Origin of the sequence: Hydrogenophaga sp., assembly GCF_026125785.1 — a bacterium.
Lineage (GTDB): Bacteria > Pseudomonadota > Gammaproteobacteria > Burkholderiales > Burkholderiaceae_C > Hydrogenophaga.
Genome location: NZ_JAHCKL010000026.1, coordinates 1 through 55,560, shown reverse-complemented (window position 1 = coordinate 55,560; position 55,560 = coordinate 1). Strand labels below are relative to the sequence as shown.

Below are 55,560 nucleotides of genomic sequence, written 5' to 3'. Positions count from 1 at the left end.
TTGTCCTCAGCCCACTTCTTGTTCATGATGAACAGGAGCGAGATCACATCGGGCAGGATGGGAAACGGTGCCTTGGTCTCGATTTCGACCACATGGTCACCCACCTTGCGCACTTCCTTGACGTCGTTGGTGTAGCTCTTCATGTCGGAACCATCGCCCGAGGCGCGAGCGAAGGTGAAGAGCACATCGTCCGCGGTGAAGGGTGCACCGTCGTGGAATTTCACGCCTTTGCGGAGTTCGAAACGCCACACCGTGGGTGAAGTCTGCTTCCAGCTGGTGGCCAGCGCGGGCGTGAGTTTGAGGTTGCGGTCGCGGCCCACCAGGGGTTCGTACACATTGCCCGTCACGCTGAGCTGCAGCGATTCATTGAGCGAGTGCGGGTCCATCGACAGAGCGTCACCCTGGTTGCCGATGCGGATGGTCTGCGCGGACGCGGCACCCATGGTGATCATGGCAGCGGTCACCATCGTGGCCGCGAGGGTTTTCTTGAGTTTCATGCGTCGCTCCTTGCTGAGTGAGGGGTTGCGGAAAGGGATCGGGCCGTCTGGCCAAGGGTCTCGTCTGGCAACGGCATGCCATGCTCGACCAGACTGGCGTGCAAGGCCGCGCCCAGCGGCAGCACGTCATCGTTGAAGTCGTAGCGGCTGTTGTGCAGGAAACAGCCGCCCACGCCGTTCTCGGCTCCTTGACCCAGGCGCAGGTAGGCACCAGGCTTGACCTGCAACATGAAGGAGAAATCCTCGGCTCCCATGCTGGGGTCCATGTTGCGGTCCACGTGGTCATGCCCCACCAGCTTCTGCGCCACGTCGGCGGCGAAGCGGGCCTCCTCGCGCGTATTGATGGTGGCCGGGTAGATGCGTTCGTAGTTCACGTGCGCCGCGGCGCCCAGTCCCAGCGCCACACCGGAGCACACCTCCTGCAGGCGCTTCTCCACCAGGTTCTGCACCTCAGGATTGAAAGTGCGCACCGTGCCCACCAGGGTCGCCTTGCCGGGAATGACACTGAACGCGCCCATGTCTCCCGCCTGCATGGCGCACAGGCTGATGACGGCGCTGTCGATGGCACGCACGTTGCGCGCCACGATGCTTTGCACCGCCGTGATGATGTGCGCCGATACCAGCACGGGATCCACCGTCTGGTAAGGATGGGCACCATGACCGCCCTTGCCGGTGATCTCGATGGTGATGCGGTCTGCCGAGGCCATCATGGGTCCAGGGTTCACGCCCACCGTGCCGGGCCGCATCTGCGGCCAGTTGTGCATGCCATAGACCGACTGCACCGGAAAGCGCTCGAACAGGCCATCCTCGATCATGGCCTTGGCGCCGGCAAACCCTTCCTCCCCGGGCTGGAAGATCAGCACCGCGGTGCCATCGAACTGGCGCGTCTCGGCCAGATAGCGCGCGGCACCCACCAGCATGGCGGTGTGGCCATCATGACCACAGCCGTGCATCATGCCCGGCTTGGTGGAACGCCAGGCAAAGTCGTTGTGTTCGGTCATGGGCAATGCATCCATGTCCGCGCGCAGGCCGATCATGCGTCCACTGCCTGTCTGGCGCCCGCGGATCACCGCGACCACGCCGGTCTTGCCGATGCCGGTGTGTATCTCGTCCACACCGCACACCTTGAGCGACTCCGCCACGCGTTGCGCGGTGTAATGCTCCTCGAAGCCGATCTCCGGATGGGCGTGCAGGTCACGCCGCAGCGCCGTCAGCTCCGGGTGAAAGGCCGCGATGTGCGCAAAGGCTCGGCCATGGGCCTTGATGCGAGAGGCGAGCATGTCGTTTCGGGCGTTCAATGACCACCTGCCTTTTCCACGCGCAAGCGCGGATCCACCGCAAAGTACAGCAGGTCCACCACCAGATTGATGATCACGAAGATCAGCGCGATCAGGCACAGGTACGCCGCCATGACCGGGATGTCGGCAAAAGTGACCGCCTGTATGAACAGCAGACCCATCCCCGGCCACTGGAACACCGTCTCCGTGATGATGGCGAAGGCGATCAGGCCGCCCAGTTGCAGCCCGGTGATGGTCATGACCGGCACCAGCGTGTTCTTGAGCGCGTGCCCGAAGTGCACGGCGCGGTCGGTCAGACCGCGCGCGCGCGCAAACTTGATGTAGTCGGTGCGCAGCACTTCCAGCATCTCGGCACGCACCAGCCGCATGATCAGTGTGAGCTGGAAGATGGCCAGCGTGATGGCCGGCAAGGTGATGTGGTGCCAGCCCTTGAGCGTGAGCAGGCCGGTGCTCCACCAGCCGAACTGGATCACGTCCCCGCGGCCAAAACTGGGAAACCAGCCCAGGGTGACCGCGAACAGCAGGATCAACAGAATGCCGATCAGGAATGTGGGCAGAGAGACCCCCAGCAGCGAAACGGTCATGAACACCTGGCTGAGGAAATTGCCACGCCGCAGCGCCGCATAGACACCCATGGGAATACCGATGACGAGCGCCAGCAGGGCAGCCACCAGCGACAGTTCCAACGTGGCCGGAAACCGCTCGGCAATGAGCCGCGACACCTTGGCACCCTGGCGCAATGAGAGGCCGAATTCGCCCTGCGCCGCATTCATCAGGAAATGCCAGAACTGAATGAAGAAGGGCTTGTCCAGCCCCAGGTCGGCACGCAACTCCCGGATTTGATCCGCAGTGGCATCCTGTCCCAGCAGGAACACCACCGGGTCACCCACGTACTGGAACAGCATGAATGCGATCAGCGCCACGCTGACCATGACGACCAAAGCCTGCGCCAGGCGCCGAAGAATAAAAGCGAACATCGTGCGGGAAATGAAGAGAGGGTCGCCCCTGCTGGTACGCGACCCTCGTCTGTCTGCTGAAACTCAGTTTACCTTGACAAGACGCCAATCCAGACGGTTGTCGGCCCGATGCACCACGTCGATGTTCTTCTTCATCGCCCAGGGAATGATCTGGTTGTGCAGCGGAATATGGGCCACATCCTCGTTCTGCAGTGCAAGCGCTTCGGTCAACAGACGCGGACGGACAAACGGATCGGTCTCGGTCTTCGCACGGTCGATGATGGCGTCCATCTTCGGGTTGCTGTAGCGACCCACGTTGTAGTTGCCGTCGCCACCGGTACCCAGCGTACGCACCAGCGACTGCAGGCTGTACAAGGCATCAAAAGTCGGCACACCCCAGCCCAGCATGTAGATGCTGGCCTCGAAACGCTGGATCATCGGAAAGTAGGTCGACAGAGGCAGCGTGCGCAGCTTGGCCTTGACCCCGATGCGCGCCCACATGGCCGTCACCGCTTGACAGATCGCCTCGTCATTGATGTAGCGGTTGTTCGGGCACGCGAAATCCACTTCGAAACCGTCCTTGTAGCCGGCATCGGCCAGCAGCTTCTGCGCTGCGGCGACATCGTACGGATGGCGCTGGTGCACGGCCTCGGTCCAGCCCGCCACTTGAGGCGCAACCAGTGCGCCAGTGGCCTGCCCCAGACCACGCAAGGTCACACGGGTGATCGCATTGATGTCGATCGCCTGGTAGAGCGCCTTGCGCACACGCTGGTCTTTCAACGGGTTCTTACCCTTGACATTGCTGCCCGGCAGTTCGTCGCGGAACTGGTCCATGCCAAAGAAGATGGTGCGGTTCTCAACACCGTCGAGCACCTTCAGCCCATTGTCCTGGCGAATGCGGGGAAGGTCCTGCGGGCTCGGATCCAGCACGAAGTCGACCTCACCCGAGAGCAGCGCGGCCATCCGGGTCGCGGTGGCTTTCACCGGCGTGTAGACCACCTCGGTCACATTGCCCTCGGAACTGCCCCACCAGTTGGGATTCCTGGCGAGCACGATCTTTTGGTCGGGCTGCCACTCCTTGAGCATGAAGGGCCCCGTGCCGTTGGCGTTGCGGTGCGCAAAATTCTCGTCCTGGGTCTTGATGTCCTTGGGTGCCACCGAGTTGTTCTTTTCCGCCCAAGCCTTGCTCATCATGCGCAGTTCGGTCAGTTGGTTGAGCAGAACAGGGTTGGGACCACCGGTGACGATGTCAATCGTGTTCGCGTTCACCTTGTTGACCTTGGTGATGCCTTGGGTGTACACGGTGAAATTGGACGTCTTGCTCATCGCCCGCTCAATGGAGAACACCGCGTCGTCGGCGGTGAAAGGCGTGCCGTCGTGGAACTTCACGCCCGTGCGCAGCGTGATGCGCAATTGCGTCGGAGAAACCTGGGTCCAGCTCGCCGCCAGCATGGGCTCGGGCTTGAACGTCCTGCTGTTGTAGTAAACCAGCGATTCGTAGACAGCGGCATGCACCCCAGTGGCCAAGGCATTGTTCTGCGAGTGGATGTCCCAGGTGGGAATATCGCTGGCACTGGTCCATTTGAAAGTCTTGGCCTGAGCGACACCCGCACCCAAGGTCATCGCCACGCACAGGAGTGCAAGTCGAAATTTCATTTGTTGACACCTAAATAAAATGGACATCGCGCTACTATGCAACAAACGTTCCCGCCCATGCTCGGGACTAACCCCAACGACGAAGCATCAAACGCACTGAATTGGTCACCTGCGTGTCTGCAAGCGCATCGAAACGCATGAAAGCAGGGCGCGCAACTTGTGGCGCCAAGCGATGCGGGCGGCGATCGCAGCAGTTCAGTCCTGCGCGAGTTCCAGGCTTAAAGGTCCGTACCACGCCGTCAGGCTGCTGCGGGTGTTGTCGGTGTCCGTCATGAGCGCGATCTGACGCAAAGGCCCGGGCTTCTCGCCAAAGGCCCGGCGAAAGTCCGCGCGCACATCGCGCACATGGTCTCGCCACTGCCCCACGCGTTCGCTGCCGCTGTCGAGCACCACCTTGCGGATGCGATCGGTGCGCGGATTCTTCAATACCGTGTCCACGGGATCGGTGGCGCTCCAGACGTAGATCAGTGTCGCGTAGGGCAACTCTTCGCCCGTGAGCAAGCGGCTCAACTCGGACAGCCTGTGCATGCGGGGCGACCAACGCGAGCGGTCCCCTTCGAAAGCCAGCACCAGCCGCACCGGCGAGTCGGCCAGCGCCGCGTTAGAAAGATCCGCCCCGTCGGGCAGGCCGTCAATCTTCCAGGACAGGCTCAGGCGCCCCACCGCGGGCAACATGGGCTCGAAGCGCTGTCGAAGAATGCTCACCGAACTGTTGGCCCGCACCCGAAGGGCCGGTCGCAGCAAGACCTCCGTCGGTTCAAAAGCCGCCGCCCGCTTGCCGGGAAAGGCCAGTGTGTCCCAACCGGACACCCGCGCCGGAGTGGACAGGTGCGTTGCCGCCCAGGCCCGCACCACAGCGGACGCCTGCGGTGCGTCGTGCCCCGTGCTGTTCTCCGTCGATCTGTTGAAACCCGCGCAGCCCAGCATGGCCGCAGAAACCAGCATCGCCGCAACCAGCTTGTCAGTGCGCATATGTCTTTGGACTCCACTCCAGGCAAAAACACCTCGCACGCCTGCGCGCGAGCCAGCGGGAGTCTAAACGCACGGCATGTCACCCCTGGGGATTCCCCTGAGTAAAAATGAATTCTTAAGTTGTATATTTCGACCGGGCGACTTTTCGCGCCCGGTGTTCAACAAACCCGACAACCCAAGGAGGAAACCACATGATCAAGAAAATCCTGGCCAGCCTGCTGGCCCTGATGGCCGCCGCCGCTTGGGCGGCGGTCGACGTCAACACCGCAACGGTGGCCGACCTGGACAGCATCAAGGGCATTGGGCCCGGCACCTCTTCCAAACTCCTGGAAGAGCGCAAGGCGTCACCGTTCAAGAACTGGACCGACATGATCCAGCGCGTGCCCGGCATCGGCGACAAGCGCGCAGCCAAGCTGTCTTCCGAAGGTCTGACCGTCAATGGCGAGGCCTACAAACCCGTCGCCGGCCAGAGCGAGGAGAAGAAGAAGCCTGCCAAAGGCAGCGGCAGCAAACCCTGAGCGTCCCTGACGCGCAAAGAAAAAGCCACCCGGCATGCCGGGTGGCTTTCTTGACTGAGTTCCGTTCGAAGGAAACGGAGATCAGAAGGTGTGGCGGACACCCACGGCGTACTTGTCCAGCTCTTGGGTCTTCACGCCATTGGTCTTGCCTTCGCCGGTGGTGTAGCCAGCGTAAGCGGTGGTGCGCTTGGACAGGGCATAGGTCGCCACCAGGCCGAAAGCGGAGCGCTTCTCGTCGCCGGCAACCGCGTTGTCCTTGCCGCGGGCATAGCCAGCGCCCAGGGTCAGCGCGCTGCTCACGGGGAAGTCGACGCCCACGCTGTAGTCGGTGGTCTTGGCGCCGCCGGTTTCCTTGAGCTGGCCATAGGAACCCAGAACCTTGAGCATGCCCAGGTCATAAGAAGCACCCAGGCGGGTGTACTTGGACTTCACCAGCGCGGCGGTCTCTTCCTGGTACGCGACACCCGCGTAGATCGGGCCGGCGGCGTACTTCAGATGGAAAGCAGAGGTGTTTTCCTTGACGGCGTTGTTCTCGTCCAGCGCGTAGGAGATCGCACCGCTGAAGCCACCGAAGTCAGGCGAGGTGTACTTGAAGCCGTTGTTGGGGTTGGCGGTGTAGGCGGTGCTGCCAAAGGCAAAGTACTCGGGGCTGAACGACGAGTCAAAACCGCTGAAGGAAGCGGCGCTGATGTCGTCGTAAGCGGACCACACCTTACCGGCGATGATCTGACCGAAGCCACCTTCGAAACCAACGAAGGATTGACGGTCGAACTTGAAGCCACCAGCGGTACCGTTGTCCACGGTCAGGCCAGCTTCCAGGCCAAAGATGGCGGACAGGCCACCACCGAGGTCTTCCGTGCCCTTGAAGCCCAGGCGGCTGGCTTGCAGACCGCCCGAATCCAGCTTGGTGACCGAGCCGCCAGCGGCGCCGGTGTCTTCGCTGCCCACATAGGCGTCAACGATACCGTAGATCGAAACAGAAGACTGGGCGCTGGCAGCGCCAGCGAAGGCACCGAGGACAGCCAAAGCGACAAGCGATTTTTTCATGTGAGTTCCTTGGAGTGGTTAAAGAGGTACGGGTATTCCCGAACAAGCTCAATCTTAGGCACTGCGCTTCACAAACTGCAGGGTAATCCCTTACAAAACTGTGTAAAGCCGTCAAATCGTTGCAGCGGGACAACAATCGATTTGATACCCCGTACTAGCAATATCCATACCCAACCAAGGCTTCCCCTGCGGCCTCAGAAGACGTAAAAAAACCCACCGCTTTCGCGGTGGGTTTTGCACTTCAGGCACTGGGCTGGCAGATGCCAGCGCAGGACTTAGAAGGAGTGGCGCACGCCGAACTCGAAGCCGGTGGAGCTGCCACCCGGGGTCACAGCAGCAGCGTTCGGGCTCAGGCCGAAGGTGCCGGCATTCTTGTTGGAGATGCGGGAGAACGTGCCGTACAGAGCGGTGCGCTTGGACAGGTTGTAGTCGTAACCCACAGCGATCTGGCTGGCGTCGTTGTCGCCGGCAGCGGCGTTGTAGTCGGAACGCACGTAGGAAGCCTTCAGGTTGCCCGGGCCCACAGGAGCGGTCGCGCCGATCAGGTAGTGGTTGACCTTGGAAGCGCCGAACTTGCCTTGGGTGTACTGGGCCATCAGCTTGGCCACGCCGAAGTCGTACGAACCGGCGATGTTGGTGCGCTTGTGCGACTGGGTCTGCACGGTGGAACCTTCCGAAGCGGAAGCCAGGGCCACGCTCAGAGGACCGGCGGCGTAGGTCACGCGGAAGCCAGCGTACTCGTTGGCGTCATTGGCCGCAGTGGTTTCCTTGAAGGCGTAGGAGATCTGGGCACCGAAACCGCTCAGGTTGGGCGTGAAGTAGCTGATCATGTTGTTGGCACGCACGTTGGTGCCAGAGCCGCTGCCCAGCACGGTGTACGTGTTCAGCGAATTGCCCACGCCGTTGGTGCCGAACGGATCGAACACGGTGTGGTTCCAGAAGGTCGGCACATAGTCACGGCCCAGACGCACTTCACCAAAGCCACCCATCAGGCTCACGGTGCTGCGGCGCTGGAAGTTCAGGCCACCGGCGGTGCCGGTGTCGGGGTTCAGGGCGCCTTCGAGCCAGAAGCCAGCGCTCATGCCACCGCCGAGGTCTTCCACGCCACGGAAACCGAGGCGGCTGGAAGCGATACCGTCCTGGCTCATGGAGGTCAGGTTGTCACCGCCTTGACGAACGTTGCGGATGTTCAGGTCAACGATACCGAACAGGGTCACGGAGGACTGGGCAAAAGCAGCGCCGGTAGCGGCCACGGCTGCCAGAGCAATCAGGGTCTTTTTCATTGGGGGTATCTCCAAGGTTGAGTAAAGAGGCCAGAGGTCTTGAGCCCCCGAGCCAACCTCCGTTGAGGAAGCTGCGGTCATTGCACCAGAAGGGCCCGCGACTGGCAAAAGTTTTGAAGCACAACCGAACAATTCGTCGTGAAGCAACAACGAATTGCTTTTTTGGTGCATCGAAATGAATTCTTTATCATTAATTGCACCAAATGCATGCAGGGTAGCAAGCTCCGCCCGAGCGGGCGCGCGGCACACGGCACGGGCGCCGGGCTGCGCTACAGTGAGCCTTGGACTGCCAACCCGGTAACGAAATAACCATGGATGCCCTTCTGAACGCGGCCGACTCGGCCTTGCGCACCCTGTTCGTCACGCCCCGGGCCTCGCGCGCCTGCCCGACCTTGCCCGAGCACGACCACCAGCCGAATTTGAGCGACACCGATCGGCAGCTCTCCGGCTCCCTCATGCGCGTCAACCATGTGGGCGAGGTCTGCGCCCAGGCCCTGTACACCGCACAGGCCCTCGCGGCGCGTTGGCCGCGGGCCGGCCGGCCTGCCAACGAAGCGCTGGCGCGCCAGCTTGAAGCCGCCGGCCGCGAGGAAACCGATCACCTCGCCTGGACGCAGGCGCGGCTGGAGGAACTGGGTGCCCGTCCGTCCCTGCTCAACCCGCTCTGGTACGCGGGCGCCTTCGGCATCGGGCTGGTCGCCGGCCGCATCGGGCCCGGAGTCAGCCTGGGCTTCGTGGTGGAGACAGAGCGGCAGGTGGAAGCCCATCTGGCTGGGCATATGGAGCGCCTGCCGGCAGGGGACGATGCTTCACGAGCGATCGTGGCCCAGATGAAGGATGACGAAGCGCGGCACGCCCGCGACGCCCAACAGGCTGGCGCCACCGAATTGCCCGCACCGGTCAGAGTCTTGATGCGAGCCTCGGCCAAGGTCATGACCACGGTGGCGCACCGGATTTGACCGCTGGGCCCGCCGGGCTGCGCGCCCAGGAGATCACGCCTCCAGCAGTTCGAAGCTCGTCGTGATCTCGGCTGTCTTGCCGAGCATGATGCTGGCCGAGCAGTACTTTTCGTGGCTCATGGCAATGGCGCGCTCGACCGCTGCGGCGGGCACGCCCTGGCCGCTGACCGTGAAGTGCATGTGGATCTTGGTGAAGACCTTGGGATCGACCGCAGCGCGCTCCGAGGTCAGCTTGACGCTGCAGCCGCGCACGTCATGCCGCCCACGCTTGAGGATGAGCACCACGTCGTAGGCCGTGCAGCCACCGGTGCCGGCCAACACGGTTTCCATGGGGCGCGGTGCCAGGTTGGCACCGCCGTTGGCGGGCTTGTCGGCGTCGGGCGCACCGTCCATGGTCAGCACATGGCCACTGCCGGTTTCGGCGACGAAGCCCATGTGGGAGCGGGTACCGGCGGCGCCGGTCCAGGTGACGGTGCATTCCATGGCTGTCCTGAGGTCGGGGAGTCGGGTTTGTTGGGGTCGGTGCTCTAAAAACGATAGAAAAAAAGCAACGACGGATGTTGCATTGCAACATGAACACGGTATACTGGCGGCATTGTATTGAAGGTTGTCTCCTCTACCCTCCACGGGTGGATTCAAGCCCGGACAGGCACCGCCCGTCCGGGCTTTTTTTCGCCTGCCGTCGGTGCCAAGGCTCTCAAAAACCGGTGCTGGCTATGATCGGACTCGAGGAACACCATGCCAGCCCGCGCCAACAAGCCCCTTCCCGCCCCCGCCCTATCGCCCCTGACCACCATGGGGCCCGCCGACTACCTGAAGAAGATCCTGACGGCACGCGTCTATGACGTGGCGGTCGAATCTGCCCTGGAGCCCGCGCACGACCTGAGCCGCAGGCTGCACAACAAAGTGCTGCTCAAGCGCGAAGACCAGCAGCCGGTGTTCAGCTTCAAACTGCGCGGCGCCTACAACAAGATGGCGCACCTGAGCCCCGACCAGTTGCAGCGAGGCGTCATCTGCGCCTCGGCGGGCAACCACGCGCAAGGCGTGGCGCTGGGCGCACGCAAGCTGGGCGCGCGCGCGGTCATCGTCATGCCCACCACCACACCCCAGGTCAAGATCGACGCTGTGCGCGGATTTGGCGGAGAAGTGGTCCTGCACGGCGACAGCTACACCGATGCCTACAACCACGCGGTCACCTTGCAGAAGAAGCAGGGGCTGACCTTCGTGCATCCCTTTGACGATCCGGACGTGATCGCCGGCCAAGGCACGATCGCCATGGAAATCCTGCGCCAGTTGCAGAGCCTGGGGTCGGACCACCTCGACGCGGTGTTCGTCGCCATCGGCGGTGGCGGCCTGATTTCGGGCGTGGCCAACTACATCAAGGCGGTGCGGCCGGAGATCAAGGTCATCGGTGTGCAGACCAGCGACTCGGACGCCATGCGGCGTTCGGTGGAGGGTGGCTCACGGGTGACGCTGCCCGACGTCGGCCTGTTTGCCGATGGCACCGCCGTGAAGCTGGTGGGCGAGGAAACCTTCCGCATTGCCCGCGAGCTGGTGGATGAATTCGTGACGGTCGATACGGACGCGGTGTGCGCGGCCATCAAGGATGTGTTCGTGGACACACGCAGCATCGTGGAGCCGTCGGGTGCGCTGGCGGTAGCGGCGATCAAGCAGTACGTGGCCCGGCACAAGACGCGCGGAGAAACCTACGCGGCCATCCTGTGTGGCGCGAACATGAACTTCGACCGCCTGCGTTTCGTCGCCGAGCGCGCCGAGGTCGGCGAAGAGCGCGAAGCCCTGTTCGCCGTCACCATCCCAGAGGAACGCGGCAGCTTCAGGCGCTTCTGCGAGGTGATCGGCGAACTGCCCGGCGGGCCGCGCAATGTGACCGAGTTCAACTACCGCATCCACGACGGCAGCCAGGCGCATGTCTTTGTCGGTCTGAGCACGCATGGCAAAGGCGAGTCGACCCGCATCGCAGCCAACCTGGTGCGACACGGTTTCGAGACCCTCGATCTGACGCACGACGATCTGGCCAAGGAACACGTGCGGCATATGGTGGGCGGCCATTCGCCACTGGCGAACGACGAACGCCTGTTGCGCTTCGTCTTTCCCGAGCGGCCAGGCGCTCTGCTCAAGTTCCTCAGCCTGATGCGCCCGGGATGGAACATCAGCCTGTTCCACTACCGCAACCAGGGAGCGGACTACGGCCGCATCCTCGTCGGCCTGCAGGTGCCGGCCAAGGACCACAAAGCCTTTGGCAAGTTTCTCGACACACTCGGCTATCCCTATGTGGAAGAGACCGAGAATCCGGTGTACCGTCTGTTCCTGAAGAGTTGAACCCGACGAGCCCGTCATGGCCCTGGACCCCGTCTTCACCCCCATCAACCAGCCGCGCGCGCCCGAGCTTCCGGCCCACCTGAAGCTGCCTCACATTCCTCCAACGGCAGATGCGATGCTGGAGTACGAGGTGGCTCAGCGGCTGGCGCCCGAAGGGCTGCCCGAACATGCCCTGGGCCGGCTGGAGACGCTGGTGTTGCAACTGGCCCGCATCCAGCATGGCAGCCCCCTGCCCTTTGACCTGCTGGTGTTCGACTCACCGCAGTTGCTGGTCTTCGCGGCGGACCATGGCATCGCCGACGAAGGTATGTCGGCGCTGGAGCAGGGCATGACGGTGGAACATGTGCTGCAGTTGCTGATGGGCGTGGCGCCTGTCAATGCGCTGGCCGATGCCCACGGCTTTGACCTCACGGTGGTGGATGCGGGCGTGGCCACGCACATCAACCCGCCTGAAGCATCGCGCACCCGGGCGCCGCTGCTGCTGCGCAAGATCGGCTACGGCACACGCAATCTCATGCTGGGGCCGGCCATGTCGACCACGCAGGCCGTCTCGGCCTTGCATGCGGGCATGGACGTGGTCCGGCACCTGCCAGGCAACGTGGTCGCGCTGGGCGATGTTGGCGTGGCCAACATGGTCAGTGCCTCCCTGCTGCTGTCGCGGCTGTGCGGCGTGCCCATCGCCGACGCCTGTGTCCGCGACGATTTCCAAATGCCTGGACTGGACGACAGCCAGCATCTGCAGCGCATCGAGAAGCTCTCCGCCGCCGCAAGCCGTCACCGCAAGGCGCTGGGACCGTTCGATGCGCTGGCGGCGCTGGGCGGGTTCGAGATCGCGATGATGGTCGGTGCCATGCTGCAGGCGGCGAGCGAGCGGCGGGTGGTGATCGTCGATGGCTACGTGGCCGGTGCCGCGGCGCTGGTGGCGCGCGGCTTGTGCCCTTCCGTGGCGGACTACCTGGTCTACGCCCACCGCACCGCCGAGACCGGGCACCGGTTGATGCTCATCCATCTGCAGGCCCAGCCCTTGCTGGACATGGGCCTGCGGCTGAACCAGGGCACGGGCGCCATGCTGGCATGGCCCCTGCTGCTGGCCGCACAGAGCCTGCTGGAACGCTAGGACGGCGCAGCGGCCGGCTCCGGCAAGGACAGTTCCACCGTGGCCGGAGTCTGCAGCGACGGCCCCAGACGCACGGTGCGGCGCGTCACGGCCTGCAGGACCAGCCCGCCATCCAGCGAAGCGCCGACGCGGTAGGGCCTGGGCGGCTGGTTGTCCACGGCGATCAGTGCCGCGCCGCTGTCGGCACCGGTAGCGACCACCCCGAGCAGCACGTACCGGGGCGCAGCGGCAGCCACCGGCGCGGCTTCGGCGGTGCTGGCAACGGGCACCGCTCCCAGGGTGCGCGCCACCGAGGCGGGGTCTGGCGGCTGTGGCGCCGACGCGACCGGGGCCACCGGCGTCACCGGTGAACGCCCGAGGAATTGCAACACCCAGTAACCTGCGCTCAGCCCGGCGGCCAGCCACAGCGCGCCCGCCACCAGGGCTGGCGCACGGCGTGGCGTGCTGCTGCCCTGCAGGGCAGCAGGGCTTTCCATCAGAAAACCCGAATGGCCAAACGAAGGTCCCTTGCTCATGCGCGCATTATGATGGACGGCCCACGCTTTCGAGGCCTGTGCGCAACGGCTGCGCGGGCCCCCGGGGCCGACCGAAGGCCCGCGTTCGCCGGAGATTCCATTTGAACCACCTCACCCAAGCCGCACCCGCCCAACCCGGTGCACTGCGCCGGTCCTGGCATCTGATCCAGCGCGGTTTCACCCTCATCGAACTCATGGTGGTGCTGGTCATCATCGGCGTGCTGGCCGCGCTGATCGTGCCCAATGTGCTGGACCGCGCCGACGACGCGCGCGTCACCGCCGCCAAGACCGACGTCAACAACCTGATGCAGGCCCTCAAGCTGTACCGGCTGGACAACCAGCGTTTCCCGAGCAGCGAGCAGGGGCTCAACGCCCTGGTGACGCGCCCCACGGCCGGCCCCGCCGCGCCGAACTGGCGCAAGTACCTCGACAAATTGCCGACCGATCCCTGGGGACGCCCCTACCAATACCTGAACCCTGGCCTGCATGGCGAGGTGGACGTGCTGTCGCTCGGCGCGGACGGACAGGCGGGTGGAGAAGGGAAAGACGCCGACATCGGCAGCTGGCACTAGAGCCTGTTCACTCTGACGGTAGTGCCGTGAAGACAGCAGCAGAGCGCGCGCACGGCTTCACCCTGCTGGAACTGGTGGTGGTGCTGGCGCTGGTGGCGTTGACCACCGCAGGCGTGAGTCTGGCCTTGCGCGACAGCGATGCCGCCTCCCTGGAACGCGAGGGGCTGCGCCTGTCTGCGATGCTGGAGTCGGCACGCGCCCAATCGCGCACCAGCGGACTGCCGGTGGTCTGGCGCAGCCTGCCGCAGGGCTTCGAGTTTGTCGGTCTCCCCACGTTGCGCGATGGGCGGCAGGTGGCCAGCTCGCTGGCGGGCCCGCGTGGCTGGCTGCACCCCGAGACGCGCGCCACCGTGCTGCAGCCACCGGGCGCCCAGGTGCTGGTGCTTGGGCCGGAACCACTGATCGCCGCACAACGCATAGAACTCGTGCAAGGCGCCCACCGCCTCACGCTGTCCACCGATGGTCTGGCCCCGTTCGCTGTCGTGAACACGGTCGCTCCATGAAGACGATGCCCGCACACCGCGCTCGCGGCTTCACCCTCATTGAAGTCCTGGTGGCCCTGGCGGTGGTGGCCGTCACCCTGATCGCGGGGCTGCAGGCCACGGGGGCGCTCACCCGCGCGTCGGCGCGCCAGAGCGACCAGTGGCTGGCGCAGTTGTGCGCTGAAAACGAACTCACCCGCCTGCGCCTGACACGCCAGCTTCCGGGCGTGGGCGACAGCGAGTCCGCCTGTGTGCAGGCCGGGCGCGAGATGCGGGTGCGGCTGTCGGTGCAGCCCACACCCAACCCCAACTTCCGCCGGATCGACGCGGTGGTGATCGCCAACGTGGATGCCGACACCGTGCGCCTGCTCAGCATCTCCACCGTCATGGGCAGGTACTGATGATGAGCCTCCCCCGACGGCGCGCATGGCGCGGCTTCACGCTGATCGAGCTGCTGGTGGCCATCGTGGCCATGTCCATGGTGGCCTTGCTGAGCTGGCGGGCGCTCGACGGCATGACACGCACACAGGACGCGACCCAGGCACGCGCCGATGACCTGCTGCGCCTGCAGGCCGCGCTGGGCCAATGGGTGGCGGACCTGGACGCGGCCATCGACACCGGCGAGGTCGACGCACTGGACTTCAACGGGCAGGTGCTGCGCATCACCCGGCGCGACAGCGGGGAAACCGGGCTGGACAGCCGGGGCATACGCGTCGTGGCCTGGGCCCGGCAGGGCAGCGCCCAGGGTGGGCAATGGATGCGCTGGCAGTCCGGCTTGCTGGTCCGGCGCGACGAGCTCGCGCGCGCCTGGCAGCGGGCCGCCGAATGGGGCAGGGGCTCGGTGCCCTCGCAGACCGGCGGCACCAGCACCGACAGCGCCATCGCCCTGGTCGGCATCGACCAGTGGCAGATCTTCTACCACCGCGGCGAGACCTGGGGCAACCCGCTGTCCTCCGTCGGCCGCGAAGAGGGTGCGCTAGGCGGCGTGGCCGGCACAGGCAGCAACCTGCCCAACGGCGTACGTCTGGAGCTGGTGCTCGCCCAGAGGGACGGGCTGAACGGTGGCATCGTGCGCGACTGGGTGCGCCCCACGCTGGAGGCGGGGAGGTGAGGCCCCCACGCTCCGCCGCTGCGCGGGTCGCTGCCCCCCGAGGGGGCTGGCCCCGCCTGGGGAGCGGCCCGGCGGCGGGGCCTCTGTCACCCCCACGCTCCGCCGCTGCGCGGGTCGCTGCCCCCCGAGGGGGCTGGCCCCGCCTGGGGAGCGGCCCGGCGGCAGGGCCTCTGTCGCCCCCACGCTCCGCCGCTGCGCGGGTCGTTGACCGTTCCTCCTCGTGCGCCAGGCAGCGCGGTGCGGCGCTGCTGCTGGCCATGCTCACGGTGACGCTGGTGGCCACGCTGGCTTCGGCGGCGTTGTGGCAGCAGTGGCGGGCGAGCGAGGTGGAGCGGGCCGATCGGCAACGGGTGCAGGCTGGCTGGATTCTCACCGGCGCGCTGGACTGGGGGCGCCTGATCCTGCGCGAGGACGCGCGAGGCAACCAGAGCAGCGGCAACGCCGATCACCTGGGTGAGCCCTGGGCCATGCCGCTGGAGGAGGCGCGGCTCTCCAGCTTTCTCGCGGCGGACAAGAGCAACAGCGCGGACGAGGTCCTGCAGGCTTTTCTCTCGGGAGAGGTGATCGACCTGCAGTCGCGCCTGAACTTCATGAACCTGGTGCGCATCAGCGGCAGCGGCACCAACGCCAAGGCCGAGGTTTCGGAGGCCGACCTGCGCAGCTTCACGCGTCTGTACGAGCAGCTCGGCCTGCCGATCGCGGAGCTCAATGCCGCGGTGCGGGAGCTGCAGACCTCCACCCATCTGGCCAACAGCGACCCGCAGCCCTCGCGCACCGCCCTGATGCCCGCCAAGTTCGCGCAACTGGCCTGGCTGGGCATCAGCCGCGCCAGCCTGGCGGCGCTTGAACCCTATGTGACCGTGCTGCCCACCCGCACCACGCTCAACTTCAACACCGCCAGCGCACCGGCCATCTTTGCCAGCGTGCCGCGCATGGACCTGGCCCAGGCGCGCCAGGTGGTCGCCGTGCGCGAGAGCCGCCCGTTCCGCAGCCTGGCCGATGTCGGCACCGCGGTGCCGGCCTTGTCGGGACAACTGTCTGATCTATACCACGGTGTGCGCAGCGACCATTTCGAGGTGCGCGGCCGACTGCGCCTGGAGGACACCGTCATAGAGGAGCGCTCCCTGGTGGTGCGCAACAACCTGAACGTGAGGGTGGCCTGGCGCGAGCGCATTTCCCGCCAATAGGCGGCTCGGTGCGCGCACCGCACCTCGCGCCAGGACCACCGCTCCCCGCCATGGGGATGGGGATTGCCATCCAGCCTATCTAGAATGGCTGTCCGCCCTCTCAAGACCACCCTGCCGTGCTGATCGTCACCCCATCGGATTTTTCGGCCGCACCGCCCGCGGGGCCTGCGGCCCTGTTCGACTGGACGAGTTCGGCCAACGGCCAGCAGGTCACCGAACACGGCCAGGCGGCCGCCTCGCTGCTGCCGCGCGACGAAGACGTGGTGCTGGTGCTGCCGCCGCGCGCGGTGTCCTGGCACCGGGTGGCGCTGCCCAAGGTGGCTTCCGCACGCCTGCGCGCCGCCCTCGAAGGCCTGCTGGAAGACCGGCTGCTGCAAGACACGGCCGATCTGCATTTCGCCCTCGAACCCGGGGGCCGCGCCGGCCAGACCGTGTGGGTGGCGGCCTGCCAGCGCGACTGGCTGCGCGGCTGGCTGCAGACGCTGGAGGCTTCGGGTCGGCCGGTCTCGCGCATCGTGCCGGCGCTGTGGCCGCTGGTCGAATACGAAGCCGTCGGTGCCATTCCGGGCAACTCGCGCAGCTTCGCACTGGACGTGCCCTCCACCATCCACTGGGCCCACCACGAGGGCGACCAGGTCTGGCTGGGCAGCGCCAGCCTGCTGGGCGTGAGCTGCGTGCCCTTGAGCGACGCCAGCAACACCCTGGCGGGCAGCAACTCGGCCCAGGCGGTGGTGAGCGCGCTGATGCCGCCCGGCGCAGAACTGCCGGGCGATCCGGGCGATTTCGACGTCTGGCTGGCCGATCCCGGTGTGGCCGAACTGGCCGAACAGGTGTTGCAGCAACGTTTCGAACTGGTGGCGCGCCCGGCCTGGCTGCTGCGCTGCGCCCAGTCCGAGTGGAACCTGGCCCAGTTCGACCTCAGCCTGTCCACCGGCGCACGGCGCCGCCAACGCCTGCGCCGCCTGCTGCGGCAGATGCGCAGCGCACCCGCCTGGCGCCCTGCACGCTGGGGCCTGGCGGCCCTGCTGGGCGCCCAGTTGCTGGGCCTCAATGCCGCGGCCTGGCACGAGCGCAGCACCCTCACGGCCAAACAGCAGGCGCTGCAGCAGACGCTGCAAGGCACATTCCCGCAAGTCACCCTGGTGCTGGACGCTCCGGTGCAGATGCAGCGCGAACTGGCGCGGCTGCAGGCGGCCAGCGGCGCGCTGTCCCCGGGGGACCTCGAAACCCTGCTGGCGGCGATCGACCAGGCCTCGGGCGGAGAAGCCCTGGTGCCCTCGGCGATCGAGTACACCCAGGGCGAAGGCCGCTTCAAGGGTTGGCGCGCCAGCGAAGACCAGTTGCGCGCCCTGCAACAGACGCTGGAGCGCGGCGGCTGGCGGGTGCGGTTCGATGGCAATGAAGTGGCCCTGCGCCCACCGGAGCCCTGACATGGCCCTTTCCGCCAGTTCCCAACCCCTGGTGCGCGCCCGCGCTGCCGTCTCCAACGCCTTGAACCGCCTGGCGCCGCGCGAGCGGCGTGCCGTGACCGTGGCCGCCTGGGTGCTGGGCCTGGGCCTGGTGTGGTGGCTGGCGGTGTCGCCCGCCCTGGACACGCTGGTGCATGCCGGAGAACGCCACGCCAAGCTGGACGCCCAGCTCGGCCAGATGCAGCGCATGGCCGCCGCCGCCGAGGGCCTGCGTGGCCAGAGCACCGCCCAGCCGCCCAGCCGCGACGAATCGCTGCGCACGCTGGAAGTCGCCACCAACGGCCTGGGCGGCACCGCCCAGCTCTCGGTGCTGGGCGACCGCGCCACCGTGACTTTGCGCAACACCGCCCCCGACGCGCTGGCCCAGTGGCTGGCGCAGGTGCGCATCAACGCGCGCCTGCTGCCGCTGCAATCCCAGCTCTCCCGGGAACCGGGCAGCCCTGGCTGGAGCGGCACCATCGTGCTCTCGGGCCCCAGCCTGGGTGCCGGCTCATGACGCGCCGCCTGGCCTGGATCGGCGGCCTCGCCGGCGTGCTGGTCGCGCTGGTGTTCTTTGCCCCGGCCCGGTGGCTGACCGACCGCGTCGGCGCAGCCACCGGCGGCCAGGTCCAACTGGTGAATGCACGCGGCACCGTATGGAGCGGCCAGGCCGACCTCCTGCTCACGGGCGGCGAGGGCAGCCGCACCCTGGCCTCGCTGCCGCAGGGTCTGCAGTGGCGGCTGCGCCCCACCCTGGCTGGCGGCGCGCCCGCTCTGGTGCTGCGGCTGGCCGCGCCGTGCTGCACGCCGCAGCCGATGGCCCTGACCCTGGTGCCGCGCCTGGGCGGCGCGGAACTGCGCGTGGCCAGCTCGCGCAGCCATTGGCCGGCCGAGCTGCTGACCGGCCTGGGCACCCCCTGGAACACCTTGCGCATGGAGGGCCAGCTGGCCTTGCAGACCGGCGGCCTCACCCTGCGCTGGGACCAGGGCCGCACCAGCCTGCAAGGCGAGGCCTCGATCGAAGCCATCGACCTGGTCTCCCGCCTGTCCACGCTGCGCCCCCTGGGCAGCTACCGCATGGACGTGCGCGCCGATGCGGCGGGCAACACCACGTCACTGGACCTGCAGACCTTGCGTGGCGAACTGCAACTGCAGGGCTCGGGCCAATGGGTGGGCGGGCGGCTGCGCTTTCAGGGTGTGGCGCAGGCCGCGCCCGACAGCGAAGCCGCGCTGGCCAACCTGCTCAACATCGTCGGACGCCGCCAGGGTGCGCGCTCGCTGCTCAGTATCGGATGACGCACAAGCCCTACGTTTTGTCACTCACGAACCAAGATACGATCGCGCCATGAACCCGAACCTCCACCGTGTCGCCCCTGCCCGGCCCAAGCGGCCTGCCGCGCTGGCGCACGGCGCCGTGCTGAGCGCGCTCGCGTTGGCGCTGCTGCTCGCCACCGGCCAGAGCCCCCTGCCTTCGGCGCATGCACAGACCCGTGAGCCGGTCACGCTGAATTTCGTTGGCGCGGAGATCGAATCCGTGGCGCGCACCATGGCCGCCATCACCGGCCGCAACGTGGTGGTCGACCCGCGCGTCAAGGGCACCATCAACCTGGCCACCGAGCGCCCTGTCACGCCCACCGCCGCGCTCAACCAGTTTGCCGCCGTGCTGCGCCTGCAGGGCTTCTCGCTGGTGGACACCGGCGGCCTCTACAAGATCGTGCCCGAGGCCGACGCCAAGCTGCAGGGCAATGTGGTCAGTGCGGGCTCGGTCTCGGCCCTGCCCGCATCCAACACCGTGGTCACGCAGATCTTCCGCCTCAACCACGAATCCGCCAACAACCTGGTGCCGGTGCTGCGCCCGCTGATCGGGCCCAACAACACCATCAACGTCAACCCGGGCAACAACTCGCTCGTCATCACCGACTACGCCGACAACCTGCAGCGCATCGGCCGCATCATCGCGGCGCTGGACGTGGCGGGGGCCACCGACGTCGAGGTCATCCCGCTGCAGCACGCGGTCGCGGCAGACCTGGTGGTGCTGATCACGCGGCTGATCGACCCTTCCGTGGCCGGCGGCACGCAGAACGACGCCTCGTACAAGACCACGCTGGTGGCCGAGCCGCGCAGCAACAGCCTGGTGCTGCGCGCGGCCAACCCGGCGCGCCTGGCGCTGGTGCGCTCGCTGGTGGCGCGGCTGGACCGGCCCGCGTCGGAAAACGCCAACGGCAACATCCACGTGGTCTACCTGAAGAACGCCGACGCGACCGCGCTGGCCACCACGCTGCGCGCGGCCATGGCGGGAGAATCGGGCGGCAGCAGCGTCTCCGGCCTGTCATCGGCCTCCCGGAGCACCGCATCGACCGCGGCCAGCACCACAGCCGCCGGCAGCACACCGTCCACCACGCCGGTCTCTGGCAGCGCACAGCCCTCCACCGGCGGCCAGATCCAGGCCGATCCGGCCACCAACTCGCTCATCATCACCGCGCCGGAGCCCCAGTACCGCCAGTTGCGCGCGGTCATCGACCAGCTCGACTCGCGCCGCGCGCAGGTGTACGTGGAAAGCCTGATCGCCGAGGTCAATGCCGAGAAGGCGGCCGAGTTCGGCATCCAGTGGCAGGGCGCGATCGGCAACTCGGGCGACCGCGTGATCGGTTTGCTGGGCACCAACTTCGGCACCGGCGGCAGCAACATCGTCGACCTGGCCCAGGGCAGTACCGCGCCGTCTCCGGGCCTGAACATCGGCGCCGCGCGCCGCACCAACGGCGTCTACGTGCTGGGCTTCCTGGCGCGTTTCCTGCAGCAGAACGGCGAGGGCAACATCCTCTCCACCCCCAACCTGCTCACGCTGGACAACGAGGAAGCCAAGATCGTCATTGGCCAGAACGTGCCCTTCGTGACCGGGCAGTTCACCAACACCGGCGCAAGCAACGGCTCGGTCAACCCCTTCCAGACCATCGAGCGCAAGGACGTCGGCCTGACGCTGCGCGTGCGGCCGCAGATCAGCGAGAACGGCACCATCAAGATGACCATCTACCAGGAGGTCAGCAGCGTGCAGCCCAACTCCATCAACTCGACCACCGGTCTGATCACGAACAAGCGCACCATCGAGTCCACCGTGCTGGTGGACGACGGCGCCATCGTCGTGCTGGGCGGCCTGTTGCAGGACGAGTACGCCGGCAACCAGGACAAGGTACCTGGCCTGGGCGACGTGCCCTTGCTGGGCAACCTGTTCCGCAGCGAGACGCGCTCGCGCAAGAAGACCAACCTGATGGTGTTCCTGCGCCCGGTGGTGCTGCGCGACGCACGCGACACCAGCACCCTGGCCATGGACCGCTACGACTTCATGCGCTCCACGCAGCAGAACGCCCAGCCCACCAACAGCAAGGTGCTGCAGGTCAACGAAGGGCCGGTGCTGCCCAAGCCCGCCCCGTCGGCCGCTCCGCAGCAGGGCCCGACGCCCAACTGACGACGAGCACCCGGCCGTGAAGTACCCACTGCCCTACGCCTTCGCCCGCGAGCACCAGTGGCTGCTTGAGGACGATGGCAGCACCCGCACGCTGCTGGGCAGCAGCACGCCGGCACCGGACACCGCCGCACGCACGCGCCGGCTGTCGGCCCTCACGGAAATCCTGCGCAGCCACGACGTCCAGGAGATGCTCTGGGAAGACGGCGAAACGCTCCGGCAGCGCATCAGCGCGGCCTACGCGCAGGGCGAGTCCAGCGCCGCCGCCGTGGTGAGCGAAGTCCAGGGCGATGCCGACCTCAGCCGCATGATGCAGGAGCTGCCGGCGATCGAGGACCTGCTGGAAACCGCCGACGACGCGCCCATCATCCGCATGCTCAACGCGCTGCTCACCCAGGCCGCGCGCGACGGCGCCAGCGACATCCACATCGAACCCTTCGAGCGCCATTCCAGCGTGCGCTTCCGCGTGGACGGCACGCTGCGCGAGGTGGTCCAGCCCAACCGCGCGCTGCATGCGGCCCTGATCTCGCGCCTGAAGATCATGGCCGAACTCGACATCTCGGAAAAACGCCTGCCGCAGGACGGCCGCATCTCGCTGCGCATCGGCACGCGCGCGGTGGACGTGCGCGTCTCCACCCTGCCCAGCGCCCATGGCGAGCGCGCGGTGCTGCGCCTGCTGGACAAGAGCGAGAGCAAGCTCAGCCTGGAGGCCGTGGGCATGCAGGGCGACGTGCTGGAGAGTTTCCGCCGGCTCATCGGGCAGCCGCACGGCATCATCCTGGTGACCGGCCCCACCGGCTCGGGCAAGACCACCACGCTGTACGCCGCGCTGCAGCGCCTGGACGCGGGCACGCAGAACATCATGACGGTGGAAGACCCGATCGAATACGAGCTGCCGGGGGTGGGCCAGACGCAGGTCAATGCGCGCATCGACCTGACTTTCGCCAAGGCCCTGCGTGCCATCCTGCGCCAGGACCCGGACGTGATCATGATCGGCGAGATCCGGGACTTCGAGACCGCGCAGATCGCCATCCAGGCCTCGCTCACCGGCCACTTGGTGCTCGCCACGCTGCACACCAACGACGCCCCCAGCGCCGTCACCCGCCTCACCGACATGGGCGTGGAGCCCTTCCTGCTGAGTTCCTCGCTGCTGGGCGTGCTGGCGCAGCGCCTGGTGCGCAAGCTCTGCCCGCACTGCCGCCGCCAGGACGGCCGGGGCCACTGGCACCCGGTGGGCTGCGAACACTGCAACCAGACCGGCTACAAGGGCCGCACCGGCATCTACGAGCTGATGGTGGCCGACGACAAGATCCGCTCGCTCATCCACAACCGTGCGGCCGAGAGCAAGGTGTACGTGGCGGCCGAGGAAGCCGGCCTGCGCTCCATGCGCGCGGACGGCCAGCGCCTGGTCGAGGCGGGCATCACCTCGCCTGAAGAGGTCATGTCGGTGACGCGGGATTAGGATGAGACACCCCCCTGCGCCGCTGCGCGGCTTCCCCCCTCCGTGGCGCGCCTTCGGCGCTTCGAGGGGGGACGATGCCTTGGGCCGGCGGAGCCGGACCCTCGGCATCTCTGGGAGCTGCGGCCTCGCTGCGCGGCCTTGGGCTGGCTGGGCTCTCGGCATCTCGGGGGTCCTGGGTCGGGCCCTCGGTGCTTTATGGGTTGCAGCCTGACATGCCTGCCTACACCTTTGAAGCCCTGGATGCGCAGGGGGTCACGCAGAAGGGCCTGATCGACGCCGACACGGCGCGGGCGGCGCGCAGCATGTTGCGGGCGCGGGCGCTGGTGCCGCTGCTGGTGGAGCCTGCGTCCAGCGCGCCGAGCGAGGAGAAGTCGGGCGGGCTGAACATCACGCTGTGGGGCGGGCGGGCTTTCAATGCCACCACGCTGGCGGTGTGGACGCGCCAGTTGGCGGGCCTCGTGAGCGCGGGGCTGCCACTGGAGCGGGCGCTGTCGGCGCTGACGGAAGAAGCCGAAGTCGAGCGCCAGCGCAACCTCATGGCCTCCCTGCGCTCGGAGGTCAATGGCGGCTCGACCTTTGCCCGCGCGCTGTCGCAGTACCCGCGCGAGTTCTCGCCCACCTTCACGGCCGTGATCGCCGCTGGCGAGCAGAGCGGGCAGCTCGGCGCGGTGCTGGAGCGCCTGGCCGACGACCTGGAGGCGCGCGAGGTGCTGCGCAACAAGATCGTGGCCGCCTCGCTCTACCCGGCCATCGTCACGGTGGTGGCCATCGTCATCGTGGTCTTCCTGGTGTCGTATGTGGTGCCGCAGGTGGCCAATGTGTTCGCCGGCAGCAAGCGCGCACTGCCGCTGCTCACGGTGGCCATGCTCAACCTGAGCGACTTCGTGCGCGGGTATGGCTGGCTGCTGGCGGGCCTGCTGGTGCTGGGCGCCATTGCCCTCATCGCCGCGCGGCGCAGCGAGGCGCTGCGCCTGCGCATGGACGCTGCCTGGCTGCGCCTGCCACTGGTGGGCCGCCTGGCGCGCGGCTACAACGCGGCGCGCTTCGCGGCCACGCTGGCCATGCTGGCGGCGGCGGGCGTGCCCATCCTGCGAGCGCTGCAGACCGCCGCCGAGACCCTGGGCAACCAGGCCATGCGGGCCGACGCGCTGGACGCACTGGTGCTGGTGCGCGAAGGCGCGCCGCTGGCCTCCGCACTGGGCAGCAAGAAGCGCTTTCCACCGCTGGTGTCCATGTTCGCGCGCCTGGGCGAGCAGACCGGGCAACTGCCCGCCATGCTCGACCGCGCCGCCGCCCAGCTCGGTGCCGAGGTGCAGCGCCGCGCCATGCACATGGCCACCATCCTGGAGCCGCTGCTCATCGTGGGCATGGGCCTGGTGGTGATGCTGATCGTGCTGGCGGTCCTGATGCCCATCATCCAACTGAACCAGCTGGTGACATGACCCTCCCCCGCCGCGCTCCGCGCGTCCCCTTCAAAGGGGCAGCGCCTGCGGCCTGGCAGAGCCAGTTCCGCGGCGTTCACGGTTCAACCACCCCTCTTTCGGGAGCCATTGCATGGGTGTGACGCTTGAAGGCAAGCTGGTCGTTGCCATCTCCTCGCGCGCGCTGTTCGACTTCGAGGAGGAGAACCAGGTCTTCGAGACCGGGGACGACCGGGCCTACATGAAGCTGCAGCTCGATCGCCTGGACCAGCCGGCCGCGCCGGGCGTGGCGTTCTCGCTGGTGCACAAGCTGCTGGCCTTCAACGACGCCCATGCGCAGCGGGTGGAGGTGGTGATCCTCTCGCGCAACGACCCGGTCTCGGGCATGCGGGTGTTCCGCTCGGCCCAGCACTACGGCCTGCCGATCCAGCGCGGCAGCTTCACGCGCGGCCAGCCGCCGTGGCGCTACCTGCGGCCGCTGCGGGCCAACCTGTTTCTCTCCACCCACCTGGCCGACGTGCGTGCCGCGCTCGATGCCGGGGTGCCCGCGGCACAGGTCTATCCTCAGTCCGTGCACGCCAGCGATGCGCACCCCCATGAGGTCCGCATCGCCTTCGACGGCGACGCGGTGCTGTTCTCCGACGAGGCCGAGCGCGTCTTCCAGGCACAGGGCCTCTCGGCCTTCCAGGCGCACGAGTCGGCCAAGGCCGCCACACCGCTGGAGGGCGGCCCCTTCAAGCCTCTGCTGGAAGCCCTGCACCGGCTGCAGAGCGAAGGCACGCCGCTCATGCGCATCCGCACCGCGCTGGTGACCGCGCGCAGCGCACCCGCGCACGAGCGCGCCATCCGCACGCTGATGAACTGGAACATCGAGGTCGACGAGGCCATGTTCCTGGGCGGCCTGCCCAAGGGCGAGTTCCTGCGCGAGTTCGAACCCGACTTTTTCTTCGACGACCAGACCGGCCACATCGAGTCCGCCGCGCAGCACGTACCTGCCGGGCACGTGGCCAGTGGCGTGAGCAACGGCGGCTAGGAGCGTTTCCTGGCGTCCTGCCCCGCCGCATCCGCATCACCTGGCACACCCAATACCATTTGGCATCCGGGACTGGCTGGGCCTCTCACGGCCGTTGAGCGAAGGCGTAGACCCCCTGTACCACCTTTGCCATCCGCTCATAGTCCAGCCTCTCGAACGTGTCTTGCGGCTGGTGGTAATTGCGGTTGCGCATGAATGCCGTGTCGGTGACCATGATCGCTGGCATGCCTTCGTTCCAGTAATTCAGATGGTCTGAAAAGTCGACGCCCCGCAAGGTGGCTGGCGCGTTGATGGAACGAACCGGGAGCGTGGTGGCGCCAGCCATGGCGGCCTTCACTTTTCTCATTTGGCCAAAGTCATCCAGCCGACCCACGAGTGCGATGAAATTGCCTCGGTCGGGGTACAACGACGCGAGTGCCGGAAAGGGGTAGCGCTGGCTTCCCGGCTCATCGGAAAAGTAACCGATCATTTCAAGGGACAGCATGAGTTCGACGTCCCGATGGGCCGCGCTCATGGAGCGTGCATGCCATGCGCTTCCCATGTGTTCCGTTCGGAAATGTGGTGGCTCTTCCAGGGTGTAGGCCACGAGTTCAATAGCGCGTGGCGGGGGAGAGCGGCCCAGAAGGCGCGCCAGCTCCAGAAGGCCTGCCACGCCGCTGGCATTGTCGTCGGCGCCGGGTGTGTCCCCGTGGGAGTCGTAGTGGGCACCAATCACCCGCACGGGCCCAGTGGGTGAGCCGAATTTTGCGATGACGTTTCTGTAGCGGGTTCCTTCGACGACCACTTCCTGAATGGACACGTCGGCTCCGAAGGCTTCGAGTGCCCTCTGGATATAAGCCGCAGCCCGTTCAAGGTTCTCGTGATGTTCGTGGTTGCGCGGGTGCAAATCTTGAGAGAGGTACCTGACGTGCTGTTCGAGCTGCCTGGCGTCCACGGCGGGTGGTGTTGAAGCGATGGGTATGACGAAGGGCTGAAGCAGCATGCCCGTGACAACGGTGGCCACTGCCCATCCCACGAGCACGACTGCCATCAAAAACTTCCGGAGCATGGCTTGATCCTCATCTCGATGCGAACGATCCCAATCCCAATTCCGCCGCTTTGCAAAGCGAGTCAACAGCCGGCAGGCTGCTTCTCAGGATTTTCCGAAGCACGGATCATTGCGCGTCGCACGCAGGGGGCCAGGGTCAAAGACACCAATTGCCGTCTGAATTCCACCCAATGCCCTCAGCCCCGCCTCAGCGCAGCGGGCGGCCGAACCGCTACGATGCGCATCACCTCCGGGCACGCCCGTGCCCGACCAGCCCAGGGTTTCATCCATGACAGCATCCGCCCCCGCCTCCCGCCCGGCCTCGCTCTGGCCCACGCTCAAGCGCATCGGCACGTTCGCCATGCCCTACTTCCAGTCCGAGGAAAAATGGCGCGCTCGCGGCCTGCTGCTGGCGGTGGTCCTGCTCAACCTGGGCACGGTCTTCATGCTGGTGCAGATCAACGAGTGGTACCGCGTGTTCTACGACGCCCTGCAAGCCAAGGACCAGCCGGTGTTCTGGCAACAGATCGGTCGCTTCGGCTGGCTGGCCCTGATCTACATCGTGCTGGCGGTTTACAAGTTCTACCTCACGCAGATCCTGCAACTGCGCTGGCGCGTCTGGCTGACCGACCACTACATGGCCCGCTGGCTGGCCCACAAGGCCTTCTACCGTATGGAACTGGCGCGCTACACCGCAGACGAGAATGGCACACCGGACAACCCGGACCAGCGCATCCAGGAAGACCTGAACCTGTTCACCAGCTACACCGTTTCGTTGTCCATGGGCATGTTCAATGCCCTGATCACGCTGGTGAGTTTCGTCGGCATCCTTTGGACGCTCAGCGGCTCGCTGAGCTTCACCGCACCGCAAGCGCTGGGTGGCGGGCAGTGGGAAATCTACGGCTACATGGTCTGGGCCGCGGTGCTGTACTGTGCCGTGGGCAGCGCCATCGCGCACTGGATCGGCCGCCCGCAGGTGCGGCTGAATTTCCAGCAGCAGATGCTGGAAGCCAACTTCCGCCACCACATGGTGCGGGTGCGGGAATACAGCGAGTCGATCGCGCTCGATGGCGGTGAGCGCGTCGAACGCCACCACCTGGACCTGCGTTTCCGCGATGTCATGGGCAACTACTTCGCCCTTATCCGCAACCAGAAGCAGCTCACCTGGTTCAGCAGCTTCTTCTCCCAGGCGGCCATCATCTTCCCCATGATCGTCGCGGCGCCGCGCTATTTCAGCGGCGCCATCCAGCTCGGCCAGCTCATGCAGATCAACTCGGCCTTCGGCCGCGTGCAGGACTCGCTCTCCTGGCTGGTCGACAACTACATGTCGCTGGCGGTCTGGAAGGCCACCACCGACCGTCTGATCGGCTTCGAGGAGAGTCTCTCGCACCAGTCGCAGACCCGTGACGAGCTGGAGCAGACCGGGTCGACCGACGGCATCGTGGCGCACGGCCTGGACGTGGACCTGCCTGGCGGCACGCGCCTGCTGGCCGGCGTGGACCTGCGCGTGCAGCCCGGCGACACGGTGCTGCTGCATGGCCCATCGGGCAGCGGCAAGTCCAGCCTGTTCCGCGCGCTATCCGGCATCTGGCCTCACGCGCGCGGCCGCGTGGCGCTGCCCGAAGACACCATGTTCATCCCGCAGCGGCCCTACTTCCCGGACGGCCGGCTGCGCGACGCCCTGGCCTACCCCGACCCGGCCGACCGCTACCTGGACCAGGACCTGCGCGCCGCGTTGAACGAAGCCCTGCTGCCGGAACTGGCCGACCAGCTCGACCGCGAGGACGCCTGGAGTCAGAAGCTCTCCGGCGGTGAGCGCCAGCGCCTGGCGATCGCGCGCGTGCTGCTCAAGAAGCCGGCCTGGGTATTGGCCGACGAGGCCACCAGCGCGCTGGACGAGGATGCCGAAGCCACCGTCTACCAGCGCCTGCTGGAACAGGTGCGGCAGGCGCGCGGCGCGCTGGTGTCCATTGCCCACCGCTCCACGCTGGCCGCCTTCCACCGCCGGCGCTGGGGCCTGGAGCCCACCGGCAGCCCCGAGGTACGCTACCGGCTCACCGAACGCTGAGCCGGGACTGCGGCGCGTAGCTGGGCTGCGGGTCTACGGCGCAGCGTGTCGCCATGGAATCGACGGCGGCCTGCGCGATGGCCAGCGCGTTCCAGCCATCGGCGAAACCGGCGCCAGTAACCACCCGCGTCTGCAAGGCCTCCAGGAACGCGGACCACTGGTTGACGAAGGAGCGCAGGTAACCGGTGATGGGCGACTCGTGGTGCAGCGGTGCGCGCGCGGTGCCGCGCCGGTCCGAGCGCAGCAGCGGAGCGCCCAGGCCGTTCTGCAGGCTGAGCATGCCCTCCGAGCCGAACACCTCCACCCGGTGGTCCAGCCCATAGACGCAGCGCCGGCTGTTGGTGACGTGCACGGCCGAGCCATCGGCAAAGCCCATGAGCACCATGGCGCTGTCGACATCGCCCTCCGCGGCCAGCCCGGGGTCTATCAGTGCCGCGCCGTGCGCGAACACGCCCACCGGATCGGCGCCCAGCAAAAAGCGCGCGAGATCGAAGTCGTGGATGGTCATGTCCCGGAACAGGCCACCGCTCTCCCGCACATAACGGTAGGGCGGCGGCGTGGGCACGCGGGTGATGATGTGCATGCTCTCCACCGCGCCGACCTCGCCCGCCTCGATGGCCCGCCGCAGGGCGATGAAGTTGTCGTCGTAGCGGCGGTTGAAGCCCAACTGCACCAGGCTGGGCCGGTCCTTGATCTGCTCGTGGCAGTCGCGCACGCGCGCCAGCGAGAGATCGATCGGTTTCTCGCACAGCACGGGTTTGCCGGCGGCCACGCAGGCGGCGATCAGGTCGCAATGGGTTTCCGTGCGCGAGGCCACCACCACCGCGTCGATGGCCGGGTCGCCCAGGATGTCGTCGGCCGTGGCCACGGCCCGCCCGCCATGCAGCTCGGCCAGCGCCTGCGCCATCGCAGGCTCGTCGTCCTGCACCAGGGCCAGCGTGCACGAGGGGTGCTGGCCGATGATGCGGCCATGAAGCTGGCCGATGCGACCGGCGCCGATGAGTCCGATGCGGTACCGGCGGGACATGGCGTCAGACCAGGGCGCCCTGGCGGTCCAGTTCCCGGCGCACGCGTTGCGCGAGCCCCTGCCCGCCGTCGCCGTCGGCCGTGAACGCGGCCGACACGCCGGCGGCCTGTCCGGTGGCGAACGCGGTCCCCATCACACGCACCGAGGCGTAGGCGCGCGTGTCCGCCCCGATCACCCGGCCGGCCAGGCGCAGGTTGGAGAGGCCCTCGGCCACGATGGCGTCGTGCGGCACATCGAAGAAACCGTCGCCACCCAGCGCCACCCACTTGGCGCGGCCCGGGGCCTCGTGCATCTCCATGGGCCAGGCCGCGCGCGCGATACCGGTGACATCGCGCCGGCCCGCCAGCGCATCGGCCTCGGTCACGTCGCGCCGCGAACGCGGGCGGCGGCTCTCGCGGATGCCCAGTTGCGGCCCGGAGGCCAGCAACGTCGCGCGCTCGAAGCCCGGGTGCTGGCGCAGCACCTGCACGTAGTGCCAGGCCATCTCGCGCGCCTGCGTTTCGGCGCGCGCCAGGTCGGGGCCGGAGACACCGTCGGTGTCCAGGTCCACAGCCATGGTCCAGTAGTCACCGGTCAATGGCAACCGGAACATGGCGCCGCCGTCCTCGCGCGTGATGCGCGGCTTGCCGGTCAGGTTGTGCGCCTGCACCAGCCGCGCCAGGCGCTCGCGATCCACCTCGACGCCCTCCGGCACCCCGCCGATGCGGATGGGCAGCGAGGCGGGCTGGCGGAACTGGCCCGGGCTGCCGTCCTGCGACAGCGGTACGCCGGCGAAGCTGCTGAGGCAGGCGTGGCCGCTGGCGTCCACGAAGCAGCGCGCCTCGATCTCGCGCAGCCCCCGGTAATCGGCCACCACCACGGCCTCCAGGCGATCACCGCTGCGGCGTGCATCCACCAGTTGCGTGTGCAGCAGCAGGTCCACCTGGCTGCGGGTCAGCAGCCGGTCGAACGCCAGCTTGGTGGCCTCCACGTCGAGCAGCACGATCCAGGCGCCGCTGCGGGCACGCCAGGGCTCGATGAACAGGCCCAGCAGCGCCAGTTCTTCCAGCACCTCCTGGCCAATGCCACGCACCATGCGCACCGGCATGTCACCAAACACGAAGAAGCCGCAGTAGGCCAGCACCTGGGACTGCGTGGCCGCACCGCCCATGAAGGCGTTGCGTTCAATCAGCAGGGTGCGTGCGCCGCCGCGCGCGGCGGCAATGGCCGCCGCCGCGCCGCCGGCTCCAGCGCCCACCACCACCACGTCGTAGCTCTCACGGCCCGCCGGACGGTTCACGCGGTCACCCTCCGCACTGTGCTCATGAAGGCTGGATGCCCGCGGCCTGGATCACCTTGCCCCAGAGCGCCGATTCGCGCTTCATGATGGCCGCCAGTTCCGCCGGCCCGCCGCCGGTGGGCGCGAAGTACTGGGCCGCCAGAGGCGTGCGAAAGCCGCTGGAACCAATCACCTTGGCCGCTTCGGCCGCCATGCGCTCCAGCACCGCCGGATGCGTGCGCGCCGGCGCCAGCACCGCATGCCAGGCCACCGACTCGTAGTCCGGGTAGCCCTGTTCGGCGATCGTGGGCACATCCGGCAGGCCGGGCAGGCGCTGGGCCGAGGTCACGCCCACCACGGTGAGCTTGCCGGCCTGCACGTGGCCCATGGCCACACCCGGCACCATGAAGGACGCCTGGATCTGCCCGCCCAGCATGGCGGTGACCGCCTGCGGAGAGGATTGGAAAGGCACGTGCAGGATGTCGAAACCCGCGCGCGTCTTGAACAGTTCCATCGAGAGGTGCGTGGCCTGCCCGATGCCGGTGCTGGCGTAGTTGAAGCTGCCGTTGCTGGCCTTGGCCAGCCGCACGAAGTCGCGCACGTTGTTCGCGCCCAGCCGGGGATCCACCGCCAGCACCAGCGGCGAAGTGGCCACCTGCGTGACCGGCGCCAGTTCGGTGAAGGGGTCGTACGGCAGCTGTTTCATCAGCAGCGGCGCGGTGACCAGCGGCGACTGGGTGGTGAAGAGAAAGGTGTGGTCGTCGGCCGTGGCCTTGGCCACCACGCCCGTACCCAGCGTACCGCCCGCGCCCGCGCGGTTGTCGATGACGATGGGCTGACCGAGTGCCTTCTCCATCTGGCCGGCCAGCAGGCGCGCCACCACGTCCGGCGAACTGCCCGCGGGATAGGGCACGACCAGCTTGATCGGGCGCTGCGGCCAGGCCGCGCCCTGAGCGCGCGCCAGCGGCAACCCACTCGCTGTCAGGGTGCCGGCCGCCAGGACCGAGCGCAACAGGTCTCTTCGCTGCATGGGGTGTCTCCTCTTGAAGGTGGCCATTCGTCGGCCTGGCTATGGAACCGAGCGCAGTATCTGGCTTCCGTGCTAGAACCGAAACTACTTTGTTTTTGGTTATCGATAACCTCTGTTTATGGCCAGAATCGACCCCAGCCTGAAGATCAGCGAGCGCCAGATCGAGGTCTTCCGCACCCTGATGATCACGCGCACGCTGAGCGCGGCGGCGCGCCAGCTGTTCGTTTCGCAGCCCGGCCTGAGCGTGACGCTGCGCCGCTTCGAGGAGCAGCTCGGCACGCGCCTGTTCGAACGCATGGGCGGCCGGCTGGTGCCCACCGAAGAAGCCCAGCGCATCTTCGAAGAGATCGAGCGGGTGCACGGCCGCTTTGGCCAGCTCATCGAATCCATCCAGGCCATCGCGCGTGGCGACAACGCCATCTTCCGCTTCGGCACCTCGCCCAGCGTGAGCCAGCAATTGATTCCCCAGGTGCTCGCACGCCTGTCCGCGCAGGCCGGCGAGCGGCGCTTCCACTGCGATCTGCTGGGCGAGAAGGCCATCCGCGACTACCTCTGGTTCGCCCAGGGCGCCTGCGTGGCCTCCATCGCCGACCTGGACGACCCGGCGCTGGCACGCACCACGGTCGCGCGGGGACGCCTGGTCTGCCTGCTGCCGCAGGACGACCCGCTGGCGGGCCGCCCCAGCCTGGCGGCCGGCGAATTGCGAGGCCGGCGCTTCATCTCCTTCGAGATGGAGACCCCGCATGGCCGCATCATCGCGGCCTCTCTGGCGCGCTCGAACACCCGGCTGGACGTGTCGATCTACGTGCGGGTGGTGCAACTGGCGATCGCCATGGTGCGCCAGGGCCTGGGCGTGGCCATCGTGGACGAGTTCTCCGCCATGGGCTGCGAGGCGCTGGGCCTGAAAGCCGTTCCCCTGCAGCGCAGCCTGCCGGTGCCGGTGTACGTGTACTGGTCAGGCCTGCGCCCGCGCCCGCGCGGCACGGACGAGTTCATCGAAGCCCTGCGCAGCGTGGCCGGCGGCAGGGGTGTTCAGGCGCGCAGCAGATCCTCGCCACAGAAACCCGCCCAGCCGCGCGCGCGCAGTTCGCAGGCGGGGCAGCTCCCGCAACCGTAGCCCCAGGGGTGGCGGTGCTCGCGGTCGCCGAGGTAGCAGGTGTGGGTGTGCTCGACGATCAGGTTCACCAGCGCGCTGCCGCCGCCCACCAGCACCGCCGACTCACCCAGCTCATGGGCCAGGCGCCAGGTGGCCGCCTTGTCGATCCACATCAAGGGTGTGTCGATCAGGAAGCGGTGGTCCATGCCCAGCGAGAGCGCCACCTGCAAGGCCTTCATGGTGTCGTCGCGGCAGTCGGGGTAGCCGGAGAAGTCGGTCTCGCAGACGCCGGTGACGATGACCTGGATGCCACGCCGGTAGGCCAGCGCGGCGGCCAGGGTCATGAACAGCAGGTTGCGCCCCGGCACAAAGGTGTTGGGCAGCCCACTGGCCTCCATGCGAAAGGCCATGTCGCGCGTCAGCGAGGTCTCGCTCACCTTGCCCAGCACACCCAGGTCGAGCAGGTGGTCTTCACCCAGCCGCTGCGACCAGGCCGGGAAACGCTGGCGCAGTTCGCGCAGCACCACCTGGCGCGCATCGAGCTCGACGCGGTGGCGCTGGCCGTAGTCGAAGCCTATGGTCTCGACTCGGGGAAAGCGGGACAGGGCTGAAGCCAGGCAGGTGGTGGAGTCCTGGCCTCCCGAGAACAGCACCAGGGCGCTGGTGTGCTGGGGGGTGGGATGGGGCGCGGGAACGGTCATGCCAGGATGGTAGCGCGAGGCCATGCCGCGCAAACGCCCTCGAACGGCCCCGGGGCAGGCCACCGGCCCGGCGCGGGGGGGTCAGGTCATGCGTTCGGAACGCTTGCTGGCGTGGTCCCGGCTGGTGGCCAGCATGCGGATGAGGGCCCGGTTGGCGTGTTCCAGGCTGATGTCGTGCCGCTGGCACACCGCCGGCACGCTGTGCAACTGGCCGCGCTCGCCCATGGCGCGCGCCACGTCCAGCAGCGGGTGGTAGGGGCCGTCGTGGCGCAGCAGGGCGTCGTACACCCGGCCGGCCAGGGGCAGGCGGTGCAGCAGGTCGGCCAGCGGCTGGTGCAGCAGGCGGTCCAGCCGGGCCAGCAGCGCGGTGGTGTAGACCTCGCCGCGCAGGGCGTCGTCGGAACCGCTGGCCAGCAGGTGCTGGGCCAGGCGCGCGCGCATCACCATGGCGTAACGCACCGGGTGCAGGTCGCGGTCGGGTTCGCTGGAGGGCAGCTGGTCCACCAGCCAGCGGCCGAGTTCCCGGAAGCCCAGCATCATCAGCGCGTGGCGCAGCGAGGCGATCTCGTGCCGCAGGCCGTAGGCCGCGGAGTTGACCAGCATCAGGATGCGGTAGACCAGCACCGGGTCCTGGCGCACCAGGCGCTCCAGGTGTTCGATGGAGCAGTCCTCGTCCTCGATGGCGCGCAGCACCTGCCGGATCACGCCGGCGTCGTAGTTCAGCGGCTGGTGGCGGTGGGCGTTGAGCACGTCGTCTTCCGGCCAGTCCAGCAGGCCCCAGGCTCCCGCGCGGTCCAGGCACTCGCGCGCCAGGGTCTGCGTGGTCACGCCCTCCACCAGTTGGCCCAGCAGGCCCGCGGGCATGCCCTGCGCGCCCAGGCGCAGCAGGTTGCGCACCTCGCCCGGGCCGCCGATGCGCCCCTGCAGTGCAGCCAGATCGGTGCGGCGCAGGATCTGGTGGCCGCTGCGGGCCGCGGCCTGGACGCGGGCCAGGGTCTCGGGCGCCTCGAACCAGACGCCGGGCACTTCCAGCCAGGTGTTGTGGACCGGCGCGCAGGCCATGGCCTGCTGCAGCAGGCGCGGGTTCTCCACGCCGAGAATGAGCACCGGCGCGCTCTCGGGCCAGTCGTCGCCCAGGGCCTGCATCAGGTGGTGGGCGTCGACCGATTCCGGGTGCACGGCGCGCACGCCCAGGCGCACGGCGGCGAGCTCGCGCGCGCGGTTCCACACCGGCTCGTAGCCCAGTGCGATGCTGTCAAGAACGGTGTGGCTCAGCATGAAGATCCGTCGGTGTCCCCGGCAGGTGTCTCAGATCACCTGGAACAGCGACATGCGCTGCACCTGGGCGTACGACTTGATGGCCGCCTCCAGTCCCACCTGCTGGTTCTGGAAATCGGAAATGCCCTTGACCATGTCCATGTCCTCCAGGCGCGAGCGCTCGGTGTCCAGGTCCACGCTGCGTGTCTCCATCAGCGTGTTGAGCGAGTCGGCTCGGTTGAGCCACTCACCGGCACGCCCACGCGCCAGCAGCACCTTGTCGTGCGCCGCGTCCAGCTCGGTCATGGCGCGCGCCAGGGCCTGGCCCTGCACGGCACTGCGGTTGGGTGCGTCCTGGCGCAGCGCGTCGATGGCGTTCTGCACCACGGAGAAGATGTCGGTCGGGCCGCTCACCGGGTTGATGTCGATGCGGTCGCCCGCGGCGGCCTCGCCGCGCATCTGCAGCGAGATGCCGTCGAAGCTGATGGTCTTGTTTGCTTCGTAGGGCACGCCGGTCTGCCCCGCCACCGGCGTGCCGGTGGTGGCGTTGGTCACGGTGTACTGGATCACGCCGCCCACGTCGGCGAAATCGATGCGGTAGTCGTTGCCGGTGAGTTGCGTGGCGTCGGTCACCTGACCCATGTCGGTGCTCACGCCGCCGGTGTTGCCCGCGCCCAGGCCGATGGTGAAGGTGCCATTGCCCTGCGGCACGCGCATCCAGATGGCGTTGCCATCCAGCGCCTGCGGCAGCGACGCATTGCCGGCCGCGGCCTGCCCACGCTGGCCTTCGAACTGCACGCCAGCGCCGCTGGGTCCGTACAGGTCCACGAAAGGCGTGGCGGCACCGCCCAGGCCGCCGAACAGCGTGCGGCCCGAACTGTCCTGCCGGTTGGCCACGGCCACCAGCTGCTCGCGCAGGCCTTCGAGCTGGCGGGCAACGTCCTCACGCTCGCTCGAAGTGAACGTGGCATTGCCGGCGGTCACCAGCAGATCCCGCACGCGCTGGATCAGGTCGCCCGATTCCGCCAGGCCCGACTCGGCCTGCTGCAGGCTGGTGCGCGACGCCTCCAGCGCCCGCAGGTCCGCCTGCGTGCGCGAGAGCCGGTTCGCCGCCGTCTCCGCCAGCGTGGCCGCCACCGGGTCGTCGCTCGGTTTGAGCACCCGCTTGCCCGTGGCCAGGTTCTCCTGCAGGCGCGACAACTCCGCCTGCCGCCGCGCCAGGTTGGCGATGGTGTTGTCGTAGCTGTTGGCTGTAGCGATTCGCGTCATGGCAATACCCCATCCCCATCAAATACCCGAAGAAACACCCCCCTGCCCAGGCGGTCGCGCGGGGAGTACCTCGTCATCCTCATCGGCCCACCGTCTGCAGCAGGCTGTCGAACGTGCTCTGAGCCACCTGCAGGAACTTGGCCGAGGCCTGGTAGGCCTGCTGGAACTGCAGCAGCCGCGCAGCCTCCTCGTCGAGGTTCACGCCGGCCACATTGGCCCGCGCGGTTTCCGCGGTGGAGGCCACCTGGCCGGAGAAGCTGGCGGCGAACTGCGCGCCCTGCACCCGGGTACCGACGTCGGAGAACAGGCTGATGTAGCCGTCCGACAGCGGCACGCCCTCGAAGGTGGCGCGGTCGCGCAGCGCCAGCATGGCGCCGGCGTTGCCCGCGTTCTGCGTGGTGCTGCCCGCAGGCGCGGCGCCGATGCTGAAGCTGTCGCCAGCGGTTGGGCTGCCGCGCAGCGTGAGGCTCCAGCCGTTGAAGACCATGGGCTCGCCGGGCTTGAAGTTGTAGCTCGGCGGCGGGCCGGCGTTGTCGGGCGGCGGGTTGCCCGGCCCCAGGCCGGTGACGGTGAAACTGCCATCGGCCTGGAAGGTGATGGTGACCGGATCCGTGAGGTTGGCGGAGGCCGAGGTGGCGTACAGGCTCTCCACGCTCAGGCCTCCGGCGTTGCCGTTGCCCGGCGCGACCATCACCGGGCTGGCCGCGGCCAGACGGTCGGGCGAGCTGATGGCCAGCTGCATGTTGCGCGCCGCGGCCTCGTAGGGGCGCACCTTGAAGCGGTCGCCGGGAACGGCGCTCCCGTGGTCGATGTTGAAGCTCAGGCCATCGACCACGGCGGGCATGGACGACACCGGTGTGCTGGTGCCATCGGACAGCCGCACCACGCTGATGCCGCCGGTCTCGAAACGCACCTCGTAGTCGGAGGCGATGAGCGCCGTGGGGTCGCTCACGGCGGCGCTGACCTGGGCGTTGCCTCCGTTGCCGGCCGCGGCGATGCCGATGGCCGAGGCCGGCGGCACGAAGAAGGCCTGGCCGGCATTGCCCTGCAGGTCCACGCCGAGCGCGTGCTGGGCATTGACCGACGTGGCCGTGGCCAGCGCCATGCGGCCCAGCAGGTTCTGCACGTCGACCAGGTCCTTGTTCAGGAACGTCATGAGGCCGGAGAGTTCGCCACCACCCAGGGTGGCGTTGTCCACCGGCGAGGCGGCGCCACCCTGCACGAAGTTGAGCGCGATGCGCGAGTTGTCGTTGGGATCGCGCGTGACCGCGAGCTGGTTGGAGGACTGGCCCAGCACCAGCGGCTGACTACCGGCCACGAACACGTTCACGCTGCCGTTGCTGGCCTCCACGGTGCTGATCTGCACCTGCTGACCCAGTTCGCGCAGGATCTGGTCGCGCTGGTCCAGCAGGTCATTGGGCGTGTGCAACTGGCCACCGGACTCGATGATGCGCTGGTTGACCTTGGCCAGGTCCTGCGCCAGGCCGTTGATGGTTTTCACCGAACCCTCGACCTGCTTCTGCGCGCTGGCGGCCAGCGTGTCGAGTTGGCCGGCGGTGTTGCGCAAGCGAGAGGCGAACTCCTCCGCCCGCGCGATGGCGACCACGCGCGCCGTGGAGTTGGTGGGCGACGAAGACACGTCGATCCAGGCGTTGAGCATGCTGTTCATGGCGGAGCCCAGGCCGGAGTCCCCGGTGGGGAAGGCCGACTCCAGTTGCTGCAGCCGCTCCAGGCGCAGTGCGTCGGCCGCCGCCACCGAACCGGCCACGCGCGCCTCGCGCGTGAGGTAGGCGTTGTGCGCGCGCTCCACGGTGGAGATGTCCACGCCCTTGCCGAAGTAGCCATTGCCCAGCGCCTGGTAACCCGAGACCTGCAACTCCACGCTCTGGCGCGAATAGCCCGTGGTGTTGACGTTGGCGATGTTGTGGCCGACCACCTGCAGCGCGGCCATGTTGGTGGTGAGCGCGCGCGTGGCGATATTCAGTGCGGAAGACATGGCATCTCACCTCGTTGGAATCAGGACTGGGCCCGCTGCAGATTCAGCGTGGTGTTGATGGCGCGGCTGAGCTTGGCGGCGTACTGCGGGTCGGTGGCATAGCCGGCCTTCTGCAGGCCGGAGGCAAAGCCCTGCACCGAGTCGAGCTGCTCCATCACCTGGCCATAGCGCGGGCTCTGGCTGATCAGGCGGGCATAGTCGCGGAACGAGTCGGCGTACGAGTCGTAGGCGCGGAACTTCGCCACCAGCTTGCGCGGCTCGCCGTCGATGTACTCGGTGGTCGTGACCTCGGCGACCTTGCCCTTCCAGTTGTCGGTGGCCTTGATGCCAAACAGGTTGAACGACGGCGCACCGTCCGCGTGGCGGATCTCGCTGCGGCCCCAGCCGGTCTCGTGACCGGCCTGGCCGATCATGAAACTGGCCGGAATGCCGGATTCGCGCGCCACGGCCGAGGCGGCCTGGCTGTGCTGGTCCACGAAGGCCGCCTGGCGCGGCCCGCCGCTCAGGCGACCCACGGTGGTGTCGCCGTCGGCGGCGCCGCTGCCGGACGCGGCACCGGCGCCCTCGGGCCGGATCTGGCGCGAGAGCTGGCGCTCGATGGCCTGCGAGAGCCCACCCGGCAGGCCGGAGAGCTGCACCGCGAACTGCTGGTCCAGCAGTTCGGTGCCCATGTCACTGCCCTCGCCATCCATCAGGCCGGACTTCTGCGTGGCCTCGCGCATGCTCTTGATGAGCTCGCGCATGAACAGGGCTTCGAACTGCTTGGCCGCCTCCTTGAGCGCGGCCTTGTCGTCCTTGCCCGCGCCATAGCGCAGCGCATTGAGCGCCGTCGGGTCGGCCGCGAGGCCTTGCGGAGACAAGGGAGAGGTACTCATACCCGATGCCTGGATCGTCAGGAGCGCAGGCCGGCCAGCCCGGGAACGCCGCGGAACCGGCTTTGCCGGGCCGCAGCCTCGAAGGGGCGCGCGGCCACACGCAGTGAGCAAGCGACGGAGGTGGGCTTCATATCACCTCGAGTTCCGCGTTGAGCGCACCCGAGGCCTTGATGGCCTGCAGGATGGCCAGCAGGTCCTGCGGCGTGGCGCCCAGGGTGTTGAGCGCGCGCACCACGTCGCCAAGCTGCGGCGCGGTGTCGAGCTGGATGAGCGAGCCCTTGTCCTGGCTGATCTGGATGTTGGCCTTCTCGCTCACCACCGTCTGCCCACCCACCGACAGCGGGTTGGGCTGGCTGATCACCGGCGTGGAGCTGATGCTGACCGAGAGGTTGCCGTGCGAAACCGCGCACGCCCCCAGCGTGACGGCCTGGTTCATGACGATGGAGCCGGTGCGCGAATTGATGATCACGCGCGCGGTGGGCACGGCGGCGTCCAGGCGCACCTCTTCCACGCGCGCCAGGAAGGCCACGCGCTCGCTGGGGTTGGCGGGTGCGCGCAGGCGCACCACACGGCCGTCCAGCGCGCTGGCCACACCCGCGCCCATGGCACGGTTGATGGCGTCGGTCACGCGGCTGGCGGTCTGGAAGTCGCTCGAATTCAGGCCGAGGTCGATGGTCTCGCCCAAGGCAAACGGGGTGGGCACCGCGCGTTCGACCTGGGCACCGCCGGGCACGCGGCCCGCGCTCAGGTGGTTGATCTGCACCTTGCTGCCGCCGGCGGACGCGCCGGCACCACCCACCAGCAGGTTGCCCTGCGCCAGCGCGTAGATCTCGCCGTCGGCGCCGCGCAGCGGCGTGGTGATGAGCGTGCCGCCACGCAGCGACTTGGCGTTGCCGATGGAAGACACCGTCACGTCGATCGCCTGCCCGGGCTGGGCGAAGGCCGGCAACTGCGCGGTCACCATCACCGCCGCCACGTTCTTGAGCTGCATGCTCGCGCCCGGCGGCAGCGACAGGCCCATCTGCTGCAGGTAGTTGTTCATGCTCTGCGCGGTGTACGGCATCTGCGTGGTCTGGTCGCCGGTGCCGTCCAGGCCCACCACCAGGCCATAGCCGGTGAGCTGGTTGCTGCGCACGCCCTGCACGGCGGCGATCTCCTTGACGCGGATGGCTTGCGCCGCGGCGGGCAGCGCCACGGCGAGCGCGGCGCCGGCCAGGGCCAGCGGACGGAGAAATGAGAGAAGGCGGTTCACGGCGGCATTCCTGTAGAGAGCAATTCCTGGTCCATTCTGGGACTTCATCAGAACGGGAGAACGCTCAAAAAGAACCGTGCCAACCAGCCAATTGAAAGCGCTTCGTTCTGCGCACCGCGCCCCCGCGACTCGATGCGCGCGTTGGCCACCTGGGTCGAGGGCACCACATTGCCCGGCTTGATCTGGCGCGGGTCCACGGTGCCGGAGAAGCGCAGCACGTCCACGTTCTGGTTCACGCCGATCTGCTTCTCGCCCACCACCAGCAGGTGGCCGTTGGGCAGGACTTCCTGCACCGTGGTGGTGATGGTGCCGGAGAAGGTGTTGGCGCTTTCGGTGCTGCCGTCGCCCGAGAAGGCGTTGTTGCTTTGCGCGCCCAGGTTGGCGCGGTCGAACGGACCGCCCTTGAAGAAAGGCAGCGCGGAAATGCCGGCCGAGGCATTGCCTTTGCGGTCGATCGAGGCCGAGGACTTCTGGCTCGCCGTCACCCGCTCGGTGATCTGCACCGTCAGGGTGTCCCCGGGCAGGCGCGCGCGCGGATCCTCGAACGCGGGCCGGTAGGTGACGGGCTGGAACAGGCTGCCGCTGGGCGTCGGCGACGCTGGCGCATCCTGCTGCACGTAGTGCACCGGCCGCGCCGGCACCAGGTCCACCTGCGGCGTGCGCTGCAGGGTTTCGCAACCGGAAACAAGCAGCCCCAGGCCCAGCATGGCCAGGAGAAACAGGGGTCGGGTGTTCATACGCATCCTTGGAGAGAGACCTTTTGAGAGGGTGGCGGCCACCGTCATCACAACTGGCTCAGGCGCTGCAGCATCTGGTCGGAGGTCTGGATCGCCTTGGAATTCATTTCGTAGGCGCGCTGGGTCTGGATCATGCTCACCAGCTCCTGCACCACGTTGACGTTGGAGGTCTCGACGAAGCCCTGCATCAGCGTGCCCATGCCGGCCGCGCCGGGCGCGGCGTTCACCGGGTTGCCCGAGGCCACGCTCTCCGCATAGAGGTTCTGGCCCATGGGCTCCAGGCCGGCCGGGTTGATGAAACTGGCCAGTTCGATCACGCCGATCTGCTGCGGCGCGGTGGCCCCGGGCAGCTTGACCGTGACCACGCCGTCGCTGGAGATGGTCAGGCTCTGCGCGTTCGGCGGCACGGTGATGCCGGCGGTGAGCGGAAAGCCGCTGGAGGTGACGATGCGGCCCTGTGCATCGGGCTTGAAGCTGCCGTCGCGCGTGTAGGCGGTGGAACCGTCGGGCATTTCGACCTGGAAGAAGCCGTTGCCGTTGATGGCGAGGTCCAGCGGGTTGTCGGACTGCTGCATGCTGCCCTGGCTGAAGTTGCGCGAGGTGGCCACGGTGCGCACACCCAGGCCCACCTGCAGCCCGGTGGGCAGCTCGGCCTGCTCGGCGCTGTTGGCGCCGACCTGGCGCAGGTTCTGGTACATCAGGTCCTCGAAGACGGCGCTGGCGCGCTTGAACCCGGTGGTGGCCACGTTGGCCAGGTTGTTGGAGATCACGTCCAGCTGCGTCTGCTGCGCCTGCATGCCGGTCTTGGAAATCATCAGCGAATTGATCATGGGGTGCTCCTGGCGGGTTCAGTGCGGTCAGCCGTTCATCGAAAGCAACTGGCTGGCGGTCTTGTCATTGGCTTCGCCGTTCTGCAGCATGCGCATCTGCACCTCGAACTGGCGCCCCACGGCGATCATGCCGATCATGGCTTCCATGGGGTTCACGTTGGATCCTTCGAGCGCACCGTCCTGCAGGCGCGCGGTGTCGCTGGCGGGCAGGGTGTCGCCCTGCGGCGTGCGGAACAACCCATCGGGGCTGCGGCGCAGCGGGTTGTCCGCGTCGGGCACCACCATCTTGATGCGGCCGACGATCTGCGGCGGCTCTTCGCCCACGCGCGTGCTCACGGTGCCGTCGCTGGCAATGTCCACGCGCGCGCCCTCCTGCAGCACGATGGGGCCGCCGTCGCCCAGCATGGGCAGGCCGTCGGGGTTGACCAGGGTGCCATCGGGATTGACCTGCAGCGAACCGGCGCGGGTGTAGGCCTCGGTGCCGTCCAGCCCCTGCACCGCGAAGTAGGCGCTGCCCTGCGCGGCCACGTCCAGGTTGCGGCCGGTGGAGACCACGGCGCCCGGCGCATTGGAGTGCCCGGCGGTGGCTTCCAGCGCGAACACGCGGGTGGAAGCACCGTCGCCGCGCACCGGTACGGCACGGAAGGTGGACAACTCGGCCCGGAAACCCGGCGTGGACACGTTGGCCAGGTTGTTGGCCAGCACCTGCTGCCGGTACTGCGCGGCGTTGGCGCCGGTCATCGCGGTGTAGATCATGCGGTCCATGTCGGGCTCTCCGGTAGGTCACGCGCCATCAGCGCATGTTGAGCAAGGTGCTCATCACCTGGTCCTGCGTCTTGATGGTCTGCGCGTTGGCCTGGTAGGCGCGCTGCGCGGTCATCATGTTCACCAGCTCGGCGGTGAGGTCGACGTTGGAGTCCTCCAGCGCGCCCGAACGCAGGCTGCCGAAGTTGCCCGCGCCGGGCTCGCCGCGCACCGGCTCGCCGGAGGCGTAGGTGGCTTCCCACACGCCACCGCCCGACGGCGACAGGCCCTGGATGTTGCGGAAGTTGACCAGCGCCACCTGGCCAGCGGCGCGCGTCTCGCCGTTGGAATAGCGGCCGGTCACCACGCCGTTCTCACCGATCGACAGGCTGGTGAGCTCGCCGGGGTAGTAGCCATCCTGGTCGAGGTTGTGCACCGAGAAGTCGGTGCCGAACTGGGTGACGTTGGAGAAGTCGAGCGTGACCGGGAAGGTGACGGTGGGATCGTTCGGCGAGGCCAGCGTAAGCGAAGGCGTGGGTGTGATGGACGACTGATCCAGCGTGCCGTCGGTGTTGAAGCGCAGTTCCAGCGGCGGCACGAAGGGCGCGGGCGCGCTGCCGTTGACGCTGGTGTAGACCTCCCAGGTGTTGTTGGCGGTCTTGGTGAAGGCCAGGCCCACTGGCACTTCCACGCCCTGGGCGTCGTAGCCGATCAGCGAGGTGCCATAGGTGGTCAAGGGCGTGGGCGGGGTGACGCTGGAGGCGACCACCGCGCGCGCGTCGAGGTTGAACTCGGCGGTGATGGCGCCGGTCTGGCGCGCCGGGATCAGGCCACCGGTGGGCAGCGACAGCGGCTGGCTCTGGAAGCTCAGGCGGTTGCCGGCCTCGTCGGTCGGGTAGCCCATGAGCTGGCCGCCCAGGGTGTTGACGATGTTGCCTTCGCGGTCGAGCTTGAACTGCCCCGCACGCGAGTAGGCCAGCGTGCCGTTGGGCTGGGTCAGCTCGAAGAAGCCGTTGCCGTTGATGGCCAGGTCCAGGTCGTTGCCGGTGACGGTGATGTTGCCCTGGTTGAACGACTGCGACACCGAGGCCAGCGTCACGCCGATGCCTTTGTTGGAGCCACCCGCGCCGCTGACGGAGCTGGCGTAGATCTCGGCGAACTCGGCGCGCGAGCTCTTCATGCCGACGGTGTTGGCGTTGGCGATGTTGTGGCCGATCACGTCGAGGTTGCGGCTGGCGCTGTTGAGGCCGGAGAGTCCTTGCTGGAAAGCCATGGTGATGTCCTTGCTTGCTGCGTGTGAATGGGGTGGGTCTTACATGAAGGCCTTGACCTGGTCGTAGCTCAGGGTGCGGCCATCCTGGAGCTGCAGGTTCATGCTGCCGTTGGCGAACGCGACCGAAGAGACGGTCAGGCGGGTGTAGGTGGTGGCGGTGACGGGCTGGTCGGCCATGGAGGCGCGCACGCGGAAGCCGGCGACCTTGGAGAGGTCGACGTCCTCGCCGGCCCAGTTGAAGGCATGCTGGCCGGCGCCGAGCGCGCCGAAGTCCAGCGTCTCGACGATCTCGCCGTTGGTGCCCATGATGTCCACGTACACCTGGTCGGCGGCGGTCTTGAGGTTCATGGCGCCCCGGCCCACGTCGCCGGCGAAGCCCAGCTGGCTGCCCTCGATGAGCGCCTCGCGCCCGATCAGCGAGGTGCCCTGCAACTGCTGCATGGCGCCGAACTGCGTGGCCATGCCCTTCAGTGTCGCGTTGAGTTCCTGGATGCCGCTGACCGTGTTGATCTGCGCCATCTGCGTGGTCATCTGCGCGTTGTCCATCGGGTTGAGCGGGTCCTGGCTGTTGAGCTGGGCCACCAGCAGCTTGAGGAAGCGGTCTTGCGAAGCCTGCGGATCGGTGGCGTTCTTCGCGCCGGTCCCGGTGGTGCTGCCCACGGTGCTGCCGAGGGTGCTGGTGTCGATGGGGGTGATGAACATGGTCGGGGTCCGTCAGGAAGAGAGAGGGAAACGCTCACTGGCCCATCTGCAGGGTCTTGAGCAGCAGCGACTTGGCCGTGTTCATGACCTCGACGTTGTTCTGGTAGGAGCGCGAAGCGGAAATCATGTTGACCATCTCCTCCACCGGGTTCACGTTGGAGTGGGTCACGTAGCCCTCGCCGTCGGCGCTGGGGTGGCTGGGGTTGAACTCGCGCCGCCCCGGCGTCTGGCTCTCGGTGATGTTCTGCACCTTCACGCCAGCGTTGCCCGCGCCGTCCATGGGCACGGTCTGGAACACGATGTGGCGCGCCTTGTAGGTCTGGCCGTCCGGCCCGGCCACGGCGTCGGCGTTGGCCAGGTTGCTGGCCACCACGTTGAGGCGCTGCGACTGCGCGCTGACCGCGCTGCCGGAGACGCCGAAGATGGAAAACATGGACATGGCTGGCTTCCTTTCAAACAGGCGCCGTGGGAGACAGCGCCAACCAGGAACACCGCGCGGCTGGCTGGACCAGGCCGCTGGTGTGGCCTCCCTTCAGGGGGGAGGCGCCGAAAGCGACGCGGAGGCTGTTCATATCTACTGCCCGGTGATGGCGGACAGCATCGTCTTGACGTGCCCGTTGATGAAGCGCAGCGTGGACTCGTAGCGCACGCTGTTGTCCACGAAGTTGGCGCGTTCGCGGTCCAGGTCCACCGAGTTGCCGTCCTGGCTGGGCTGGGTCTGCACGGTGTAGGCCAGGTCCGGGCGCGGCGCGCCGGCGGTGCCGCCGCCCAGTTGCATGTGGCGCGCGTCGGTGGCCTGCATGGCGCCAGAAACACCGCCGAGGCCGCCCGAGGCGTTCTTGAGCGCCTGCGAGAAGTCGAAATCCCGCGCCACGTACCCCGGTGTGTCGGCGTTGGCGATGTTGCTGGCCAGCACCTGCTGGCGCTGCGAGCGCAGCAGCAGCGCGTTGGCGTGGAAATCCAGCCGGGCGGTCATCTGTTCAAACATGGGCAACTCCTCCAGCGGGGTTGTCGGGGACCGGCGCGGGGCCTCTCGGGGAGGCCCTGGGACCGGGGCTTGGAGGAATTATGGAAATCTTGAGGGTGGGCAATGAGCCGAACAAACGCCGCTTTGCAAGCCATTTCCCGGCTTTGCCCCGGCCCAACCGCTCCTACAGTGGCTGCCTGGAACACCTGCCCGGAGACCGCCGCCATGCCCCTGCTCCTCATCCACCTGCTTCGCGCGCGCCTGCCCGCACGCCTGCGCTGGCTGCTGTTGCTGACCCTGCTGCTCGGCCTGGGCGCTGGCGCCCGCGCCGACGGCCCGACGCCGCAGACCCTGGAACAGGCGGCGCGCGACTGGATCCAGCCGGCGCTGGCGGCCCTGCCTGCGAGCGGGGCGGCGCCCCTGCGCACCGAAGTGGAGATCGGCTCGCTCGACAGCCGGCTGCGCCTGGCGCCCTGCGACCGGGTGGAGCCTTACCTGCCCCCGGGTGCCCGCCTCTGGGGCCGCAGCCGCGTCGGCCTGCGCTGCGTGGAGGGCGAACGCCGCTGGAACGTCTTCCTGCCGGTCACCGTCAAGGCCTTCGGCCCGGCCTGGGTGCTCAAGCGCCCGGTGGCCGCTGGCGCCACCCTCACTCAAGAAGACGCCGAACTGGCCGAAATCGACTGGGCGGCCCACCGCGCCGCCGTGCTGGCCGTGCCCGGGCGCTGGGTCGGCCTGGAAACCGCCTTCCCGCTGACCCCCGGCCAGGCGCTGCGCGAGCACATGGTGCGCCCGCAGAAGGCTTTCGAAGCCGGCGCCGAAGTGCGCGTGGTGGCCAGCGGCGGCAACGGATTTCAGGTCAGTGCCACCGGCCAGGCCCTCACCACCGGGCTGGTCGGCCAGAACGCCCGCGTGCGGCTGCCGGGCGGCAAGGTCGTCAACGGCCTGGTGCAGCAGGACCAGACCGTCGAGTTGGCTTTGTGAACCGGACGTCTCCCGGCCACCCCCAGGCGTGACCGATGGCATGAAACTGCACCACAAATATGCCTAAAGTCTGCCTAAACCAAGTCGATAGTTTCATGACATCGCCCTGAGTACAGGGTCTGGAGCGTGAAATGAAAGTCGAATCTTCTTCACCCGATTCCTATATAGGATCCGTCGCCGGCGGCCCCCAGAAGGCCGCCGAGAAGCCGCTCGCGGGTGCCGGAGCCGCGGCGCCGACGGCAGCGGCCGGCCAGCCCCCGGCGGGCGGCGTGACCGTGACCCTCTCCTCCTCCACCGTCTCGGCCATGGGCCCGGGCAGCGGCAGCGAGGTGTTCAACGCCGAAAAGGTCGAGGCCATGAAACAGGCCATCGCCAACGGCACCTTCCAGATCAACCCCGAGGCGATCGCCGACAAGCTCCTGGCCAACGCGGCCGAGATGCTGCAAGGCGCCCGCACCTGACGACCCCTCCGGAGCGCCCACCATGAACCAGCCGCCTGCAGCCACGACGACCCCCCACCCCTGGATCGCCAGCCTGCAGGCCAACCTGGACGCGCTCCAGAACGCCTTGCTCCAGGGCGACGCCAGCGGCGTCGAGCAGGCCAGCGCCGCCATGCAGGCCGTGCTCCAGCAAGCCCCCAGAACCAGCGAATTCGCCGCCCCCGGCAGCACCCTGCGCAGCGACATGCACAGCGCCGCCCAGCGCTTCGCCCAGCTCCGCCAGGCCGTGCTGCGCGCCAGCGCACAGACCCAGCGCGGCGTGGACACCCTGCTCCCCCAGATCGCGCTGCAGCAGCCCACCTACGGCCGCATGGCCGCCAGCCGGCCCCTGGCCAGCGGCGGCGCCAGCCGGGGGTTCCTGCGGGCCTGAGCAAGCGCCCCTCTCTTTTTTTTCCGCCTCCCCATGAAAACGGCCCCTTTGCAGGGGCCGTTTTTGCTTTCCACGACCGCATTGCATATGAGGGGGTGGGGTGTTTGGGGCGCATGAGGAGTGGGCGAGGGCTTCGACAGGCTCAGCCCGAACGGAGGAGGGACTCAGCCCGAACGGTAAGAGAGGTTCAACCCGAACGGCAAAGAAGGCTCCGTCCGGACGGAAGTGGGGTCCGGTCCGGGCAGATCTCTCCCGTCCCGTTCGCCCTGAGCCTGTCGAAGGGCTCGCGAAGGGCTGGCGTGAGGGCTTCAGCCCTCCAGCCCTTTGAATCCCGGGACAGGCCAAGCTCCACCCCCACGGCATGGGGGCCACCTCAACGGAAGCGGCCAGGCCGGCCTCGGGTTCGGTTTGAACCGGGTCGCGCCCCTTGGAGGGCGCTCTACTTGTTCTGCTGCACCCACCGGTTGAACGCGTTGAACAGCGGGTAGCGGGCGTTCTGGTCGGTGACGCCGGCCCAGACGAAGTCCATGTGCACTTCGGCGACGAACACCTCGTCCAGGGTGTCCGGGTTGCTGGCCACCAGTTGCAGGTAGGGCTTGTTCTGGCGTTCCACGCGTTTGAAGTGCACCCACAGGAAGGGTTTGTAGGCGCGGTAGAGCTTGCTCAGGCCGATGGGTTCGTTCAGGCTGGGCACCTGTTCCTGCAGGCGGTTGCTGATGACGATCTTCTGCAGGTCGTCGTAGCTCACCACCTGGTCGAAGTAGCCGAACATGCGCAGTTGGTCGACGCCGTAGTTGCCCAGGCCGGAGACGAAGGCCATCTGCTTGTGCCGGGGCAGGTCGAACTTGTGCGACGTGACCACGGTGGCTTCGGTGACGGTGCCCTTCTCGGACACCAGGCGACCGGTGTTGGGGTCGACGGCAGCGACCTGGCGCTGGGTGCCGCAGGCGGCGAGCAGGACGACGGAGGCAAGGGCGATGGCGAACAGGCGCAGGCGCATGGAGACCTTCTCGGGGTGGGTGGAGTGAAGGGGGCGAACGGGCAGGCGGGCCGGCCAGCCCGCTCGCCGGATTATGCGACGCGGCGTTCTTCGAGCGCCATGCGCACCGCCAGCGCCCCAAGCACACCGCCCATGACGTAGCGCTGCACCGCGAGCCAGCCGCGGTGGTGCTGGAACCACGCCGCCAGGCGCGCCGCGGTGAGCACGATGGACAGGTTGATGGAGAAGCTGAGCACGATCTGCGTGACGCCGAGCACCACGCTCTGGGCGAACACCGAGCCCTGCGCCGGAGAGACGAACTGCGGGAAGATCGCCAGGTAGAACACGGCGATCTTGGGGTTGAGCAGGTTGGTGAGAAAACCCATGAGGAACAGGCGCAGGGGCGGGTCCTCCGGCAGGTCGCGGGTCTCGAAGGGCGACTTGGCGCCTGGCCGCACGGCCTGCCAGGCCAGGTACAGCAGGTACAGGGCCCCACCCCACTTCAGCAGGTCGTAGGCCAGCGGCACCGCCATGAAGAGGGCGCTCAGGCCGACGGCGGCGGCGAACATGTGGACCAGGAAGCCCGCCACCACGCCCAGGAGCGACACCACGCCTGCCCGGCGCCCCTGGCAGATGGAGCGCGAGAGCAGGTAGATCATGTTGGGGCCGGGTGTGAGCGTGACGAGCAGCGCGGCACCGGCGAACAGCAGCCAGTCGTGGAAAGTCACCATGGAAGAAGCGGCTCCGGGTGGGGTGGGGTGGGACGATCTCCATCGTAGCCCACCCACGCCGGAGCGCGCGCGCTCAGTGTTCGCGCATCTTGGCGCGCAGGCGCGCGATGGACTGGCTGTGCAACTGGCAGATGCGCGATTCGGTGACGCCGAGCACGGCGGCGATTTCCTTGAGGTTCATGTCGTGCTCGTAGTACATGCTCATGATCTGCTGTTCGCGCTCGGGCAGCATCTTGATGGCGGCCACCAGGGCCATGCGCATGCGCTGGTCCTGCAGCACGGCGGAAGGGTCGGCTTCGTGGTCGCCCATGTGGCGGTCGAGGAAACCGTCTTCGTCGTCGCCGTTGCCGCTGATGTCTTCCAGGTAGACGAGCTGGGTGCCGCGCACCTTGGCCAGCAGGGCCTGGTAGTCCGCCAGGCTCATGCCCATCTCCTGCGCGATCTCGCTTTCGCGCGGGACGCGGTGCAGTTTCTGCTGCAGGCGGTTGACGGCCTGTTCGATGTCTTTCTGGCTCTTGCGCGAGCCGCGCGACATCCAGTCGCCGTCGCGCAGCTCATCGATCATGGCGCCGCGGATGCGCTGGCTGGCGAAGGTTTCGAACTGCACACCCTGTGTCGGTTCGAAGCGGGCGATGGCCTCGGTCAGGCCGATCATGCCGACCTGGATCAGGTCATCGAGCTCCACGCTGGGCGGCAGCTTGGCGATCATGTGGTGGGCCAGGCGGCGCACCAGCGGGCTGTACTTGCGCAGCTGGTCGTCGCGGTCGAGGGTGCCTTTGGCGGTGTACATCTTCAGCTCCAGAGAGGTTGGGCCGCACGCGCCCGGCCCGCTTGCCATGCCGACGGCCCCAGGCCGAGGCGACTGTCGTTCGCGGATGCCAGGCGCGGGCGCTCGATGGCGCCGGCCTGCACACGCTGGGCCCAGCTCGCGGCGGGCCATGTTTCGGGTTTGAAGCCGAGGTGCCGCTGCGCGGTCTCGGCCACGGTGCTCACCACGGTCTGCAACGCGGCCGGCGCGCCGCTGGCCAGCGGCGCCAGCACCGGCGCCAGGCCCGCGCCGTGCAGCAGCTTGACCGAGCCGTAGGCGTCGATGCTGGACTGCGGCTGCTCCAGCACAGGCACCAGGGCGCGCGCGCGCTGGCCTGGCAGCAGATCGGCCAGGTCGAAGGCAGAGGCGAACAGCAGCACCAGCACACCGGGGGCGAAGGGGGCCAGCAGGCGCGTGAGCGCGTTTTCGGCACCGGCGGCGTGCGCGGTTTCGCGCAGTGCGCGCAGGCCTTGCGCGCCGGGCATCACCAGCCAGTCGCCGCCGTCGCTGGCGTGCTCCAGACCGGCCACGGAGGGGTCCTGCAGGGCTTGCAACAGGCCGGGGGCCGGGTGCGCGCGCGGCGTCTCGCTGGCGTTGGCGTCCACCACCGCGACGGCGCGGCCCTGCGCGGTGAGTTCGCCGGCCAGGGTGCACAGCCATTCGTAGGCGCGCGCCGGCTGTGCCGGGCTGGCCACGGGCATGAGGCAGGGACTGGCGGACGCGGCTTCCGCGCGCAGCCCGGCGGCCTGGTCGAACCCGGGTTCAAACATGCGCACCTCCGAGCGAGAAGCCACGGTCGGCGCTCGATGCCGCGAAGTAGAAGCCCATGTCGGTGGACAGGGGGTCGTAGGCGGACTTGGCCTGGGCGCCCATGGACTGGCGCACCAGCGCGCCCGCGTCAGGGGCCTGCCAGTCTTCGGGCACGCGCTGGCCGTTGGCCACGCCGCGCAACGTCACCTGGTGGCGGATCAGCGCGTCCAGCGCGGGCCCGAGCTTGACGGCCTCGTCCACCTTGGAGAGCACCACGCCGTGCAGCGTGCTGGCCTTGAACGAGGTCAGCACCTCATCCAGCGTGTCGCCGTGCGCGCCGGCATTGAGCACCAGGGTCTTCTTGACCGAAGGCATGTTGAGCACGTCCAGCATGTCCTGGATGCGCTGGTCGCGCTGGCCCAGGCCGGCGGTGTCGATGATGACCAGGCGCTTGCCGGAGAGCAGGTTGAGCAGGTCGACAAGCGCGGCGCGGTCGTGGGCCAGGTGGGCCACCACGCCGAGCATGCGGCCAAAGGCGCGCAGTTGTTCAAAGCCTGAGACGCGGTAGGCGTCCAGCGTGATCAGGCCCACGCTGCCTTCGCCGTACTGCTTCACGCACTGCGCGGCCAGCTTGGCGGCGGTGGTGGTTTTGCCCACGCCGGTGGCGCCGATCAGGGACACCACGCCGCCCTCTTCGCACAGGCCGGCGCCGGACGCGGTCACCTTGAGGTTGCGGGTGATCACGTCCATGAGCCAGCGCACGGCTTCTGGCGCGGCGGCATCGGTGGGCACGCGTTCGAGAACGGCGCGCGAGATCGCGGGCGAGAAGCCGGCGCGGATCAGCTTGAGCATCAGGTTGGACTGGATCGGGTTCTGGCGCGAAGAGCCGAGCCAGGCCAGCGTGTTGAAGCGCTCCTCGATCATGTCCTTGAGGGCCGAGAGCTCCACCGCCATGCGGCTGTCCTCGTGGCTGCCGAAACGGGTGGGCGGCGCCGTGTCTTCCCAGGCCGGCTGCTCGCTCTGGCGCGTGCGGATGGCCTGCTGCGGGCGGCGCGGCGCGGCCTGCTCGGGTTCGTTGAAGCGCTGCACCGGCACCTGGATGGGCTCGGCGGCAGGCAGGGGCATGGGGGCGGTGGCCTGGCGCGGCGCGGGCGCCGGCTCCTCGCTGGCGACCGTGCCACCACCCAGGGCGGCGCGGCGCTTCTTGAGCATGCGCTCGCGCACATAGTCCTGGAACGACAGCGTGCTCATGGCCATGGTCTCGGTGTCGCGGGCCACCGTGTCGGCGGCTGCGGACGCGCGGCCCTTGCCAGCGGCTGCGGCGGGAGCCGGCTGCTGGCGCGCCTCGGGTTCCGCCAGGGAGGCCAGGCTTTCCTCGGCGGCGGCCATGACCTCGAAACCCTCCGCGGTGGAGCGCGTGGAGAGGATGACGGCGCTGTCGCCAAAGGACAGCCGCGCCTTGGCCATGGCCTCGCGGGAGGTGGGAGCGATGAAACGCTGGATGTTCATGGTGTGTGCTTCTCCGTGCTTCAGGACGCAAGCTCGCCCAGGATCGGGCCGATGCGGATGAGGTGGGTTTCAGGAATCTCGCTGTGCGCCAGCACCTGCAGGCGCGGCGCGGCGCGGCGCAGCAGGCGCGACATGGCGTTGCGGATGGCGTCGGGCACCAGCAGGCAGGCGGGCACGCCCTTCTCTTCCTGCCGGTTGGCAATGTCGGTGGCGGACTTGCTCAGCATCTCGGCCACGCCGGGGTCGAGCGCGCCGTTGGCGCCGCTGGCCAGGGCCTGCATCAGCAGGCGCTCCAGGCCGGGTTCGATGGCGATGACCTCCAGCTCCTTCACCGGGCCGTAGATCTGCTGCACGATGGCCGGCGCCAGCGCCATGCGCACGCGGCGCGCCAGCTCGACCGGGTCGGTGGTGGCGGTGGCGTGCTCGGCCAGGGATTCGATGATGGTGCGGATGTCGCGCACGTGGACCGACTCTTCCAGCAGCAGCTGCAGAACTTTCTGGAAGGTGGCGACGGGAACCATCTTGGGCACGACTTCTTCGATCAGCTTGGGGGCCAGGCGGGTCACGTGTTCGACCAGGTCCTGGGTCTCCGTCCGGCTGAGCAATCGCGCGGCCTGGACTTGCATCAAGTGTGAAAGATGCGTGGCCAGCACGGTCTCGGAATCAACCACCGTAAAACCGGCCATTTGCGCGCTCTCGCGCTGCTTTTCCTCGATCCAGTGCGCGGGCAGTCCGAAGGCCGGGTCGGTGGTGGGCGTGCCGATCAGCGGCGTGCCGATGCCACCGGGGTCGATGGCCAGGAACATGCCGGGGAAAACCTCGCCCTCGCCCACCACCACGCCACGCAGCGTGATGCGGTAGGCGCTGGGGCGCAGTTCCAGGTTGTCGCGCACGTGCACCGCCGGCGGCAGGAAACCCACCTCCTGCGCGAACTTCTTGCGCACACCCTTGATGCGGGTGAGCAGGTCGCCCTGGCGGTCCTTGTCCACCATGGCGATCAGGCGGTAGCCCAACTCCAGGCCCAGCAGATCCACCGGCTGCAGGTCGTCCCAGGTGGCCTCGCCATCGCTCTGGGGTGCGGGTGCCTCGGCCACCGGCTCGGGCTGGTTCTCCACCTGGCGACGCCACCAGGCCAGACCGCCGAAGGCCGCGGCGAAGAGCAGGAAGAACAGGTGCGGCATGCCCGGCACGATGCCCAGGACCAGCAGCACGGCCGCCACGATGCCCATGACGCGGGAGGACAGGAACATCTGGTTCATGACCTGGACACCCAGGTCTTCGTCCTTGCCCACGCGGGAGACCACCATGGCCGCCGCCACCGAGATCAGCAGCGAGGGAATCTGCGCCACCAGCGCATCACCCACGGCCAGCAGGATGTAGCTGTCCGCCGCCTGGCCCAGAGAAAGGCCGTGCTGCAGCATGCCCACGGCCAGACCGCCGATGACGTTGATGATCAGGATCAGGATGCCGGCGATGGCGTCGCCACGCACGAACTTGGCGGCACCGTCCATGGAGCCGAAGAAGTTGGACTCTTCCCCCACCTCGGCGCGGCGGCGTTTGGCCTCCTTCTCGTCGATCAGGCCGGCGTTGAGGTCGGCGTCGATCGCCATCTGCTTGCCGGGCATGGCGTCCAGGGTGAAGCGGGCCGAGACCTCGGCGATGCGCTCCGAACCCTTGGTGATCACCACGAAGTTGATCACCACCAGGATCACGAACACGATGAAACCGACCGCGAAGTTGCCGCCGATCAGGAAGTGGCCGAAAGCCTCGATCACCTGGCCGGCCGCGCCCGGACCGGTGTGGCCCTCCAGCAGAACCACCCGGGTGGACGCCACGTTGAGCGAGAGGCGCAGCAGCGTGGTGAGCAGCAGCACCGTGGGGAAGACCGAGAAGTCCAGCGGTCGGCGCATGTAGGCCGCCACCATCATCACCACCAGCGCCAGCGCGATGTTCAGGGTGAAGAAGGTGTCCAGCAGCCAGGTCGGCAGCGGCAGCACCATCATGGAGAGGATGGTGATCACCAGCATGGGCGCGGCCAGGCCGCCGGCCCAGCCGGCGTTGCGCTGGAGCCATTGCTGCAGGGGTTGCAAGGCGTTCATTCAGTCGCTTCCTTGGCCACGGTGGGCTTGAAATGGGGATCGAGTTCGGGCGGCACCTGCGGCGTGGGCATCTCGCCCGGCATGGCGCCATGGCCGCGCAGCGCGGCCTTGAGCTGGTAGACGTAGGCCAGCACCTGGGCCACCGCCGTGTACAGCGCGGAAGGGACTTCGGCATCGATCTCGGTGTGCGCGTACAGCGCGCGCGCCAGCATGGGCGACTGCAGCACCGGCACCTTGTGGGCCTTGGCAACGTCGCGGATCTTCATGGCCACCAGGTCGGTGCCCTTGGCGATCACGCGCGGCGCGTTCATCGTGGCGTCGTCGTAGCGGATGGCCACCGCATAGTGGGTCGGGTTCATCACCACCAGGTCGGCGCGCGGAACGGCGCTCACGCTGTTGCGCTGGGCCAGTTCGCGCTGGCGTGCCCGGCGCTGGGACTTGACGTGCGGGTCGCCCTCGCTCTCCTTGTGCTCGCGCTTGACTTCGTCGTGCGACATGCGCAGGCGCTGGTGGTGCAGGAATTTCTGCGCCGGCACGTCGATGACGGCGAAGAAGGTCACCACCAGCAGCAGCAGGCCCACGCCCAGCGTCATCCAGTTGCCGAGCTGGCCCAGGGCGGACTCCAGCGGCTGCATGACCAGGGTGCCGAACAGCTCGACATGCGAGCTGATGAACTGCCAGGCGACCACGCCGACCACCGCCGTGATGCCGGCCAGCTTGGCGGTGTCCACGAGCTGCTGCTTGGAGAACAGGCGGCCGATGCCGGCGAAAGGGCTCAGGCGGCTGAGGTCGGGGGTGATGGGCTTGGTGCTCAGCGCCCAGCTGCCGGAGGCGAAGATGGCGGCCAGCGCGATCGCCAGCACCAGCACGCCCAGCGGCAGGTAGAGCATCAGGCCTTGGGAAAAGCCCTCCACCAGGCGCTGCAGCACCAGTTCGGGCTGCTGCAGGGCACGGTGGTCGAACTTGAGTTGCGCGCGCAAGGTGCTGCGCAACTGCTCGAAGCCCATGGGCGCCAGCACCAGCAGCGCCACCGCGCCGCCGCCCAGCACGGCGAGGTTGGACAGGTCCTTGGAACGCGCGACCTGGCCATCCTGGCGGGCCTTTTTCAGGCGCTGCGCGGTAGCGGGTAGGTTCTTGTCCTGACTGGAAGATTCCATGGCTCGGGTTGCATCGATCGATGAACCCGATTCTGGAAGTCAGGGGGAAAAACTAAAGGGCGATAAGACGGGGGCTTGGGGTGCTTTTCTTTTCCCACTGGCCGTTGTTGCCTGTGGCTTCTGGTGGGGTGTTTCTTTTTTATTCATAGACCGTTGCCCCCCCTATCCCCCCCCGCCCCTTTCCGCCCCCCGCCGGGGCGGAAAGGGGCGCCTTGGATTTGGTTTCTTCACGC

General features: G+C 67.9%; 54 protein-coding genes (1 of these 54 only partly in view). 21 read left to right on the top strand and 33 right to left on the bottom strand.

Going from position 1 to position 55,560, the window contains the following annotated elements; all coding sequences use genetic code 11:
* From KIT53_RS18265 to KIT53_RS18245, 5 genes are all read right to left on the bottom strand, one after another.
* On the bottom strand, positions 1-497 hold the 5' end (the start) of the coding sequence (locus KIT53_RS18265) for an ABC transporter substrate-binding protein (RefSeq protein WP_366521938.1). The gene continues 1,081 nt to the left of window position 1, outside the view; the window shows 497 of its 1,578 coding nt (coding positions 1-497); its start codon is at positions 495-497; its stop codon lies off the left edge, out of view.
* Positions 494-1,777: a M20 aminoacylase family protein gene (locus KIT53_RS18260; protein ID WP_297755717.1), complete on the bottom strand. Its 1,284-nt coding sequence runs from the start codon at positions 1,775-1,777 to the stop codon at positions 494-496. The genes KIT53_RS18265 and KIT53_RS18260 overlap by 4 nt, the downstream gene beginning before the upstream one ends.
* 14 nt (positions 1,778-1,791) lie before the next feature.
* Entirely contained in the window at positions 1,792-2,772 is a 981-nt protein-coding gene (locus KIT53_RS18255) for an ABC transporter permease (RefSeq protein ID WP_297755715.1), read from the bottom strand.
* A gap of 63 nt (positions 2,773-2,835) precedes the next feature.
* On the bottom strand, positions 2,836-4,407 hold the full coding sequence (locus tag KIT53_RS18250; RefSeq protein ID WP_297755714.1) for an ABC transporter substrate-binding protein: 1,572 nt from the start codon (positions 4,405-4,407) through the stop codon (positions 2,836-2,838).
* 195 nt (positions 4,408-4,602) lie between these two features.
* Positions 4,603-5,379 carry a DUF3047 domain-containing protein gene (locus KIT53_RS18245; protein WP_297755712.1) on the bottom strand — a complete coding sequence of 259 codons (777 nt, stop codon included), beginning with the start codon at positions 5,377-5,379 and terminating at the stop codon, positions 4,603-4,605.
* Positions 5,380-5,570: 191 nt separating this feature from the next.
* Between KIT53_RS18245 and KIT53_RS18240 the strand changes: the two genes are divergently transcribed.
* Positions 5,571-5,897 (top strand): helix-hairpin-helix domain-containing protein, encoded by a 327-nt coding sequence (locus tag KIT53_RS18240; RefSeq protein ID WP_297755711.1) that lies wholly within the window; start codon positions 5,571-5,573, stop codon positions 5,895-5,897.
* 81 nt (positions 5,898-5,978) lie between these two features.
* Here the strand turns inward: KIT53_RS18240 and KIT53_RS18235 are convergent, their stop codons facing one another.
* Together KIT53_RS18235 and KIT53_RS18230 are read right to left on the bottom strand one after the other, a co-directional pair.
* Positions 5,979-6,944, bottom strand: a complete 966-nt coding sequence (locus KIT53_RS18235) for a porin (RefSeq protein ID WP_297755709.1) — start codon at positions 6,942-6,944, stop codon at positions 5,979-5,981.
* A 275-nt stretch (positions 6,945-7,219) separates the two neighbouring features.
* A complete protein-coding gene (locus tag KIT53_RS18230) occupies positions 7,220-8,227 on the bottom strand; it encodes a porin (RefSeq protein WP_297755706.1) in 1,008 nt (335 codons plus the stop codon).
* A gap of 311 nt (positions 8,228-8,538) precedes the next feature.
* Between KIT53_RS18230 and coq7 the strand changes: the two genes are divergently transcribed.
* Entirely contained in the window at positions 8,539-9,186 is a 648-nt protein-coding gene (coq7, locus tag KIT53_RS18225; protein ID WP_297755705.1) for a 2-polyprenyl-3-methyl-6-methoxy-1,4-benzoquinone monooxygenase, read from the top strand.
* 33 nt (positions 9,187-9,219) lie between these two features.
* Here the strand turns inward: coq7 and KIT53_RS18220 are convergent, their stop codons facing one another.
* On the bottom strand, positions 9,220-9,669 hold the full coding sequence (locus KIT53_RS18220) for an OsmC family protein (protein ID WP_297755703.1): 450 nt from the start codon (positions 9,667-9,669) through the stop codon (positions 9,220-9,222).
* A gap of 312 nt (positions 9,670-9,981) precedes the next feature.
* On the opposite strand from KIT53_RS18220, the gene ilvA reads away from it, so the two are divergent.
* Positions 9,982-11,526, top strand: coding sequence for a threonine ammonia-lyase, biosynthetic (ilvA, locus tag KIT53_RS18215; protein WP_297755735.1), 1,545 nt, complete (start codon positions 9,982-9,984; stop codon positions 11,524-11,526).
* 16 nt (positions 11,527-11,542) lie between these two features.
* Positions 11,543-12,643: a nicotinate-nucleotide--dimethylbenzimidazole phosphoribosyltransferase gene (locus KIT53_RS18210; RefSeq protein ID WP_297755701.1), complete on the top strand. Its 1,101-nt coding sequence runs from the start codon at positions 11,543-11,545 to the stop codon at positions 12,641-12,643.
* Here the strand turns inward: KIT53_RS18210 and KIT53_RS18205 are convergent.
* Complete coding sequence (locus KIT53_RS18205; RefSeq protein WP_297755700.1) at positions 12,640-13,158, bottom strand: type II secretion system protein N; 519 nt, start codon at positions 13,156-13,158, stop codon at positions 12,640-12,642. The two genes, KIT53_RS18210 and KIT53_RS18205, sit on opposite strands and share 4 nt — an antisense overlap.
* A 143-nt stretch (positions 13,159-13,301) precedes the next feature.
* Here KIT53_RS18205 and gspG point away from each other — a divergent pair, with 143 nt between their 5' ends.
* The 12 genes from gspG (at position 13,302) to KIT53_RS18145 (ending at position 25,334) form a co-directional block, all read left to right on the top strand.
* Positions 13,302-13,730 carry a type II secretion system major pseudopilin GspG gene (gene gspG, locus KIT53_RS18200; protein WP_297755734.1) on the top strand — a complete coding sequence of 143 codons (429 nt, stop codon included), beginning with the start codon at positions 13,302-13,304 and terminating at the stop codon, positions 13,728-13,730.
* A gap of 26 nt (positions 13,731-13,756) precedes the next feature.
* Entirely contained in the window at positions 13,757-14,233 is a 477-nt protein-coding gene (locus tag KIT53_RS18195) for a prepilin-type N-terminal cleavage/methylation domain-containing protein (RefSeq protein ID WP_297755698.1), read from the top strand.
* Positions 14,230-14,613 (top strand): type II secretion system minor pseudopilin GspI, encoded by a 384-nt coding sequence (gene gspI, locus KIT53_RS18190; RefSeq protein WP_297755696.1) that lies wholly within the window; start codon positions 14,230-14,232, stop codon positions 14,611-14,613. The genes KIT53_RS18195 and gspI overlap by 4 nt, the downstream gene beginning before the upstream one ends.
* Before the next feature lie 2 nt (positions 14,614-14,615).
* The gene (locus KIT53_RS18185) at positions 14,616-15,323 is read left to right on the top strand and encodes a prepilin-type N-terminal cleavage/methylation domain-containing protein (protein ID WP_297755694.1); all 708 of its coding nucleotides are present in this window, start codon (positions 14,616-14,618) and stop codon (positions 15,321-15,323) included.
* A gap of 170 nt (positions 15,324-15,493) precedes the next feature.
* Positions 15,494-16,510 carry a type II secretion system minor pseudopilin GspK gene (gene gspK, locus KIT53_RS18180; RefSeq protein ID WP_297755732.1) on the top strand — a complete coding sequence of 339 codons (1,017 nt, stop codon included), beginning with the start codon at positions 15,494-15,496 and terminating at the stop codon, positions 16,508-16,510.
* A gap of 116 nt (positions 16,511-16,626) precedes the next feature.
* On the top strand, positions 16,627-17,940 hold the full coding sequence (gene gspL, locus KIT53_RS18175) for a type II secretion system protein GspL (RefSeq protein ID WP_297755691.1): 1,314 nt from the start codon (positions 16,627-16,629) through the stop codon (positions 17,938-17,940).
* Position 17,941: 1 nt separating this feature from the next.
* Positions 17,942-18,475, top strand: coding sequence for a type II secretion system protein GspM (gene gspM, locus KIT53_RS18170; protein WP_297755689.1), 534 nt, complete (start codon positions 17,942-17,944; stop codon positions 18,473-18,475).
* Positions 18,472-19,254, top strand: a complete 783-nt coding sequence (gene gspN / locus KIT53_RS18165; protein WP_297755685.1) for a type II secretion system protein N — start codon at positions 18,472-18,474, stop codon at positions 19,252-19,254. Before gspM ends, gspN begins: the two co-directional genes overlap by 4 nt.
* Positions 19,255-19,303: 49 nt before the next feature.
* A complete protein-coding gene (gene gspD / locus KIT53_RS18160; RefSeq protein ID WP_297755682.1) occupies positions 19,304-21,421 on the top strand; it encodes a type II secretion system secretin GspD in 2,118 nt (705 codons plus the stop codon).
* 16 nt (positions 21,422-21,437) lie between these two features.
* Positions 21,438-22,880, top strand: coding sequence for a type II secretion system ATPase GspE (gene gspE / locus KIT53_RS18155; protein WP_297755679.1), 1,443 nt, complete (start codon positions 21,438-21,440; stop codon positions 22,878-22,880).
* A 212-nt stretch (positions 22,881-23,092) separates the two neighbouring features.
* Positions 23,093-24,322, top strand: a complete 1,230-nt coding sequence (gene gspF / locus KIT53_RS18150; protein WP_297755677.1) for a type II secretion system inner membrane protein GspF — start codon at positions 23,093-23,095, stop codon at positions 24,320-24,322.
* Between the two features lie 112 nt (positions 24,323-24,434).
* On the top strand, positions 24,435-25,334 hold the full coding sequence (locus KIT53_RS18145; RefSeq protein WP_297755674.1) for a 5'-nucleotidase: 900 nt from the start codon (positions 24,435-24,437) through the stop codon (positions 25,332-25,334).
* 85 nt (positions 25,335-25,419) lie between these two features.
* Here KIT53_RS18145 and KIT53_RS18140 read toward each other — a convergent pair whose 3' ends face one another.
* Complete coding sequence (locus tag KIT53_RS18140) at positions 25,420-26,364, bottom strand: M28 family peptidase (protein ID WP_297755671.1); 945 nt, start codon at positions 26,362-26,364, stop codon at positions 25,420-25,422.
* 286 nt (positions 26,365-26,650) lie between these two features.
* Here KIT53_RS18140 and KIT53_RS18135 point away from each other — a divergent pair, with 286 nt between their 5' ends.
* Complete coding sequence (locus KIT53_RS18135) at positions 26,651-28,429, top strand: ABC transporter ATP-binding protein/permease (protein ID WP_297755668.1); 1,779 nt, start codon at positions 26,651-26,653, stop codon at positions 28,427-28,429.
* Here KIT53_RS18135 and KIT53_RS18130 read toward each other — a convergent pair.
* Genes KIT53_RS18130 through KIT53_RS18120 form a run of 3 tightly spaced genes read right to left on the bottom strand, consistent with a single transcriptional unit; the run spans position 28,416 to position 31,744 of the window.
* Positions 28,416-29,456, bottom strand: coding sequence for a Gfo/Idh/MocA family oxidoreductase (locus KIT53_RS18130; protein ID WP_297755666.1), 1,041 nt, complete (start codon positions 29,454-29,456; stop codon positions 28,416-28,418). The genes KIT53_RS18135 and KIT53_RS18130 overlap by 14 nt on opposite strands.
* A 4-nt stretch (positions 29,457-29,460) precedes the next feature.
* On the bottom strand, positions 29,461-30,735 hold the full coding sequence (locus KIT53_RS18125; RefSeq protein WP_297755663.1) for an FAD-dependent oxidoreductase: 1,275 nt from the start codon (positions 30,733-30,735) through the stop codon (positions 29,461-29,463).
* A 22-nt stretch (positions 30,736-30,757) separates the two neighbouring features.
* Positions 30,758-31,744 carry a tripartite tricarboxylate transporter substrate-binding protein gene (locus KIT53_RS18120; protein WP_297755660.1) on the bottom strand — a complete coding sequence of 329 codons (987 nt, stop codon included), beginning with the start codon at positions 31,742-31,744 and terminating at the stop codon, positions 30,758-30,760.
* A gap of 118 nt (positions 31,745-31,862) precedes the next feature.
* Between KIT53_RS18120 and KIT53_RS18115 the strand changes: the two genes are divergently transcribed.
* Positions 31,863-32,861 carry a LysR family transcriptional regulator gene (locus tag KIT53_RS18115; RefSeq protein ID WP_297755641.1) on the top strand — a complete coding sequence of 333 codons (999 nt, stop codon included), beginning with the start codon at positions 31,863-31,865 and terminating at the stop codon, positions 32,859-32,861.
* Here the strand turns inward: KIT53_RS18115 and queC are convergent.
* The 13 genes from queC to flgB all read right to left on the bottom strand — a co-directional run bounded on the left by queC (position 32,777) and on the right by flgB (position 45,464).
* Entirely contained in the window at positions 32,777-33,541 is a 765-nt protein-coding gene (queC, locus tag KIT53_RS18110) for a 7-cyano-7-deazaguanine synthase QueC (RefSeq protein ID WP_297755639.1), read from the bottom strand. The genes KIT53_RS18115 and queC overlap by 85 nt on opposite strands.
* 81 nt (positions 33,542-33,622) lie before the next feature.
* Positions 33,623-34,819 carry an HDOD domain-containing protein gene (locus KIT53_RS18105; protein ID WP_297755637.1) on the bottom strand — a complete coding sequence of 399 codons (1,197 nt, stop codon included), beginning with the start codon at positions 34,817-34,819 and terminating at the stop codon, positions 33,623-33,625.
* Positions 34,820-34,849: 30 nt separating this feature from the next.
* Positions 34,850-36,067 (bottom strand): flagellar hook-associated protein FlgL, encoded by a 1,218-nt coding sequence (flgL, locus tag KIT53_RS18100; RefSeq protein WP_297755635.1) that lies wholly within the window; start codon positions 36,065-36,067, stop codon positions 34,850-34,852.
* A 79-nt stretch (positions 36,068-36,146) separates the two neighbouring features.
* Positions 36,147-38,063: a flagellar hook-associated protein FlgK gene (flgK, locus tag KIT53_RS18095; protein ID WP_297755632.1), complete on the bottom strand. Its 1,917-nt coding sequence runs from the start codon at positions 38,061-38,063 to the stop codon at positions 36,147-36,149.
* A gap of 20 nt (positions 38,064-38,083) precedes the next feature.
* Complete coding sequence (gene flgJ, locus KIT53_RS18090) at positions 38,084-38,938, bottom strand: flagellar assembly peptidoglycan hydrolase FlgJ (RefSeq protein WP_297755630.1); 855 nt, start codon at positions 38,936-38,938, stop codon at positions 38,084-38,086.
* Positions 38,939-39,065: 127 nt separating this feature from the next.
* Positions 39,066-40,190, bottom strand: coding sequence for a flagellar basal body P-ring protein FlgI (locus KIT53_RS18085; protein WP_297755627.1), 1,125 nt, complete (start codon positions 40,188-40,190; stop codon positions 39,066-39,068).
* Positions 40,191-40,237: 47 nt separating this feature from the next.
* Positions 40,238-40,933: a flagellar basal body L-ring protein FlgH gene (locus KIT53_RS18080; protein ID WP_297755624.1), complete on the bottom strand. Its 696-nt coding sequence runs from the start codon at positions 40,931-40,933 to the stop codon at positions 40,238-40,240.
* 41 nt (positions 40,934-40,974) lie between these two features.
* Complete coding sequence (gene flgG, locus KIT53_RS18075; RefSeq protein ID WP_297755621.1) at positions 40,975-41,757, bottom strand: flagellar basal-body rod protein FlgG; 783 nt, start codon at positions 41,755-41,757, stop codon at positions 40,975-40,977.
* A 27-nt stretch (positions 41,758-41,784) separates the two neighbouring features.
* A complete protein-coding gene (gene flgF, locus KIT53_RS18070; protein ID WP_297755618.1) occupies positions 41,785-42,522 on the bottom strand; it encodes a flagellar basal-body rod protein FlgF in 738 nt (245 codons plus the stop codon).
* A 28-nt stretch (positions 42,523-42,550) separates the two neighbouring features.
* Positions 42,551-43,774 (bottom strand): flagellar hook protein FlgE, encoded by a 1,224-nt coding sequence (flgE, locus tag KIT53_RS18065; protein ID WP_297755615.1) that lies wholly within the window; start codon positions 43,772-43,774, stop codon positions 42,551-42,553.
* A 39-nt stretch (positions 43,775-43,813) separates the two neighbouring features.
* Entirely contained in the window at positions 43,814-44,476 is a 663-nt protein-coding gene (locus KIT53_RS18060) for a flagellar hook capping FlgD N-terminal domain-containing protein (protein WP_297755613.1), read from the bottom strand.
* 34 nt (positions 44,477-44,510) lie between these two features.
* A complete protein-coding gene (gene flgC, locus KIT53_RS18055; RefSeq protein ID WP_297755610.1) occupies positions 44,511-44,915 on the bottom strand; it encodes a flagellar basal body rod protein FlgC in 405 nt (134 codons plus the stop codon).
* Between the two features lie 135 nt (positions 44,916-45,050).
* Positions 45,051-45,464, bottom strand: a complete 414-nt coding sequence (gene flgB, locus KIT53_RS18050; protein ID WP_297755608.1) for a flagellar basal body rod protein FlgB — start codon at positions 45,462-45,464, stop codon at positions 45,051-45,053.
* A gap of 204 nt (positions 45,465-45,668) precedes the next feature.
* On the opposite strand from flgB, the gene flgA reads away from it, so the two are divergent.
* The 3 genes from flgA to KIT53_RS18035 all read left to right on the top strand — a co-directional run bounded on the left by flgA (position 45,669) and on the right by KIT53_RS18035 (position 47,294).
* A complete protein-coding gene (gene flgA, locus KIT53_RS18045) occupies positions 45,669-46,424 on the top strand; it encodes a flagellar basal body P-ring formation chaperone FlgA (protein ID WP_297755607.1) in 756 nt (251 codons plus the stop codon).
* 131 nt (positions 46,425-46,555) lie between these two features.
* Positions 46,556-46,885 carry a flagellar biosynthesis anti-sigma factor FlgM gene (gene flgM, locus KIT53_RS18040; protein WP_297755605.1) on the top strand — a complete coding sequence of 110 codons (330 nt, stop codon included), beginning with the start codon at positions 46,556-46,558 and terminating at the stop codon, positions 46,883-46,885.
* Between the two features lie 22 nt (positions 46,886-46,907).
* A complete protein-coding gene (locus KIT53_RS18035; protein WP_297755602.1) occupies positions 46,908-47,294 on the top strand; it encodes a hypothetical protein in 387 nt (128 codons plus the stop codon).
* A 439-nt stretch (positions 47,295-47,733) separates the two neighbouring features.
* Here the strand turns inward: KIT53_RS18035 and KIT53_RS18030 are convergent, their stop codons facing one another.
* The 7 genes from KIT53_RS18030 to KIT53_RS18000 all read right to left on the bottom strand — a co-directional run bounded on the left by KIT53_RS18030 (position 47,734) and on the right by KIT53_RS18000 (position 55,327).
* Positions 47,734-48,294 (bottom strand): hypothetical protein, encoded by a 561-nt coding sequence (locus tag KIT53_RS18030; RefSeq protein WP_297755599.1) that lies wholly within the window; start codon positions 48,292-48,294, stop codon positions 47,734-47,736.
* A gap of 71 nt (positions 48,295-48,365) precedes the next feature.
* The gene (locus tag KIT53_RS18025) at positions 48,366-49,004 is read right to left on the bottom strand and encodes a LysE family translocator (RefSeq protein WP_297755597.1); all 639 of its coding nucleotides are present in this window, start codon (positions 49,002-49,004) and stop codon (positions 48,366-48,368) included.
* 73 nt (positions 49,005-49,077) lie between these two features.
* Complete coding sequence (locus KIT53_RS18020) at positions 49,078-49,794, bottom strand: RNA polymerase sigma factor FliA (RefSeq protein WP_297755594.1); 717 nt, start codon at positions 49,792-49,794, stop codon at positions 49,078-49,080.
* Between the two features lie 2 nt (positions 49,795-49,796).
* Positions 49,797-50,582: a hypothetical protein gene (locus KIT53_RS18015; RefSeq protein WP_297755592.1), complete on the bottom strand. Its 786-nt coding sequence runs from the start codon at positions 50,580-50,582 to the stop codon at positions 49,797-49,799.
* Positions 50,575-52,071, bottom strand: a complete 1,497-nt coding sequence (flhF, locus tag KIT53_RS18010; protein ID WP_297755589.1) for a flagellar biosynthesis protein FlhF — start codon at positions 52,069-52,071, stop codon at positions 50,575-50,577. The genes KIT53_RS18015 and flhF overlap by 8 nt, the downstream gene beginning before the upstream one ends.
* A gap of 20 nt (positions 52,072-52,091) precedes the next feature.
* Positions 52,092-54,170, bottom strand: a complete 2,079-nt coding sequence (flhA, locus tag KIT53_RS18005; protein WP_297755586.1) for a flagellar biosynthesis protein FlhA — start codon at positions 54,168-54,170, stop codon at positions 52,092-52,094.
* The gene (locus KIT53_RS18000; protein WP_297755583.1) at positions 54,167-55,327 is read right to left on the bottom strand and encodes an EscU/YscU/HrcU family type III secretion system export apparatus switch protein; all 1,161 of its coding nucleotides are present in this window, start codon (positions 55,325-55,327) and stop codon (positions 54,167-54,169) included. The genes flhA and KIT53_RS18000 overlap by 4 nt, the downstream gene beginning before the upstream one ends.
* Between the last annotated feature and the right edge of the window lie 233 nt (positions 55,328-55,560).

Excerpts from the sequence above, each read along its gene's own strand:
- KIT53_RS18260 (WP_297755717.1), bottom strand. The coding sequence starts at position 1,777 with ATGCTCGCCTCTCGCATCAAGGCCCATGGCCGAGCCTTTGCGCACATC.
- KIT53_RS18255 (WP_297755715.1), bottom strand. The coding sequence starts at position 2,772 with ATGTTCGCTTTTATTCTTCGGCGCCTGGCGCAGGCTTTGGTCGTCATG.
- KIT53_RS18250 (WP_297755714.1), bottom strand. The coding sequence starts at position 4,407 with ATGAAATTTCGACTTGCACTCCTGTGCGTGGCGATGACCTTGGGTGCG.
- KIT53_RS18245 (WP_297755712.1), bottom strand. The coding sequence starts at position 5,379 with ATGCGCACTGACAAGCTGGTTGCGGCGATGCTGGTTTCTGCGGCCATG.
- KIT53_RS18240 (WP_297755711.1), top strand. The coding sequence starts at position 5,571 with ATGATCAAGAAAATCCTGGCCAGCCTGCTGGCCCTGATGGCCGCCGCC.
- KIT53_RS18235 (WP_297755709.1), bottom strand. The coding sequence starts at position 6,944 with ATGAAAAAATCGCTTGTCGCTTTGGCTGTCCTCGGTGCCTTCGCTGGC.
- KIT53_RS18230 (WP_297755706.1), bottom strand. The coding sequence starts at position 8,227 with ATGAAAAAGACCCTGATTGCTCTGGCAGCCGTGGCCGCTACCGGCGCT.
- coq7 (WP_297755705.1), top strand. The coding sequence starts at position 8,539 with ATGGATGCCCTTCTGAACGCGGCCGACTCGGCCTTGCGCACCCTGTTC.
- KIT53_RS18220 (WP_297755703.1), bottom strand. The coding sequence starts at position 9,669 with ATGGAATGCACCGTCACCTGGACCGGCGCCGCCGGTACCCGCTCCCAC.
- ilvA (WP_297755735.1), top strand. The coding sequence starts at position 9,982 with ATGGGGCCCGCCGACTACCTGAAGAAGATCCTGACGGCACGCGTCTAT.
- KIT53_RS18210 (WP_297755701.1), top strand. The coding sequence starts at position 11,543 with ATGGCCCTGGACCCCGTCTTCACCCCCATCAACCAGCCGCGCGCGCCC.
- KIT53_RS18205 (WP_297755700.1), bottom strand. The coding sequence starts at position 13,158 with ATGAGCAAGGGACCTTCGTTTGGCCATTCGGGTTTTCTGATGGAAAGC.
- gspI (WP_297755696.1), top strand. The coding sequence starts at position 14,230 with ATGAAGACGATGCCCGCACACCGCGCTCGCGGCTTCACCCTCATTGAA.
- KIT53_RS18185 (WP_297755694.1), top strand. The coding sequence starts at position 14,616 with ATGAGCCTCCCCCGACGGCGCGCATGGCGCGGCTTCACGCTGATCGAG.
- gspM (WP_297755689.1), top strand. The coding sequence starts at position 17,942 with ATGGCCCTTTCCGCCAGTTCCCAACCCCTGGTGCGCGCCCGCGCTGCC.
- gspN (WP_297755685.1), top strand. The coding sequence starts at position 18,472 with ATGACGCGCCGCCTGGCCTGGATCGGCGGCCTCGCCGGCGTGCTGGTC.
- gspD (WP_297755682.1), top strand. The coding sequence starts at position 19,304 with ATGAACCCGAACCTCCACCGTGTCGCCCCTGCCCGGCCCAAGCGGCCT.
- gspF (WP_297755677.1), top strand. The coding sequence starts at position 23,093 with ATGCCTGCCTACACCTTTGAAGCCCTGGATGCGCAGGGGGTCACGCAG.
- KIT53_RS18145 (WP_297755674.1), top strand. The coding sequence starts at position 24,435 with ATGGGTGTGACGCTTGAAGGCAAGCTGGTCGTTGCCATCTCCTCGCGC.
- KIT53_RS18140 (WP_297755671.1), bottom strand. The coding sequence starts at position 26,364 with ATGGCAGTCGTGCTCGTGGGATGGGCAGTGGCCACCGTTGTCACGGGC.
- KIT53_RS18135 (WP_297755668.1), top strand. The coding sequence starts at position 26,651 with ATGACAGCATCCGCCCCCGCCTCCCGCCCGGCCTCGCTCTGGCCCACG.
- KIT53_RS18130 (WP_297755666.1), bottom strand. The coding sequence starts at position 29,456 with ATGTCCCGCCGGTACCGCATCGGACTCATCGGCGCCGGTCGCATCGGC.
- KIT53_RS18120 (WP_297755660.1), bottom strand. The coding sequence starts at position 31,744 with ATGCAGCGAAGAGACCTGTTGCGCTCGGTCCTGGCGGCCGGCACCCTG.
- KIT53_RS18115 (WP_297755641.1), top strand. The coding sequence starts at position 31,863 with ATGGCCAGAATCGACCCCAGCCTGAAGATCAGCGAGCGCCAGATCGAG.
- queC (WP_297755639.1), bottom strand. The coding sequence starts at position 33,541 with ATGACCGTTCCCGCGCCCCATCCCACCCCCCAGCACACCAGCGCCCTG.
- KIT53_RS18105 (WP_297755637.1), bottom strand. The coding sequence starts at position 34,819 with ATGCTGAGCCACACCGTTCTTGACAGCATCGCACTGGGCTACGAGCCG.
- flgL (WP_297755635.1), bottom strand. The coding sequence starts at position 36,067 with ATGACGCGAATCGCTACAGCCAACAGCTACGACAACACCATCGCCAAC.
- flgK (WP_297755632.1), bottom strand. The coding sequence starts at position 38,063 with ATGTCTTCCGCACTGAATATCGCCACGCGCGCGCTCACCACCAACATG.
- flgJ (WP_297755630.1), bottom strand. The coding sequence starts at position 38,938 with ATGAGTACCTCTCCCTTGTCTCCGCAAGGCCTCGCGGCCGACCCGACG.
- KIT53_RS18080 (WP_297755624.1), bottom strand. The coding sequence starts at position 40,933 with ATGCGTATGAACACCCGACCCCTGTTTCTCCTGGCCATGCTGGGCCTG.
- flgG (WP_297755621.1), bottom strand. The coding sequence starts at position 41,757 with ATGATCAATTCGCTGATGATTTCCAAGACCGGCATGCAGGCGCAGCAG.
- flgF (WP_297755618.1), bottom strand. The coding sequence starts at position 42,522 with ATGGACCGCATGATCTACACCGCGATGACCGGCGCCAACGCCGCGCAG.
- flgE (WP_297755615.1), bottom strand. The coding sequence starts at position 43,774 with ATGGCTTTCCAGCAAGGACTCTCCGGCCTCAACAGCGCCAGCCGCAAC.
- KIT53_RS18060 (WP_297755613.1), bottom strand. The coding sequence starts at position 44,476 with ATGTTCATCACCCCCATCGACACCAGCACCCTCGGCAGCACCGTGGGC.
- flgC (WP_297755610.1), bottom strand. The coding sequence starts at position 44,915 with ATGTCCATGTTTTCCATCTTCGGCGTCTCCGGCAGCGCGGTCAGCGCG.
- flgB (WP_297755608.1), bottom strand. The coding sequence starts at position 45,464 with ATGTTTGAACAGATGACCGCCCGGCTGGATTTCCACGCCAACGCGCTG.
- flgA (WP_297755607.1), top strand. The coding sequence starts at position 45,669 with ATGCCCCTGCTCCTCATCCACCTGCTTCGCGCGCGCCTGCCCGCACGC.
- flgM (WP_297755605.1), top strand. The coding sequence starts at position 46,556 with ATGAAAGTCGAATCTTCTTCACCCGATTCCTATATAGGATCCGTCGCC.
- KIT53_RS18035 (WP_297755602.1), top strand. The coding sequence starts at position 46,908 with ATGAACCAGCCGCCTGCAGCCACGACGACCCCCCACCCCTGGATCGCC.
- KIT53_RS18030 (WP_297755599.1), bottom strand. The coding sequence starts at position 48,294 with ATGCGCCTGCGCCTGTTCGCCATCGCCCTTGCCTCCGTCGTCCTGCTC.
- KIT53_RS18025 (WP_297755597.1), bottom strand. The coding sequence starts at position 49,004 with ATGGTGACTTTCCACGACTGGCTGCTGTTCGCCGGTGCCGCGCTGCTC.
- KIT53_RS18020 (WP_297755594.1), bottom strand. The coding sequence starts at position 49,794 with ATGTACACCGCCAAAGGCACCCTCGACCGCGACGACCAGCTGCGCAAG.
- KIT53_RS18015 (WP_297755592.1), bottom strand. The coding sequence starts at position 50,582 with ATGTTTGAACCCGGGTTCGACCAGGCCGCCGGGCTGCGCGCGGAAGCC.
- flhF (WP_297755589.1), bottom strand. The coding sequence starts at position 52,071 with ATGAACATCCAGCGTTTCATCGCTCCCACCTCCCGCGAGGCCATGGCC.
- flhA (WP_297755586.1), bottom strand. The coding sequence starts at position 54,170 with ATGAACGCCTTGCAACCCCTGCAGCAATGGCTCCAGCGCAACGCCGGC.
- KIT53_RS18000 (WP_297755583.1), bottom strand. The coding sequence starts at position 55,327 with ATGGAATCTTCCAGTCAGGACAAGAACCTACCCGCTACCGCGCAGCGC.